Origin of the sequence: Corynebacterium sp. LaCa78 (assembly GCF_046717505.1) — a bacterium.
In the GTDB taxonomy this organism is placed as follows: domain Bacteria; phylum Actinomycetota; class Actinomycetes; order Mycobacteriales; family Mycobacteriaceae; genus Corynebacterium.
In genome coordinates this window covers 1-57,304 of sequence record NZ_CP177112.1, presented here as the reverse complement: position 1 = coordinate 57,304, position 57,304 = coordinate 1, and the positions used below count along the sequence as shown (strand labels likewise).

General features: G+C 58.3%; 48 protein-coding genes, 3 tRNA genes and 5 pseudogenes (1 of these 56 cut by a window edge). 25 read left to right on the top strand and 31 right to left on the bottom strand.

What is annotated here, in order from left to right; all coding sequences use genetic code 11:
- From ACLI1O_RS00280 to crgA, 6 genes are all read left to right on the top strand, one after another.
- On the top strand, positions 1 to 1,019 hold the 3' portion of the coding sequence (locus tag ACLI1O_RS00280) for a PP2C family protein-serine/threonine phosphatase (RefSeq protein WP_237801249.1). The gene continues 346 nt to the left of window position 1, outside the view; the window shows 1,019 of its 1,365 coding nt (coding positions 347-1,365); its start codon lies beyond the left edge, outside the window; it ends in the stop codon at positions 1,017 to 1,019.
- A gap of 3 nt (positions 1,020 to 1,022) precedes the next feature.
- Complete coding sequence (locus ACLI1O_RS00275; protein ID WP_411706887.1) at positions 1,023 to 2,375, top strand: FtsW/RodA/SpoVE family cell cycle protein; 1,353 nt, start codon at positions 1,023 to 1,025, stop codon at positions 2,373 to 2,375.
- A complete protein-coding gene (locus ACLI1O_RS00270; protein WP_239269699.1) occupies positions 2,372 to 3,802 on the top strand; it encodes a peptidoglycan D,D-transpeptidase FtsI family protein in 1,431 nt (476 codons plus the stop codon). The genes ACLI1O_RS00275 and ACLI1O_RS00270 overlap by 4 nt, the downstream gene beginning before the upstream one ends.
- On the top strand, positions 3,802 to 5,316 hold the full coding sequence (locus ACLI1O_RS00265) for a serine/threonine-protein kinase (protein ID WP_239269700.1): 1,515 nt from the start codon (positions 3,802 to 3,804) through the stop codon (positions 5,314 to 5,316). The genes ACLI1O_RS00270 and ACLI1O_RS00265 overlap by 1 nt, the downstream gene beginning before the upstream one ends.
- A 3-nt stretch (positions 5,317 to 5,319) precedes the next feature.
- A complete protein-coding gene (pknB, locus tag ACLI1O_RS00260) occupies positions 5,320 to 7,278 on the top strand; it encodes a Stk1 family PASTA domain-containing Ser/Thr kinase (protein WP_023024718.1) in 1,959 nt (652 codons plus the stop codon).
- A gap of 64 nt (positions 7,279 to 7,342) precedes the next feature.
- Positions 7,343 to 7,615: a cell division protein CrgA gene (gene crgA, locus ACLI1O_RS00255; protein WP_023024716.1), complete on the top strand. Its 273-nt coding sequence runs from the start codon at positions 7,343 to 7,345 to the stop codon at positions 7,613 to 7,615.
- Positions 7,616 to 7,715: 100 nt separating this feature from the next.
- Here the strand turns inward: crgA and ACLI1O_RS00250 are convergent.
- Positions 7,716 to 7,868, bottom strand: a pseudogene (locus ACLI1O_RS00250) (IS256 family transposase); the annotation flags it as partial.
- Positions 7,869 to 7,940: 72 nt separating this feature from the next.
- On the opposite strand from ACLI1O_RS00250, the gene ACLI1O_RS00245 reads away from it, so the two are divergent.
- Positions 7,941 to 9,178, top strand: a protein-coding gene (locus ACLI1O_RS00245; protein ID WP_284853453.1) for an IS3 family transposase whose coding sequence is annotated in 2 segments (ribosomal slippage) — positions 7,941 to 8,268 and positions 8,268 to 9,178 — 1,239 coding nt in all. Because the reading frame shifts where the segments join, the coding sequence is not laid out codon by codon here.
- Between the two features lie 77 nt (positions 9,179 to 9,255).
- Here ACLI1O_RS00245 and ACLI1O_RS00240 read toward each other — a convergent pair.
- From ACLI1O_RS00240 to ACLI1O_RS00225, 4 genes and pseudogenes are all read right to left on the bottom strand, one after another.
- A pseudogene (locus ACLI1O_RS00240) lies at positions 9,256 to 9,632 on the bottom strand (transposase); the annotation flags it as partial.
- A gap of 186 nt (positions 9,633 to 9,818) precedes the next feature.
- Positions 9,819 to 9,965 (bottom strand): integrase core domain-containing protein, encoded by a 147-nt coding sequence (locus ACLI1O_RS00235; RefSeq protein ID WP_239269702.1) that lies wholly within the window; start codon positions 9,963 to 9,965, stop codon positions 9,819 to 9,821.
- Between the two features lie 40 nt (positions 9,966 to 10,005).
- Positions 10,006 to 10,458 (bottom strand): IS3 family transposase, encoded by a 453-nt coding sequence (locus ACLI1O_RS00230; RefSeq protein WP_239269703.1) that lies wholly within the window; start codon positions 10,456 to 10,458, stop codon positions 10,006 to 10,008.
- Positions 10,459 to 10,620: 162 nt separating this feature from the next.
- Positions 10,621 to 10,819, bottom strand: a pseudogene (locus ACLI1O_RS00225) (hypothetical protein).
- 78 nt (positions 10,820 to 10,897) lie between these two features.
- Between ACLI1O_RS00225 and ACLI1O_RS00220 the strand changes: the two are divergent.
- The 3 genes from ACLI1O_RS00220 (at position 10,898) to ACLI1O_RS00210 (ending at position 12,976) form a co-directional block, all read left to right on the top strand.
- Positions 10,898 to 11,713 carry a TIGR02391 family protein gene (locus tag ACLI1O_RS00220; protein ID WP_239269704.1) on the top strand — a complete coding sequence of 272 codons (816 nt, stop codon included), beginning with the start codon at positions 10,898 to 10,900 and terminating at the stop codon, positions 11,711 to 11,713.
- Positions 11,714 to 12,022: 309 nt separating this feature from the next.
- Positions 12,023 to 12,382, top strand: coding sequence for a Cd(II)/Pb(II)-sensing metalloregulatory transcriptional regulator CmtR (gene cmtR / locus ACLI1O_RS00215; RefSeq protein ID WP_023024707.1), 360 nt, complete (start codon positions 12,023 to 12,025; stop codon positions 12,380 to 12,382).
- Complete coding sequence (locus ACLI1O_RS00210; protein WP_239269705.1) at positions 12,383 to 12,976, top strand: cadmium resistance transporter; 594 nt, start codon at positions 12,383 to 12,385, stop codon at positions 12,974 to 12,976.
- Positions 12,977 to 13,051: 75 nt separating this feature from the next.
- Here the strand turns inward: ACLI1O_RS00210 and ACLI1O_RS00205 are convergent, their stop codons facing one another.
- Entirely contained in the window at positions 13,052 to 14,395 is a 1,344-nt protein-coding gene (locus ACLI1O_RS00205) for an IS256 family transposase (protein ID WP_023024702.1), read from the bottom strand.
- Positions 14,396 to 14,509: 114 nt separating this feature from the next.
- On the opposite strand from ACLI1O_RS00205, the pseudogene ACLI1O_RS00200 reads away from it, so the two are divergent.
- Positions 14,510 to 15,173: pseudogene (locus tag ACLI1O_RS00200) on the top strand (transposase); the annotation flags it as partial.
- Between the two features lie 47 nt (positions 15,174 to 15,220).
- Here the strand turns inward: ACLI1O_RS00200 and ACLI1O_RS00195 are convergent.
- Positions 15,221 to 16,438: pseudogene (locus ACLI1O_RS00195) on the bottom strand (IS3 family transposase).
- Between the two features lie 213 nt (positions 16,439 to 16,651).
- Between ACLI1O_RS00195 and ACLI1O_RS00190 the strand changes: the two are divergent.
- Positions 16,652 to 17,542, top strand: coding sequence for a cation diffusion facilitator family transporter (locus tag ACLI1O_RS00190; RefSeq protein WP_005276393.1), 891 nt, complete (start codon positions 16,652 to 16,654; stop codon positions 17,540 to 17,542).
- Between the two features lie 7 nt (positions 17,543 to 17,549).
- Here the strand turns inward: ACLI1O_RS00190 and ACLI1O_RS00185 are convergent, their stop codons facing one another.
- The 6 genes from ACLI1O_RS00185 to ACLI1O_RS00160 form a co-directional block, all read right to left on the bottom strand.
- Positions 17,550 to 18,233, bottom strand: coding sequence for a hypothetical protein (locus ACLI1O_RS00185; RefSeq protein WP_239270168.1), 684 nt, complete (start codon positions 18,231 to 18,233; stop codon positions 17,550 to 17,552).
- 137 nt (positions 18,234 to 18,370) lie between these two features.
- A protein-coding gene (locus ACLI1O_RS00180; RefSeq protein WP_411701846.1) for an IS3 family transposase occupies positions 18,371 to 19,608 on the bottom strand; the annotation gives its coding sequence in 2 pieces (ribosomal slippage) (positions 18,371 to 19,281 and positions 19,281 to 19,608; 1,239 coding nt in all).
- Between the two features lie 75 nt (positions 19,609 to 19,683).
- Positions 19,684 to 21,018: an IS256 family transposase gene (locus ACLI1O_RS00175; RefSeq protein ID WP_411707046.1), complete on the bottom strand. Its 1,335-nt coding sequence runs from the start codon at positions 21,016 to 21,018 to the stop codon at positions 19,684 to 19,686.
- Positions 21,019 to 21,467: 449 nt separating this feature from the next.
- Positions 21,468 to 23,555 carry an N-acetylglucosamine-specific PTS transporter subunit IIBC gene (gene nagE, locus ACLI1O_RS00170; RefSeq protein ID WP_411707045.1) on the bottom strand — a complete coding sequence of 696 codons (2,088 nt, stop codon included), beginning with the start codon at positions 23,553 to 23,555 and terminating at the stop codon, positions 21,468 to 21,470.
- Between the two features lie 57 nt (positions 23,556 to 23,612).
- Entirely contained in the window at positions 23,613 to 24,377 is a 765-nt protein-coding gene (gene nagB / locus ACLI1O_RS00165; RefSeq protein ID WP_239270130.1) for a glucosamine-6-phosphate deaminase, read from the bottom strand.
- Between the two features lie 11 nt (positions 24,378 to 24,388).
- Positions 24,389 to 25,564 (bottom strand): N-acetylglucosamine-6-phosphate deacetylase, encoded by a 1,176-nt coding sequence (locus ACLI1O_RS00160; protein WP_239270129.1) that lies wholly within the window; start codon positions 25,562 to 25,564, stop codon positions 24,389 to 24,391.
- Between the two features lie 312 nt (positions 25,565 to 25,876).
- On the opposite strand from ACLI1O_RS00160, the gene ACLI1O_RS00155 reads away from it, so the two are divergent.
- On the top strand, positions 25,877 to 26,185 hold the full coding sequence (locus ACLI1O_RS00155; RefSeq protein WP_239270128.1) for a hypothetical protein: 309 nt from the start codon (positions 25,877 to 25,879) through the stop codon (positions 26,183 to 26,185).
- Positions 26,186 to 26,537: 352 nt separating this feature from the next.
- On the top strand, positions 26,538 to 27,140 hold the full coding sequence (locus ACLI1O_RS00150; RefSeq protein WP_239270127.1) for a hypothetical protein: 603 nt from the start codon (positions 26,538 to 26,540) through the stop codon (positions 27,138 to 27,140).
- Here the strand turns inward: ACLI1O_RS00150 and ACLI1O_RS00145 are convergent.
- The 6 genes from ACLI1O_RS00145 to ACLI1O_RS00120 all read right to left on the bottom strand — a co-directional run bounded on the left by ACLI1O_RS00145 (position 27,130) and on the right by ACLI1O_RS00120 (position 35,145).
- Entirely contained in the window at positions 27,130 to 28,545 is a 1,416-nt protein-coding gene (locus ACLI1O_RS00145) for a phytoene desaturase family protein (RefSeq protein ID WP_239270126.1), read from the bottom strand. The two genes, ACLI1O_RS00150 and ACLI1O_RS00145, sit on opposite strands and share 11 nt — an antisense overlap.
- 306 nt (positions 28,546 to 28,851) lie before the next feature.
- The gene (locus ACLI1O_RS00140) at positions 28,852 to 29,499 is read right to left on the bottom strand and encodes a rhomboid family intramembrane serine protease (RefSeq protein ID WP_239270125.1); all 648 of its coding nucleotides are present in this window, start codon (positions 29,497 to 29,499) and stop codon (positions 28,852 to 28,854) included.
- Positions 29,500 to 29,597: 98 nt separating this feature from the next.
- Positions 29,598 to 30,128 carry a peptidylprolyl isomerase gene (locus ACLI1O_RS00135; protein WP_005280498.1) on the bottom strand — a complete coding sequence of 177 codons (531 nt, stop codon included), beginning with the start codon at positions 30,126 to 30,128 and terminating at the stop codon, positions 29,598 to 29,600.
- Positions 30,129 to 30,197: 69 nt separating this feature from the next.
- The gene (locus tag ACLI1O_RS00130) at positions 30,198 to 31,835 is read right to left on the bottom strand and encodes a dihydroxyacetone kinase family protein (RefSeq protein WP_239270124.1); all 1,638 of its coding nucleotides are present in this window, start codon (positions 31,833 to 31,835) and stop codon (positions 30,198 to 30,200) included.
- A gap of 120 nt (positions 31,836 to 31,955) precedes the next feature.
- On the bottom strand, positions 31,956 to 34,226 hold the full coding sequence (gene metE, locus ACLI1O_RS00125) for a 5-methyltetrahydropteroyltriglutamate--homocysteine S-methyltransferase (protein WP_239270123.1): 2,271 nt from the start codon (positions 34,224 to 34,226) through the stop codon (positions 31,956 to 31,958).
- Positions 34,213 to 35,145: a methylenetetrahydrofolate reductase gene (locus tag ACLI1O_RS00120; RefSeq protein ID WP_239270122.1), complete on the bottom strand. Its 933-nt coding sequence runs from the start codon at positions 35,143 to 35,145 to the stop codon at positions 34,213 to 34,215. Before ACLI1O_RS00120 ends, metE begins: the two co-directional genes overlap by 14 nt.
- A 286-nt stretch (positions 35,146 to 35,431) precedes the next feature.
- Between ACLI1O_RS00120 and ACLI1O_RS00115 the strand changes: the two genes are divergently transcribed.
- The 3 genes from ACLI1O_RS00115 (at position 35,432) to ACLI1O_RS00105 (ending at position 36,938) form a co-directional block, all read left to right on the top strand.
- A complete protein-coding gene (locus ACLI1O_RS00115) occupies positions 35,432 to 36,106 on the top strand; it encodes a hypothetical protein (protein WP_239269550.1) in 675 nt (224 codons plus the stop codon).
- Positions 36,107 to 36,225: 119 nt separating this feature from the next.
- The gene (locus tag ACLI1O_RS00110) at positions 36,226 to 36,429 is read left to right on the top strand and encodes a hypothetical protein (RefSeq protein WP_005276046.1); all 204 of its coding nucleotides are present in this window, start codon (positions 36,226 to 36,228) and stop codon (positions 36,427 to 36,429) included.
- A 35-nt stretch (positions 36,430 to 36,464) separates the two neighbouring features.
- A complete protein-coding gene (locus tag ACLI1O_RS00105) occupies positions 36,465 to 36,938 on the top strand; it encodes a GNAT family N-acetyltransferase (protein WP_005276043.1) in 474 nt (157 codons plus the stop codon).
- A gap of 53 nt (positions 36,939 to 36,991) precedes the next feature.
- Here the strand turns inward: ACLI1O_RS00105 and ACLI1O_RS00100 are convergent.
- Positions 36,992 to 37,064: transfer RNA gene (locus ACLI1O_RS00100), tRNA-Ala, on the bottom strand.
- A gap of 168 nt (positions 37,065 to 37,232) precedes the next feature.
- Here ACLI1O_RS00100 and ACLI1O_RS00095 point away from each other — a divergent pair.
- Positions 37,233 to 38,135 carry a polysaccharide deacetylase family protein gene (locus ACLI1O_RS00095; protein ID WP_239269551.1) on the top strand — a complete coding sequence of 301 codons (903 nt, stop codon included), beginning with the start codon at positions 37,233 to 37,235 and terminating at the stop codon, positions 38,133 to 38,135.
- Positions 38,135 to 38,686, top strand: a complete 552-nt coding sequence (locus tag ACLI1O_RS00090; protein WP_239269552.1) for a DNA-3-methyladenine glycosylase — start codon at positions 38,135 to 38,137, stop codon at positions 38,684 to 38,686. The genes ACLI1O_RS00095 and ACLI1O_RS00090 overlap by 1 nt, the downstream gene beginning before the upstream one ends.
- Here ACLI1O_RS00090 and ACLI1O_RS00085 read toward each other — a convergent pair.
- Together ACLI1O_RS00085 and ACLI1O_RS00080 are read right to left on the bottom strand one after the other, a co-directional pair.
- Positions 38,683 to 39,168, bottom strand: coding sequence for a MarR family winged helix-turn-helix transcriptional regulator (locus tag ACLI1O_RS00085; RefSeq protein ID WP_005276035.1), 486 nt, complete (start codon positions 39,166 to 39,168; stop codon positions 38,683 to 38,685). The genes ACLI1O_RS00090 and ACLI1O_RS00085 overlap by 4 nt on opposite strands.
- 89 nt (positions 39,169 to 39,257) lie before the next feature.
- Positions 39,258 to 41,237 carry a copper-translocating P-type ATPase gene (locus ACLI1O_RS00080; protein ID WP_349883441.1) on the bottom strand — a complete coding sequence of 660 codons (1,980 nt, stop codon included), beginning with the start codon at positions 41,235 to 41,237 and terminating at the stop codon, positions 39,258 to 39,260.
- A 6-nt stretch (positions 41,238 to 41,243) separates the two neighbouring features.
- Here ACLI1O_RS00080 and ACLI1O_RS00075 point away from each other — a divergent pair, with 6 nt between their 5' ends.
- Positions 41,244 to 41,459: a hypothetical protein gene (locus ACLI1O_RS00075; protein ID WP_349819933.1), complete on the top strand. Its 216-nt coding sequence runs from the start codon at positions 41,244 to 41,246 to the stop codon at positions 41,457 to 41,459.
- Positions 41,460 to 42,443: 984 nt separating this feature from the next.
- The gene (locus ACLI1O_RS00070; protein ID WP_239269554.1) at positions 42,444 to 43,652 is read left to right on the top strand and encodes an IS1249 family transposase; all 1,209 of its coding nucleotides are present in this window, start codon (positions 42,444 to 42,446) and stop codon (positions 43,650 to 43,652) included.
- A 255-nt stretch (positions 43,653 to 43,907) separates the two neighbouring features.
- Here the strand turns inward: ACLI1O_RS00070 and ACLI1O_RS00065 are convergent.
- The 4 genes from ACLI1O_RS00065 to gyrA all read right to left on the bottom strand — a co-directional run bounded on the left by ACLI1O_RS00065 (position 43,908) and on the right by gyrA (position 47,138).
- Positions 43,908 to 43,980, bottom strand: a tRNA-Ala gene (locus ACLI1O_RS00065).
- A 9-nt stretch (positions 43,981 to 43,989) separates the two neighbouring features.
- Positions 43,990 to 44,066 (bottom strand) — tRNA-Ile (locus ACLI1O_RS00060).
- Positions 44,067 to 44,240: 174 nt separating this feature from the next.
- Positions 44,241 to 44,579 (bottom strand): DUF3566 domain-containing protein, encoded by a 339-nt coding sequence (locus ACLI1O_RS00055; RefSeq protein WP_005280482.1) that lies wholly within the window; start codon positions 44,577 to 44,579, stop codon positions 44,241 to 44,243.
- Positions 44,580 to 44,582: 3 nt separating this feature from the next.
- Positions 44,583 to 47,138, bottom strand: a complete 2,556-nt coding sequence (gyrA, locus tag ACLI1O_RS00050) for a DNA gyrase subunit A (protein ID WP_239269555.1) — start codon at positions 47,136 to 47,138, stop codon at positions 44,583 to 44,585.
- A 78-nt stretch (positions 47,139 to 47,216) separates the two neighbouring features.
- On the opposite strand from gyrA, the gene ACLI1O_RS00045 reads away from it, so the two are divergent.
- From ACLI1O_RS00045 to ACLI1O_RS00030, 4 genes are read left to right on the top strand one after another with little or no spacing between them, the layout of a single operon-like run.
- Complete coding sequence (locus ACLI1O_RS00045) at positions 47,217 to 47,438, top strand: hypothetical protein (protein ID WP_005280480.1); 222 nt, start codon at positions 47,217 to 47,219, stop codon at positions 47,436 to 47,438.
- Positions 47,435 to 47,692, top strand: coding sequence for a cell filamentation protein Fic (locus ACLI1O_RS00040; RefSeq protein WP_239269556.1), 258 nt, complete (start codon positions 47,435 to 47,437; stop codon positions 47,690 to 47,692). Before ACLI1O_RS00045 ends, ACLI1O_RS00040 begins: the two co-directional genes overlap by 4 nt.
- A gap of 11 nt (positions 47,693 to 47,703) precedes the next feature.
- Entirely contained in the window at positions 47,704 to 48,141 is a 438-nt protein-coding gene (locus ACLI1O_RS00035) for a DUF6918 family protein (protein ID WP_239269557.1), read from the top strand.
- Between the two features lie 60 nt (positions 48,142 to 48,201).
- Positions 48,202 to 49,701: an MFS transporter gene (locus tag ACLI1O_RS00030; protein ID WP_239275420.1), complete on the top strand. Its 1,500-nt coding sequence runs from the start codon at positions 48,202 to 48,204 to the stop codon at positions 49,699 to 49,701.
- Between the two features lie 96 nt (positions 49,702 to 49,797).
- Here ACLI1O_RS00030 and gyrB read toward each other — a convergent pair whose 3' ends face one another.
- The 5 genes from gyrB to dnaA form a co-directional block, all read right to left on the bottom strand.
- The gene (gene gyrB / locus ACLI1O_RS00025; RefSeq protein ID WP_411706886.1) at positions 49,798 to 51,867 is read right to left on the bottom strand and encodes a DNA topoisomerase (ATP-hydrolyzing) subunit B; all 2,070 of its coding nucleotides are present in this window, start codon (positions 51,865 to 51,867) and stop codon (positions 49,798 to 49,800) included.
- A 168-nt stretch (positions 51,868 to 52,035) separates the two neighbouring features.
- Positions 52,036 to 52,605: a DciA family protein gene (locus ACLI1O_RS00020; protein WP_284770781.1), complete on the bottom strand. Its 570-nt coding sequence runs from the start codon at positions 52,603 to 52,605 to the stop codon at positions 52,036 to 52,038.
- A complete protein-coding gene (gene recF / locus ACLI1O_RS00015; RefSeq protein WP_296090070.1) occupies positions 52,602 to 53,792 on the bottom strand; it encodes a DNA replication/repair protein RecF in 1,191 nt (396 codons plus the stop codon). Before recF ends, ACLI1O_RS00020 begins: the two co-directional genes overlap by 4 nt.
- The gene (dnaN, locus tag ACLI1O_RS00010; RefSeq protein ID WP_284770783.1) at positions 53,792 to 54,973 is read right to left on the bottom strand and encodes a DNA polymerase III subunit beta; all 1,182 of its coding nucleotides are present in this window, start codon (positions 54,971 to 54,973) and stop codon (positions 53,792 to 53,794) included. The genes recF and dnaN overlap by 1 nt, the downstream gene beginning before the upstream one ends.
- A gap of 630 nt (positions 54,974 to 55,603) precedes the next feature.
- Positions 55,604 to 57,304, bottom strand: coding sequence for a chromosomal replication initiator protein DnaA (dnaA, locus tag ACLI1O_RS00005; RefSeq protein ID WP_349839158.1), 1,701 nt, complete (start codon positions 57,302 to 57,304; stop codon positions 55,604 to 55,606).

Here is a 57,304-nt window from a genome sequence, read left to right as displayed (position 1 = left end):
CGCGCGCTTATTTGCTGCGCGATGGCAAGCTCGAGCAAATCACCAAGGACGATACCTATGTGCAGTCCTTGGTGGATAAGGGCGAGCTGGCTGCAGAAGATGTTTCTTCCCACCCACAAAAGTCCCTCATCTTGAAGGCCTATACCGGCCGTGCGGTGGAGCCGACGCTCTTCACGTTCGAAGCCAAGGCGGGAGACCGCATCCTGCTGTGCTCGGATGGGCTTTCGGACCCGGTTACGGCTTCCACGATTGAGACTGCCCTTGGCCAGGGAAGCATCGAACAAGCGGGCTCCACCCTCGTGGATCTCGCCATACGTTCGGGCGGACCGGACAATGTCACGGTCGTCATCGGTGAGGTTACGGAAGAAAAACCCGCCACCCACGAACCATTCCGCGTCGGTGCGTTGGCAGGTTCGGTAGAAGAACCCACGCACCCGGATTCTTCTGCATCACGCGCCGCCAAACTCACCCGTAAACCCCAGGTGATTCCGCCGGCCGTCATGGCCGATGAAGACAATGCGGCTAAGGACTCCGATGAAGAAGAGGCAGAGGACGAGCCTTCTCGACGAAAAGTCGGGTGGAAGGTCCTCATCGCGCTCATCATCATCTTGGCGCTCGTTATCGGCGCGGGGCTGTGGGTCAAGAACTTCTTGTCCAATAATTACTACGCCGAGACCAACGATGCCCAGGAAATCACCATCCTGAAGGGCGCGGATTATTCCGTATTTGGCAAGGATTTAAGCTCCACGCACCAATACGTGTGCATTAATGACAAGAACTCCTTGCTGTTTTCTGCACAGAAGTGCAAGGGAGACTTCACCCCGCTGAAGGTCTCTGACCTGCCCGAGTCTGAGCGCGGCGCGGTCAACCACATTTCCGCCGGTGATCTGAGCGAGGTTCAGGATCAGATTAATGACCTGGGTGAAAAGGCACTCAAGCCATGTATCACTGCGCCGAGCCAAAAAGATAATAAAGACACCAAGGAAAACAAACCTGGGGTCACTTGTAGGGAGGTGTAGCTGATGCAGAAGTTTTTTAGCCGAAGAATCGAACTCGGCCTCCTTATTCTCGCCGCGGCTGTCTTTGCCATTACCTTGGTCAGTTTGGAGCTGTCGCAAGATAATGCGCTCACGACGGACCTGATCTACCTCATCGGTGGATTCATTGGTGTCTTTACCATTGCCCACTTGGCAATGTGCTTCTTGGCGCCCTACGCGGACCAGATCATGTTGCCTATCGTTGCCATCCTTAATGGCATTGGGCTTATCGTTTTGGCCCGCCTGGATTTGGTCAATGATCGGGGTCTCGCGGTCCGCCAGGTCATGTGGACCGTCGTTGGCCTCGTGCTCTTTGTGCTGGTCCTGGCGGTTGTCAAGGACCATCGGTCACTCACCCGCTATTCCTATATCTTGGGCGCGGCTGGCCTCGTACTGTTGGCGCTGCCGTTGGTGTGGCCACAACCTGATGACGTTGAAGCTCGCATTTGGCTGAATTTCGGGCCCTTTTCCATCCAGCCGGGTGAGTTCTCCAAGATCATGCTGATCTTATTCTTTGCCATGCTGCTGACGCAGAAGCGGTCCCTCTTTACTGTGGCTGGGTATCGCTTCCTAGGGATTTCCCTGCCCCGCTTGCGCGACCTCGCCCCCATTCTCATCGTGTGGGCCATCGCCATCATCATCATGGGAATTTCCAATGACTTTGGTCCGGCGCTGCTGCTCTTCAGCACGGTGCTGGGCATGCTATTTATGGCTACCGGCCGGGTCAGTTGGCTATTTATCGGCCTCATCCTCGTCGGTATCGGCGGCTTTGACATTTACCAAGTTTCTGAAAAGATCCAGCAGCGTTTCTCCAACTTCTTGGATCCGCTAGCAAATTATGATGTCACTGGCTTCCAACTGTCCCAGTCCCTCTTTGGCTTATCATCCGGCGGCATTTCCGGCAGCGGCTTGGGCCAAGGACACCCCGAATTGGTGCCGGTGGCACACTCAGATTTCATCCTCGCCGCCATCGGTGAGGAATTGGGGTTGATTGGTCTAGCTGCCGTTTTGATCCTCTTTGGCATGTTGGTGACCCGCGGATTCAATACCGCGTTGCGTACCCGCGATACGTACGGCAAACTGGTCGCTTCAGGCCTTTCTCTTACTTTGGCGGTACAGGTCTTCGTCGTCACCGGTGGCATTTCCGCCCTGCTGCCGATGACCGGCTTGACCACTCCTTTCATGTCCGCCGGTGGTTCCTCTCTCATGGCTAATTATGTACTGTTGGCGATTTTGCTGCGGATCTCTAACGCAGCTCGCCGACCCATGCAGGAGAACTCGAGCAATGCTCCGAGTGACACCTCCATGTTCCCGTCGGTTCAGGAGGCTTACCGATGAACAAATCCATCCGCCTAGTATCCCTATTTGCCATCATCTTGACCGCGGTTCTGTTGGTGAACCTGACGGTCATTCAGGCATTTTCGGACGATAAATACGCGCATAATGCTAAGAACTCGCGCGGGTTTATTGAGCTGCAGAACACCCCGCGCGGCCAGATCTATTCCGGGAATACGGTGCTGGCGCAATCCACGGAAAATCCTGATGAGACCTACTCCCGGTCTTATCCCATCGATTCGCCCGCTTTTGGCAATATCACTGGCTACTTGTCCAGCCAATTTGGTGCTTCGGAATTGGAATCTTCGCAAAATGAAATTCTCAATGGCACGGATGATTCCCTGTTCAAGCAGCATTGGCTCGATACCATCGCGAATAAGCCCACCAAGGGAGCCAATGTAGAAGTCACCATCGATCCGGCATTGCAGCAGGCCGCGTATGACCAGTTGGCGGGTCCCGGATACGAAGGTTCGGCTGTGGCCATCCAGCCGTCGACGGGCAAGATCTTGGCCATGGCCTCCAACCCAGGCTTTAACCCTAATTCACTGGTGGGCGAGTCCGCTGATGAGGCCTGGACAGGTTTGCAGGAACAGGCCGGTCAGCCACTGGTCAATCACGCAGCGGCGGATACCTTGCCACCGGGATCTATTTTCAAGATCATTACGACTGCAGCCGGATTGAATAATGGATACAACCCTTCGTCGAGCCTCACCGGTTCCAACGTGATTACCTTGCCGGATACCGTCACGGAGCTGACGAACTACGGCAATGAAAAGTGCAACGGTCAGGATTCCGTGACTCTGCAGACCGCCTTCGCACTCTCGTGTAATACCGCATTTGTGCAGATGTCTGAGCAGATCGGCGCGGATGAGCTGCGCAAGTACGCGGAGGCTTTCGGCATCGGCAAGAAGTACGACTTGGGTGTCTCTTCTTCCGCGGGTACCTTGGGTGACCTTCCGGATGGTGCGGCGACGGCGCAATCGGCCATCGGCCAGCGCGATGTCACCATGAGCGCGTTGCAGGCGGCAGTCATGGCCGGCACCGTGGCCAATAAGGGCACGCGCATGGAGCCTTACCTAGTCAATCGCATTACCGATGCCCAGATGAAGGAAATCCGCACTACGAAGCCCAAGAAGGCCGACGAGGCCGTCACGGAAGAGACTGCATCGACCATTAAGGACTTGATGTTTGCCTCCGAGCGTTCTTCGTGGGGCTACGACGGCAATGGCTTCGCATCCAAGACCGGTACCGCCGAGCACGGCGAAGGCTTGGCTCCGCACGTGTGGTACGTGGCCTTTGATCCGGACCGCGATATTGCCGTCGGGGTCGTCGTCAAGAACGGCGGTAACTTGGGCGAATCCGCAACGGGCGGCAGAGTCTCTGGCCCAATTGGTCGTGCCATCCTGAGCGCATACCAGGGGGAACAGTAATGAAGAATACCGAGAACAAAGACCATCTCCAGGAACTCATCGGCAGCGACTACGAACTGCAGTGGATCATTGGCCACGGTGGCATGTCCACGGTGTGGCTTGCCGATGACACTCGTAATGACCGCGAAGTAGCCATCAAGGTTTTGCGGCCGGAGTTTTCTGATAACCAGGAATTCCTCTCCCGCTTCCGCAATGAAGCGGAATCCGCTGAATCTATCCAGTCCGATAACGTGGTGGCCACGTATGACTACCGCGAGCTGGAAGATAATGGCCGCAAGTTCTGCTTCATGGCCTTGGAATACGTGCGGGGCGAATCCCTCGCGGATCTGCTCGCGCGCGAGAACACCTTGCAAGAAGAACTCGCGCTGGACGTGCTTGAGCAGGCGGGCCATGGCCTATCCATTATCCACCGGATGGGCTTGGTGCACCGCGATATTAAGCCCGGCAACCTGATGATTACCCAGAATGGGCAGGTAAAGATCACGGACTTTGGCATCGCCAAGGCGGCTGCCTCGGTACCGCTCACGCGCACCGGCATGGTGGTAGGTACCGCCCAGTACGTTTCGCCTGAGCAAGCGCAGGGCAAGGAGGTCACCCCTGCCTCGGATATCTATTCGCTCGGCGTCGTAGGCTACGAGATGCTCGGCGGCAAGCGCCCCTTTTCGGGCGATTCCTCCGTGTCCATTGCTCTTGCCCACATCAACCAAGAGCCTGAACCGCTGTCGACCACGATCAGTGCCCCGGCGCGCGAGCTCATCCGCATCGCTCTGCGCAAGGATCCCAATACCCGCTATGCCGATGGCAATGAGTTCACGGTCGCGGTATCCGATGTGCGCCTGGGCAAGCGCCCGCCGCAGCCCAAGTCCATTCCGCCCCACCAGCAGGCCCCAGAGCCTTCGCCTTCGGCGTCGACCGAGATGCTTGCCGATGTCGCCCAGCCCACCACCATTCATCCGGCGGCGGGGACGGCGGCGAGTGCTTCCGCGCCGCAACGCAAGGCAGCACCAGCTCCGGTCAATGATTCGAAGGGCGGGAAGTCTTTCCTCAAGGGTCTGGGTATCGTCGCGGCCATCGCCCTGCTTGCCGCGGCCGGCTACGCCATCATGAACCTCATGAGTAGCGAGGGTGGCGACAGCGAGCCTTCGTCTACCCAGGAAACTTCCGTGGTCACCGAATACCGGGATCCCACAACCACGCAGGTAGAAACCCTGGAAGAGGACGAAGGTACGAACGAGACGCCGCAAGAAGTGACGGTAACGGAGACAGAACCCACGGATCAGGAAGGCAATCAGGCGCCGCGTGATAATCGCCGGCAGCAGCAGACCCCGAACCAGCAGGCTCCGACGCGAAACCAGCAGCGTCCGAATGCTCCGACGCAGCAGCGTCAGCCCCAGCAGCGCCAGCCGCAGGAGACGCACGTCGAAAATACACCTGAGCAGAAAAACACAGTAAACTCACAGCCCGATGAACTTCCTGGGGATTTATCTGATTTATTAAGACAGGATGGTGACTAAGCCATGGTCAATGACCGGTACCGGCTCGGTGAGATCATCGGCTCCGGCGGCATGTCCGAGGTATTTGCCGCAGAAGACACCACTTTAGGCCGGCAAGTAGCGGTAAAAATGCTGCGCACGGAGATGGCTCGCGATATCAACTTCCGCGAGCGCTTCTACCGCGAGGCACAGAACTCAGGCAAATTAAACCATCCCAATATCGTGGCGGTGTATGACACCGGTGAGACCGAGATGGATGGCATGACCATCCCATATATCGTCATGGAAAGGGTCAACGGGGCCACGCTGCGCGATATTATTCGCGAAGATGGCCCGCTGCCCGCCCAAGAGGCGGCGGAAATCCTCAAGCCGGTTGCTGAGGCTCTGCAGGCATCCCATGAGGCGGGAATCATTCACCGCGATATCAAACCGGCGAATATCATGCTCACCAACACCGGCCAGGTGAAGGTGATGGACTTTGGCATCGCTCGTGCATTGGACGATTCAACTTCAGCGATGACCCAGACTTCTGCCGTTATCGGTACCGCTCAGTACCTCTCCCCGGAGCAGGCGCGCGGCAAACACGCCGATGCGCGTTCCGATGTCTATGCGCTGGGCTGCGTCATGTACGAGGTGCTCACCGGCCGCACCCCATTCGAAGGCGAAACCCCCTTTGCCGTGGCCTACCAGCACGTGCAGGAGGAACCGACCCCGCCTTCGGAGCTTATCGATGATCCCTCGTTGACCCCCACCCAGCGGGTCAATATCGATGCGGTGGTACTGACCGCGATGGCCAAGCACCCCGCGGACCGCTACCAGTCCGCCTGGGAGATGGCCGGCGATTTGGACCGCCTGCGGGGTGGCCAGGTCACCAATGCTGCTCGCATGCACGTAAACGAAGATGATGCCACGACGGCGATGCCCGCACCGGCCACTTCTACTGCCCCTGCGGCTGCGTCCCACCGGGCACCGATCGAATCGACGCGTCCTACCGAAGAGGACGAAAGCGGCGGCTGGATGAAGTGGCTCGCGCTGCTTCTCGTCGCGCTGTTGATCGCCATCTTGGGCTATTTTGCCTGGGATTTCTGGAGTAGCGACGATGACGATAACCGGAACGGTCGAAACCAAACCGAGGTGGCGGAGCACAATAGCGTCATCGTGCCGGAGGTAGAAAACCGCCCGCGCAATGAAGTGGTCAAGGAGCTCGAGGACTTGGGACTTCTCGTCACCGTGAACGAGGAAGCTAACCCCGATATCGATCGCAATAATGCGATTCGCATTAATCCGGCCCCTGGTTCGGAATTGCAGAAGAATGCCTCGGTGACCTTGACCGTTTCTTCCGGCAAGGAAATCATCGATGTCCCAGATATCACCGGCATGAACTTGGATCAGGCCGCGCAGGTTTTGGGAGAGGCAGGCTTGGAGCTGAACTCGGATATTTCTGAGCGCAATGATGAGGCCCCCGCCGGCGAGGTAATTCAGCAGAACCCCGCGGGTGGTACCCAATTGTCCAAGGGATCAAAGGTCCGGGTGACGGTGTCTAAGGGCATCGAAAAGAAGCGCGTTCCTGATGTCGCTGGCTTGAACGAGGAGGATGCGCGCAGCCGCCTCGAAGCCAATGACTTCGACGTCAATGTCCGGGAAGTCGATTCCTTAGAGCCGGAAGGCACCGTGCTTAACGTCTCCAACCAGGGCGCTCAGCTGGAAAAGGGCCAGACTGTCACCATTGAGGTATCCAATGGGATGCTCATGAAGGCACCAGAGATCATGCACAAGAACCAAGGACAAGCCGAGAATGCCCTGCGTCAGGCGGGCTGGGATGGCGAGCTGCGCGTGGGCGAGCCAATTCCCACCGGCGCGTTGGTCGATAGCAATAAGATCGGTTGGGCGTCCACTAATCCCGGCGATACCATCCGCAAGGATCAGGACGTGGAGGTTCGCATCTGGAAATTCGAAGCCTCGGCGCTCCTGCCGCAGCCATAGCTGCTGGTATCGTAATTCATCAGTAAGCACTGAGATAAGAACTGAAATCTAGAGAAGGTCTCTTATGCCAAAGTCAAAGATCACCCAGAGCTCTGCCACCCAGGTATCGAGCTCTTCTGGGGCAAACCGCACCCCGGTCAAAATCAACTCTGAAGGCACCCCGAAATGGTACGTGGCCATCATGCTTGGCCTGATGGTCATTGGCCTGCTGTGGCTCGTGGTCAATTACCTCGCCGGTGAATCCATCCCCTTCATGGCGGAGCTCAGCGGTTGGAACTACGGGATTGGCTTCGGCCTCGCCCTCATTGGCCTGCTCATGACCATGGGCTGGCGCTAGGCCGCTGGTCAAGTCTGTTTGAGTGGTGTTTCTGCCTTTCGTTGAAACAAGCAGTGTTATGGGCTCAGGGGGTCAGCACGTACCCGGTGCTCTAACTGGTTCACGCGACTTCCTTGGAGGTGTCAGCGTCAATGACGTTGACGGTGATCAACGCTTTGGTCTGTTCCAGGCTCGTTAGCGACATGTAGCGGTTTTGCTGAATCCAGTCATCATGTTGTTCAGCCAAGACCGCACAGACAAGGCGCACCACAGCGTGGACCTGACCCCCAGATGGTGGACACCTTGAAACCAGCATCTCGCTGGGGAAGTGAGGTACCTTTCCACCATGCCACGCAAGACCTACACCGAGCAGTTCAAGCGCGACGCAGTCTCGTTGTACGAGTCGACCCCCGGAGCAACGCTCAACGCGATCGCCTCCGATCTCGGGGTCAACCGCAACTCCCTGCGCACCTGGCTCGACGCCTTCGGCACCGGCACCAAAACCAACGCCAACGGTGAAAAAGTCGCCAGCCCCATTGCCGCAGCCAACAGCGCACGCACGCCTGCTGAAGGACTCTCCGACGCCGAACGCATCCGCGTGCTGGAACGCGAAAACGCCAAGCTCCGGGAGGAACGAGAGATTCTCCGCAAGGCGGCCAAATATTTCGCGGAAGAGACGAACTGGTGAACCGCTTCCGGTTCGTTGATGACAACCGAGGCCTCTACGAGGTCAAGCGGTTATGTGAGGTTTTGAAGATCAACCGGTCCTCGTATTACAAATGGAAATCAGCTGCTCCTGCCCGCCGGCGACGCGTCCTTGACGACGCGGTGCTGGGAGCGAGGATCAAGGCCGTGTTCACGGCCGAGAACGGTTGTTACGGGGCGAAACGCGTGACGGCGGCCATCAATTCCGATCCAGCCAACGACGACCTTTTCAATCACAAGCGCACCGCCAGGTTGATGCGCCAGATGGGCCTGTTCGGCTACACCAAAAAACGCCGGGTGAAGACCACCGTGTCTGCGAAACGGGCTCCGAAGTTGCCCGACCTGCTGAAACGCCGGTTCACCGCGGAGAAACCGAACACCATCTACGTCGGCGATATCACGTACCTGCCGATCGCGGACGGGTCGAATATGTACCTGGCCACCGTCATCGACTGCTATTCGCGGCAGTTGACCGGTTTCGCGATCGCCGACCACATGCGCACGGAGTTGGTCGAAGAAGCTCTCACGATGGCCCACGGGGTCCGAGGCAACCTTGACGGGGCGATTTTTCACTCCGATCATGGCAGCGTCTATACCTCTGGGCAATACCGGAAGCTGTGTGAACGATTCGGTGTCACCCAGTCGATGGGAGCAATCGGGACGAGCGCGGACAACTCGTTGGCGGAGTCGTTCAACGCCACGCTGAAACGGGAAGTCCTCCAGGACGAGTCCGTTTTCCCAAGTCAGCTCGTATGTCGTCGGGACGTGTTCCGGTGGTGCACGCACTACAACACCAAGCGCTTGCACTCGTGGTGCGGCTATCGCTCGCCGAACGCCTTCGAAGCCGCCGGATCAGCTACACTTACTATCGCATCTTGATTAAATCCCCGTGTCCACTTTCCGGGGTTCGGGCCCCCGTCAAGATTGGGGAAGATGCCGACGACATCTGTACGTCACCAGATTTCACGATTGAGCCGTTCAGCGGGATTATTCGGCCAGTCTTTCTTCCACACTGATGCCAGCGCGTTTGTAAACGCCAATAGTTCGTCGAGGGCTTCTTCCAGGTAGTTAGCAACGTGTGGAACTTCTGCTGGCAAAACGCCACGACCTCTGTGGCTTGGGACCACACCGATTCCGAATCTTGCTGCTGGAGTACCGTATGAAACATCGCCGATAGGGTTGGCCACTGCGTCTTGGGCACCATCGACGATAGGTTTTTGGCGAAATGGGTTCGACATCGTTGCCAGGACGCATTCAGTAACACGTCACTAATCGCGTGCTGGATACCTAAATGGGCATCACTGGTAGTGAGGTAGACATCATCAAGTCCGCGGGTGGGCCAGGCTGGTTTTTAAGACCGGGCGGTTTGAGTGCCTTCCTGGGTTTGGTGCCATTGGTTGGCGTACTCAGTCGGCGGGATAAACCCTAGGCTCGAATGAGGATAATAGGTATTATAGCGCTTCGACCACAGTCGCAGGCAACGCGACGCATGGGCGGGGTCGTCGAACATCTCGTCCTCTCACAGCTCGTCGCGTAGCCGGTTGTGGAAGGACTCCACAAACCCGTTATGCCATGGCATCCCCAGTGGGATGAACGCCTCGACAGTGTCTTGCTTAGCAGCCCAACTAGCCAGCTCACGGCTGATGAACTCCGGGCCGTTATCCATACGTAACACCCGAGGCCTGCCACGCACAGCAGCTCACGTTCTACACAAAGCCTTTCTTCGTGCGCACGTAGGTAATGTCGGCCACCCACAGCTTATTCGGTCCTTGAGCTTTAAATTCACGCTCGACCAAATCTGGGCGCAAATCAGGCACGTTAGCTTTTCGGATTGTGATTGGTGATCCGCCTTTGCCTTTGCCAGAAACGCCAGCCAGGCGCATCAGTCGGGTAGCGTGTTCACGGCCGATATCGATTCCGTCACGGCGGAGAGCATGCCACATTTTCCGCACGCCGTAGACACCGTAATTATCTCTATGAACAGCACTAATGCGTTCAACCAACATAGTATCGCGAAGGCGACGAGCGCTTAATCCACGGGCCTTGAACTGGCGATAACCACGCGAGGTGATAAACCCACCAGCCCGGTTATTCTTCAACGTCTTACAAATGAACTCGACAGAGAAACTGCTCCGGTAGTCATCGATGAACCGGATCATTTCTTAACGTTTCGGGTCGAGTCATGAGGCGAAAAAGCTGACGCGGCCTTCAGCAGCTCATTAGTGTCGCGTAGCTGGTGATTTTCACGGCGCAGCCTCGCGTTTTCGGCGGCCACATTTTCAGGCACAGGTTCTGGGATGTTTCCCGCACGGCGGGCAGGCTTAAGTCCATTGACGAGCCGTGTGCCATGAAACCCCCAGCTTTGGGGCTACTGCCTGGCACGCGGGGTGCATCGACATATTTTCCGCCACGATGCGGTCCTCTACAAGACGGACCACTCGGTCCTTTGCATCCTGGTCAAATTTTCTCGGCATGTTCCAGATTTTCCCATCTACTCAAACGGAACAAAACCTGGGACACTTCAAACAGCGTGCCAGAAACTGCGCACTCTTCCCTATCCGGTGACACATGCTGGGACGCACTCGCTAAATTCATAGCATGCTTTCTAAAAATAACCTTCCAGTTGCTAACCCCGCTCTGACACGCGCACTCTGCAAGGCACTCGTGGCAGGAGGGGAGGGAATCTCAGCTACGGAGATGCATAATGTCTTCGCCGCGGCCGGTATCACGGTGCTCGAGGGTTTTTCCTCCAAGACTGATATCGCCTACCACGCCTTGATGAACGAGCAACAATCCGCTGAGTCGAGCGGGCCACTGGCACGTTTTGTTTCAGAGGCTCTAGCTCCAGCCCGGTTCTTGAAGGGGCCACAGAAGCGTCAACGGATCATCTCCGACGTCGACACAATCCTTCGCACCTATCGGTTCAGCGTCACCGCGGAGGGGCACATCGTCCCTACAGGTGAAGGCGTCATCGGCGCCGACGCCCTGACCAGGCGGATAAAAGAGAAGCTTGTCTTGCGCGGCACTCATCCCGAGGCGCTGAGATTTTGTGAAGAAGAACTGATTAATCAGTCGATGTTCCATGCTGTAACCGAAGCGACAAAGTCACTGATGGAACGTATCCGGCCCGCAGACTGCGCGCTTGACGGAGAGAAGCTCACTCAGTACGTGTTCGGTACACGCAATAACCCTGGGCCACGATTCATAAACGATTTCTCCAGCCCAGCAGATGAGGCCGAGCATTTCGGATTCATCCATCTACTCAACGGAATCTACGGACACCTTCGTAACGATCGCGCCCATCGCGCACGTCTGGGATCGGAAGAAAAGGGACAAGATTTTCTCGACGCCATGGCGATGATCTCCTATGCACACCGGGTCATCGACAGGAGTTGGCTGAAGGGCCAAGCCTAAGCTGCGGATGGTCGAATTACCGCCACCCCTAAGGCAATATGTCAGGGGTGGGAGGCGGTGGCGTCCCTGACAGCCGGCCAGTTACGCTTTCTTCTTGACGCTCGTGGGGGCAGCCCCGCGGATTGCTCCTTGTCCTTGTCCGGAACAGAGGCCTCGGCCGCCTGAGTGACCCTTGCGGCAGCCTGCTGTTCATAGACGAACGAATTCGACACAGACAGTACCGAAGGATGCTGGTGTCCCACACATCACCGTCGGGCCGACGTTCGCCCCTCGTTGCAACAGTTCAGCAGACGCTGTATAGTCCAGTACATGCTGACTATTGCTTCGCGCTTGGACGTGATGAACCGATTGGGTCGGGCGATGGCCGATCCCACCCGATCCCGTATTCTCCTGACCCTGCTGGGCGGCCCGGCCTACCCGGCCGCTCTCGCCCGGGAACTGGAACTGACGCGGTCAAATGTGTCGAACCACCTCACTTGCCTACGGGACTGCGGAATTGTGGTCGCAGAACCGCAGGGGAGGAAGACCCGCTACGAGATCGTCGACGCCCATCTTGTCCAAGCGTTGAACTCACTGCTAGATACCACTCTGGCTGCCGACGAAAATGCCCCGTGTATTGACTCGGCATGTGACGTGCCCGGGTGTGCCACCGGAGAGGGGAACAGGTAAGTGGTAACTGGTCTCCTGGGGGCGGTTGGTCTGTTTATCGCCACCAATATCGACGACATCATCGTGCTCTCGCTGTTCTTCGCCCGTGGGGCCGGCCAAGCAGGGACCACACTTCGGATCCTGGCCGGGCAGTATCTTGGTTTCGCGGGCATCCTCGCAGCCACGATTCTGGTCACCCTAGGGGCGGATGCCTTCCTGCCCACCGAGGCGATCCCCTACTTCGGGCTAATCCCCCTGGCCCTGGGGCTGTGGGCGGCCTGGCAAGCCTGGCGGGGAGACGATGACGACGATGACGCGAAAGTCAGCGGAAAGAACGTAAGCGTCTTGACCGTCGCCGGGGTGACCTTTGCCAACGGTGGCGACAATATCGGCGTCTATGTCCCGGTTTTTCTCAACGTGGATACCGCCACCGTTATCATCTACTGCGTTGTCTTTCTGATTCTGGTGGCGGGCCTGGTCCTGTTGGCGAAGTTCGTGGCCACCCGTCCGCCCATCGCGGAGATTCTCGAACGCTGGGAGCATGTGCTGTTCCCTATCGTCTTGATCGGCCTGGGTACCTTCATCCTCGTCAGCGGCGGCGCCTTCGGCCTTTAATAAACTCATCCCCCGTGCTGCTAGGGCCTCTCTAGGTTTCCGAGCGTGTCAAGTTGTTTGTGTGTGGGGCTAGGTTTATAGGTATTTGTCGAAGCGGTCGGGAAAAGCCACGGCCATCTGGTTGATGGCTTGTTTCCAGCCAGAAACTCGGGCTCCTTCCATGAGTCTGCCGGCTGTTCTTGAGACTCGTTTGCCCTGCTTGGCTCTCTTTACAGCTCGTTTGTCTTCAATATTGCAGATCATCAACCACAGCGTCTTGAGCGCGGATTCATCGTTGGTGAACTGCACCCTGTTGCGAGTAGCTTTACGCAATTGGTTGTTAAACGACTCAATGGAATTCGTCGTATAGATGACCTTCCTGGCTGCTGGTGGGAACTGCAGAAACGGTACGAAACGCGCCCACGCATCACGCCAGACCTTGACTGAGCGGGGATATTTCTCACCCAGCTCGGAGGCTTCAAATTCGTCTAAAGCAACCTGTGCTGTGGGCTCGTCCGTGGCAGTGTAAATCTTTTTCAACGCGGCTGATACGCCCCGGCGATCCCCGTAGGCTACCCACCGGTTAGCGGCGCGAATCAGGTGCACGATACAGGTTTGCACCATAGAGTTCGGCCAGGTTGCCTCAACTGCCTCTGGCAGGCCTTTCAGCCCGTCACAGCAGACGATAAAGACGTCCTTGACCCCACGGTTAGAAAAGTTGGCGCATACCTGCGCCCAGAATGAAGCGCCTTCTTCCTTGGCAATCCACAATCCTAAAATGTGCTTAATACCGTCGAGATCCACGCCGATTGCCATGTACGCAGATTTGTTGACTACTCGGCCGTCGTCGCGGACTTTAATGCGCAACGCGTCCAGGAAAACCACGGGGTAGAACTCGTCTAGCTGGCGGTTTTGCCAGACCATAACCTCATCGAGCACGGCGTCAGTAACCGCAGAAATCGTCTCATGGAAAATATCGACACGCATCGCCGTTGCCATATGATGCTGGATATCCCTAATTGTCATCCCACCGGCATACAAGCTGACGATCATGTCATCAAGATCAGTCAAGCGCCTAGAACCTTTAGGGACCATAGTCGGAAAGAATGTTCCAGCCCGATCCCGAGGGACATCAACGGTGACTGGCCCGCAGTTAGAATCCACGGTCTTTGGATACGACCCGTTGCGGTAATTGTCTGTTCTAGCTGCAGCTTTAGCGCTCCTGTCGCCAGACTCGTAGCCCAGGTGGGCATCCATTTCAGCGTTGAGTCCCCTGGTAATCGAGGCTTGTAACATGCCGCGAACTAGGTCGTTGGCATCCGTTGTGGACGTGCCTAGGTCATCAATCAGTTTCGCGATGTCAGGATTAGCAAGCAGCTTCTTTTCAATCGCATCAATCTTGGCCTTATCAGCCGGATCTCGTCTCGCCACAGTAGTCATTCTGGTCCATCTCCTCATGCAGGTTAGGTACCCACACACAAACCATCAGACACTCTCTGGTGTGCTTTCCGGGTGAGTAAAAACAGACCACGATGCCCGGTATGTGCTGGGCAAATGAAGAAAAACGGAACCACATCCAAAGGCACAACCAGGTGGCGGTGCAAAGACCCGAACTGCGGCAGCTCCACGACACGAACCCGCACCGATCTCACTCAGGCCTGCGACTTTAAAGCCTTCATCTCCTATGTCACCTCCACAGTGACGTTGTCTGAACTCGCCGGGCCACAAAGGGTGAGTCGTTGGACACTTGATCGCCGATTGAACCGTTTTGGCTCATCGACGTCCCCAACGACGGTGCCCCGCAGCGCGTCTACGAGCAGATCTTCATCGACGCCACCACGTCATTGCTTGGCACTGGACCAAACACGAAACTGTCCACGCATACACGCAGCTTCTTCGCAAAATCGCCGAGCCGCTCTGCGTCGTCATCGACGTCGGACAAGGCGCACTCACCGCGATTAAAGCCTGCTGGCCAAACGCGATGATTCAGCGTTGTCTCGTCCATGCGCAACGCGTCATCCGCCGCTACACCACCTCACGGCCGCGCACCGACGCCGGCAAAACCATCTACGCACTGGCGCTGAAACTAACCCGTGTCACCACACTCGAACAGGCACGGGAGTGGACGCTACGTCTGCACGACTTCGGTCAGGTATTCAAAACATTCCTCAACGAGAAAACACCCGTGCCAAAGGAACGCCGAACACTCAATAACCAGTTGGGGTTGCCCGCAAATCGTGGACACGTAGTGGAGCTACCTAGTGGTTAGGCAGCGATTTCTTTTCTGCTGGTGGTTAGGCTGGTGTGGTTTTCGAAATCGACGGGGCTGACCATCCCAAGGGCGGAGTGCCGGCGCCGACGGTTGTAGACTACTTCAATCCAGTAAGCCACAGCCTGACGCGCAGTATCGCGGGTTGCCCAGCGTTTCCGGTCGTAGAACTCGGTCTTAAGCGTCGACCAGAACGACTCGGCCATCGCGTTATCGAAACACACCCCAGTACGCCCCACAGACTGAGCAACCCCTAGGTTGCGGCACACGTCCCAGAGCTGCTCGCTGGTAAATTGTGTTCCCCGGTCAGCGTGAAACACCAGCCCCTCAGGAACGTCACCACGCAGTGTATGTGCCATCCGCAGCGCTCGTTCGACCAGGAATGTATCTTGCACGCTATCCATAGCCCAGCCCAGTACCCTGCGGGAATGACCGTCGCGAACTGCGCATAAGTACAACCAGCCCTCGCCGGTGCGCAGGTAGGTAATGTCCGACATCCATACTCGATTGAGCTCGCCGGCATCAAACATGCGCTTTACCAGGTCAGGAAGAGCAGATTTACGCTTAGATTGAATCGTTGTCACCGGCACAAAAGCACGCGGTGAAATCCCTTCAATGCCCATCAGACGCATCCGCTTGGCCACAGTCTTGCGATTCACACTGATCTGGTAGCGCTCACCTAGCTCTGCGGTGATCCGCGGAGCACCATAGACCTCATCGGAGTCTTTCCAAATCTGATGAATCTTGCGATCAACATCATCGTAAAATGATGCACGATCATCCTTACCGGTTAAGCGTTGCTGCTGTATATGGGTCCATTTGTAGTATCCAGACCGAGATACCTTCAACAAGCGCGCCATGCGCTTGATACTGAAATTCGCCTTCTCCTGCTGCATTAATTCGAACTTTTCTCTTCGCGTTGCCTTAAAGCGAAGAAGGCTGTCGCTTTTGACAAAAACTCATTATCCATCTTGGCTTCTGCCAGCTCACGACGCAGACGAGCATTCTCCGCACGAAGATCAGCCTCGCTTAATCCATCGGAAGATCCTTAGGCGTTGACGCTCATTTTTTACCCATCGGCCTAAAAGACCAGGTGCGACACCAATTTCTTTCGCTACATGAGCAATTGGGCGCTGCGATTCGATTACCAGGTTCGCGGCTTCGCGTCGATACTCAGGTGTGTATTTCTGGCGTTGTTGACTCACAATGAACATCCTCTCCTACGGACACAAAATCCGCACTAATCGGGTGTCCACTAAACGAGGGTAACCTCACCTTTTTGGTTGTTCATGTTTCAGCTTCTCTACACATTCAAAGGACAACTGCACAATGACCTAAAGCAGGCCGACTTGGCCTCAGTGGCTGCGCTTACCGCCATCCATTTGCATTTAATTGTCAATAAGCGTCGACGGGGATAGGCTGAGTGCATGGCACACGAGCACCACGACCACGATCACTCCAGCACGCCGCTGCGCGCACTCTTGATTGCGCTAGGCATTACCGGCACCGTCTTCTTCGCGGAGCTGATCGGCGGCTGGTTGGCGGGTTCGATGGCGCTGATGGCGGATGCGATGCACATGCTTTCCGACGCTGCGGGGTTGATCATCGCGGTGTTAGCGGTGTTGGTTGGGCGCCGACAAGCATCGGCTCAGGCCACGTACGGCTACCGACGAGTGGAGGTGCTTGCTGCACTGGCGAACGCAGTGATGGTGCTGGCGATCTCGGTGTGGATTGTCGTCGAGGCGGTGCGCCGCCTGCAGAGCCCGGCCGAAGTGCAGGGAAAAACGATGCTGATCATCGCGGTGATCGGCCTGGTGGCGAATGCGCTATCGGCGTGGGTTCTGCACCGGCACCGCAAATCCTCGATCAACGTGGAGGGCGCGTTCTTGCACGTGTTAGTGGATATGCTCGGCTCTGTCGCAGTAATCGTGGCCGGCATCGTGGTACTGACCACGGGGTTTGTGGCGGCGGACGTGATCGCCTCCCTAGCGATCGCGGCGATGGTGCTGCCGCGCGCCTGGCAGCTCATGCGGCTTTCGACGAGCGTGCTGCTCGAGCAAGTCCCGGCGGACTTCGACGCCAGTGCGATCGAGCCCGCGCTGCGGCAGGTCGAGGGCGTTGCTGACATCCACGACCTGCACCTGTGGAGCCTGGACGGCGTGAACGTGCTCACGACCGTGCATATCGTGCGCGACGGCACCGTCGGCACCGGCCCGCTGTTGGATGCCGCCCAGCAGGCCCTGCGCGAACACGGTATCGAGCACTCCACCATCCAGATTGAGCACCCAGAGCACGAATCCCACGAGACGGTGTGCTGATTCCCTTCTAACCTGACTTAGGCCAATTTTGTGCGGAAGTTCGCGGCCGGTGATTACTTGGATGGTGGCAGTGAGGTCGGGCGGGAATGGTACGGCGGCGTGAATGGTTTCGCCGCCAACGACGAGTTGAAAGCTGCGGTATTTCTTGAGTGTTCTCACGAGGCGTTTGATGAAGTGACCACTGCGGGTCTCCATCAGGTGGGTCACGGCTAGTGCTGCCATCACAATATTGAGATGTGCTGTGATCGAGTTTTGTTTCCTCGCATAGATTGGGCGTGCTTTCAGGTCTGATTTCGACATCCGATACGACATTTTCAATGTGGAATAGCCTGCGGTAATGCCCGATAACCTCCTGGGCGGGAAGAGCGGTCAGGTCGGTTTCATAGCCTTTAATTCCGGCTAGGGCTCGGTGTTTGGCAGCGAGAGCGTAGTTGACCTTCTTGTTCGGGGTGGAAAGATCGAAATAGCGGTTGCGCTTAATGGCGATTGCGCCGTCAACAGCGCGTTTGGCTTTTGCGACTTGCTCTTTGATTCCGCGCAGGCCGCGTCTGGCCCGATCATAGGAGTACTGGAAGTGGGTCACCGTATTCGGGGTTGTGTGTTTGCGCGCATCGCTTGCCGAGGCTTGTGTCCAGATCTGGCCGTGGGCGTAGGCTTCACCAGGGATTTCCCGCCGCCAGGTTTCAATCACCTCAGGCACGGTGGGGTTTCACCGACAAAATGTAGTGCAGACCTGCATCTATCAATGCTTGCTTGTTCGGAGGGTGTCAAGTTGTTTGTGTGTGGGGCTAGGGGCCCGAACCCCGGAAAGTGGACACGGGGATTTAATCAAGATGCGATAGTAAGTGTAGCTGATCCGGCGGCTTCGAAGGCGTTCGGCGAGCGATAGCCGCACCACGAGTGCAAGCGCTTGGTGTTGTAGTGCGTGCACCACCGGAACACGTCCCGACGACATACGATCTGACTTGGGAAAACGGACTCGTCCTGGAGGACTTCCCGTTTCAGCGTGGCGTTGAACGACTCCGCCAACGAGTTGTCCGCGCTCGTCCCGATTGCTCCCATCGACTGGGTGACACCGAATCGTTCACACAGCTTCCGGTATTGCCCAGAGGTATAGACGCTGCCATGATCGGAGTGAAAAATCGCCCCGTCAAGGTTGCCTCGGACCCCGTGGGCCATCGTGAGAGCTTCTTCGACCAACTCCGTGCGCATGTGGTCGGCGATCGCGAAACCGGTCAACTGCCGCGAATAGCAGTCGATGACGGTGGCCAGGTACATATTCGACCCGTCCGCGATCGGCAGGTACGTGATATCGCCGACGTAGATGGTGTTCGGTTTCTCCGCGGTGAACCGGCGTTTCAGCAGGTCGGGCAACTTCGGAGCCCGTTTCGCAGACACGGTGGTCTTCACCCGGCGTTTTTTGGTGTAGCCGAACAGGCCCATCTGGCGCATCAACCTGGCGGTGCGCTTGTGATTGAAAAGGTCGTCGTTGGCTGGATCGGAATTGATGGCCGCCGTCACGCGTTTCGCCCCGTAACAACCGTTCTCGGCCGTGAACACGGCCTTGATCCTCGCTCCCAGCACCGCGTCGTCAAGGACGCGTCGCCGGCGGGCAGGAGCAGCTGATTTCCATTTGTAATACGAGGACCGGTTGATCTTCAAAACCTCACATAACCGCTTGACCTCGTAGAGGCCTCGGTTGTCATCAACGAACCGGAAGCGGTTCACCAGTTCGTCTCTTCCGCGAAATATTTGGCCGCCTTGCGGAGAATCTCTCGTTCCTCCCGGAGCTTGGCGTTTTCGCGTTCCAGCACGCGGATGCGTTCGGCGTCGGAGAGTCCTTCAGCAGGCGTGCGTGCGCTGTTGGCTGCGGCAATGGGGCTGGCGACTTTTTCACCGTTGGCGTTGGTTTTGGTGCCGGTGCCGAAGGCGTCGAGCCAGGTGCGCAGGGAGTTGCGGTTGACCCCGAGATCGGAGGCGATCGCGTTGAGCGTTGCTCCGGGGGTCGACTCGTACAACGAGACTGCGTCGCGCTTGAACTGCTCGGTGTAGGTCTTGCGTGGCATGGTGGAAAGGTACCTCACTTCCCCAGCGAGATGCTGGTTTCAAGGTGTCCACCATCTGGGGGTCAGGTCCTAGGTTTATAGGTATTTGTCGAAGCGGTCGGGAAAGGCCACGGCCATTTGGTTAATGGCTTGTTTCCAGCCGGAAACTCGGGCTCCTTCCATGAGTCTGCCGGCTGTCGCTAAGACTCGTTTGCCTTGCTTGGCTCTCTTTGCGGCTCGTTTGTCTTCAATATTGCAGATCATCAGCCACAGCGTTTTCAGCGCGGATTCATCGTTGGTGAACTGCACCCTGTTGCGGGTGGCTTTACGCAGCTGGTTGTTAAACGACTCAATGGAGTTCGTCGTATAGATGACCTTCCTGGCTGCTGGTGGGAACTGCAAAAATGGCACGAATCTATCCCATGCGTCCTGCCAGACCTTGACCGACTGAGGATACTTCACACCCAGCTCGGAGGCCTCGAATTCGTCTAAGGCCGCCTTAGCTGTGGGCTCGTCTGCGGCGGTGTAGACCTTTTTCAACGCGGCTGATACAGCGCGGCGATCCCCATAGGCCACCCATCGATTCGCAGCACGAATTAAGTGCACGATACAGGTTTGCACCATAGAGTTCGGCCAAGTTGCCTCCACTGCCTCTGGTAGGCCTTTCAGCCCGTCACAGCAGACGATAAAGACGTCTTTGACCCCACGATTGGCCAGGTTGGCGCATACCTGCGCCCAGAAGGAAGCACCTTCTTCTTTGGCAATCCACAATCCCAAAATATGCTTGATCCCGTCGAGGTCCACCCCGATTGCCATGTACGCAGACTTGTTAACTACCCGGCCGCCGTCGCGGACTTTAATGCGCAACGCATCCAGGAATATCACGGGGTAGAACTCGTCTAACTGGCGGTTTTGCCAGATCATGACCTCGTCGAGGACGGCGTCGGTGACTGCGGAGATCGTCTCATGGGAGATATCAACCCGCATCGCAGTTGCCATATGGTGCTGGATATCCCGAATGGTCATTCCGCCGGCATATAAGCTGACAATCATATCGTCAACATCTGTCAGCCGCCTGGAGCCTTTGGGCATCATAGTAGGAACAAACGTGCCGTTTCTGTCTCGTGGAACATCAATGTTTACTGGCCCGTAGTTAGAATCCACGGTTTTCGGGTAGGTGCCGTTGCGGTGATTGTCTGTTCCAGCAGTAGCTTTAGCTGCTCTATCGCCGGGCTCATAGCCTAGGTGGGCATCCATTTCAGCATTCAAACCCCGGGTAATTGAGGCTTGCAACATGCCCCGAACTAGGTCATTGGCATCCGTTGTCGACGTGCCTAGCTCATCAATCAGTTTCGCGATTTCTGGGTTAGCAAGCAGCTTCTTTTCAATCGCATCAATCTTGGCCTTATCAGCCGGATCTCGTCTCGCCATAGTAGTCATTCTGGTTCATCTCCTTATGCGGGTTAGGTTCCCACACACAAACCATTAGACACTCTCAGGTTTCCTTACCGGCATCAACTGAACCGCCCATGAAGTTGTGAAAAGCCGCTGCCGCAGGGACTCGACCACGTTAGCGCGACAGAAATTTGAAGTGCCCCGGGTTTTGTTCCTAGGACATTTCAGTGAGCTTTGTTCATCGGAGCCCACGGGGACACTGGAGACTACAAGTACACGTTAGACGCCGCCAGTAGTGCCGCCAAACACTTACGGCACTACTGGCGGAACTTCCTGCCGCTTCCCCACTAGCGCGCGGCGCCGGCACACTCTCAAAGTTCGTGCGCAAGGCGCAGCGAAATCTATCTCAACAGCGCCCCGCAGATAACCCGGACGAACTTCTAGACCTGGCCACCAGTCTCAAAGAAAAGCTGGAAGGGCAAATTCTAGTGGCCAGCCGGGCGCACACGGGCAACGGAGACGCTCTGGTCAGCGCGGCCCTCGTGTTCGATATCTACTCCAGCGATTTGCTTTGCCGTGGGGCAGACCACCGGGGTAATGAGGTTGATGCCGCGTTCGCGCAGCTTCTCAGACTCCACCGCGATGATGGGGGTGCCGGCGCGGACGACATCGCCCTTGTCCACGAGCTTAGTAAAGCCCTCGCCCTTCAATTCCACGGTATCGATGCCGATGTGAATGAGCAGGTCAAGACCTTCTTCAGTCCGCATGCCAAAGGCATGGCCGGTCTTGAAGACCATCGTGATGGTGCCATCTACTGGGGCACAGACATCGAAGGCATCGATCTCGGTAGGAATGACGGCGAAGCCTTCGCCCACCATGCCCTGAGCAAAGGACTCATCGGGGACCTCGGAGAGAGGCACGACGGTTCCCTCGAACGGGGCGCGGAGCTCCACATCGGTCCCGATTTTCTCTGCGGGGAGAGAATCTTCGCTAGGCTTCGCCGGCGCCGTAGCTACCGCTGCAGAGCCGGTGCGCAGCTGTTGGTTGACCTCGTCAAACATGAACTGCACGGAGGGGCCCACGATGACCTGCACGTTCTTTTCGGAGGGGTGGATGACGCCGGAAATCCCGGCGCGCTTGATAGTGGGGTCATCGACAAGCGCGCGATCCTTCACACCCACGCGCAGGCGGGTGGTGCAGTAGTCCAAGGAATCGATATTGTCCTTGCCGCCGAGACCCTCGATGATGCGGGAGGCGGAAGCGGCGGTCTTATCATCGCCTGCGGCGGCATCGTCGTCTTCAGGGGCGTCCTCGTCATCGCCGCGGCCCGGGGTCTTCAGGTTAAACCAGCCGATGAGGTAGTAGAATATAACGAAATACAGGGCGAAGAAAATAACGCCCATAATTAGGAGCATGTACCACTTATTCGCTAGCGGGTTTTGCGAGGACAACAGCATGTCCACGAAACCTGCGGAGAAGCCGAAGCCCGCGGTCCATTCCATCGTGGCGGCGATAAAGACGGAGAGGCCGGTCAGCAGCGCGTGCACCACATAAAGCAGCGGGGCGACGAACATAAAGGAGAACTCCAGTGGCTCAGTCACGCCGGTGAAGAAGGAAGCTAGGGCGCCTGCGGCCATGAGGGAGCCGATGACCTTGCGGCGGCCCTTGTCCGCGCGCAGGTACATGGCCAGGGCGGCACCTGGCAGGCCGAACATCATGATTGGGAAGAATCCGGCCTGGTAGCGCCCAACAACTCCGTCCACGGTGCATTGTCCGTTTTCCCAAATACCAGGGCACTCTGCGGCGGAGGTAGCCGCGGCGGCCGCGTCGATAGTGGATTGGCCGGATTGGAAGTTACCGATGTCGTTAATACCAATAACGTCGAACCAGAACACGGAGTTCAGTGCGTGGTGCAGACCCGTCGGAATGAGCAGGCGGTTGGCCACGCCGTAGATGCCCGCACCCGCAGCACCGAGGCCCTGGATGGAGGTACCGAAGTTGAAGAGCGCGTGGTAAATGAAGGGCCATACGAAGTAGAGGATGGCGGAAACCACGATGGCGAAAAGCGCAGTGAGGATGGGGACGAGGCGGCGGCCAGAGAAGAAGGCCAGGAAGTCCGGCAGCTTAGTGCCATGGAAGCGGTTATAGATCATCGCCGCCATGATGCCTGCAAGGATGCCGAAAAGAACGTTGCCGTCACCGACTGCATTCCAACCTTCAGCCGCCCATTCGATGGCTTCGTCGCCCGTAAGAGCCTCGGGATCTTCGATGCCGCGATAGCCGGCCACCGCGTCGGGGCCCAAGAGCTTCATGAAGGTGGCATACGCCAGGAAACCGGACAGTGCGGAGGCACCATTGGAGTCTTTGGCCAGGCCAAAGGCGATGGCTACGGCGAAGATCCAGCCCAGGTTATCCAGCACGGCACCACCGGAGCTGACGAGCAGCTGCGCGACCACGTTATCCTGGCCGGCAACGCTGGCTATCCAGTAGCCAACGCCGCCGAGGATCGCCGCGACAGGCAGTACTGCCACGGCGCCCATCAGCGCCTTTCCGAGCCGCTGCAGCGGCCCCATAATATTGAGTTTCACGGGAGGAGTCCTTTCAAAGGTGTAAAGAGGTAAAAGAGGGCTTTAGTGCGGGCGGTGCTCATCCACAAAGCGGTAGTACTCGTGATCTTCCAGCTGGGAAGCCGCGTCTTCATCGAGAATCACCGTGGCCCGCTGGTGTAGCTGGAGGACCGAGGCCGGGCAGTGCGCGGACAGCGGGCCCTCCACCATGTCGCGGACCGCGCTGGATTTTTCAGTCCCAGTGGCCAGCAGCAATAGGTGGCGGGCTTCGCTGATGGTGCCGAGCCCCTGGGTTAGCGCATAGCGAGGAACACTGTCCGTGTTCTCGAAGAAGCGGGCATTATCCTGCACCGTCCGCGGGTGCAGCGTTTCCAGGCGCGTGCGCGATTGCAAGGAGCTGGAGGGCTCATTAAAGCCGATGTGCCCATTGCCACCGATGCCAAGCAGCTGGATATCGATGCCGCCAGCATGGCGAATGGCCTGGTCATAGGCGGCTGCGGCGCGGTCCGAGTCCGCGGCATCGCCCTCGGGGCTCTGCACTAACTCATCGATGAAGTCGACGTGGCTGGTAAATACGCGGCGGATGGTGGAGTAATACGACTGCTCATGGGAGCGAGCCAGCCCCACGTATTCATCGAGGAGGAAGGCGCGGCTGCGAGCGAAACTCACCTCCTGGCGCTCGTAGCGGGCGGTGAGTTCTTGATACATCGCTACCGGAGTAGAACCCGTGGCCAGCCCCAAGGTGGCCCCGGCGTTGGCATAGCGGACGAAGATATCGGCGGCGGCAATAGCCACCTCTGCTGGTGTGGAACGAATGAGGATATCCATGCAGTGCTTTCCTAACGTAAATCAGTATCTGTCGCGGCGGCGATGTCGATACCATCAGCGATGACTCGCACAGGTTCGAATCGAGCATTCAGGCCCACGAGGTTGGCGCGCTTACCGGGAGCCAAACGGCCCACGTCCTTATCCCCCAACACGTCCGCAGCCGTGGTGGAAGTAAACCGAACCGCTTCCTCTGCGCCGTGGCGCGCGGCAAAACGCGCAAATTGCTGCGCCAAGGTGGAGGTTCCACCGGCGATGGCGCCGCTGTCCACCCGCGCCACGCCATCGGTCACGGTAACGGGCAGGGAGCCCAGCTCATAGGAGCCATCGGCCATGCCGGCAGCGGCCATCGCATCGGTGACCGCAAAGGAGCGGCGGTTATAGGCCATATCCACGGTGCCATCGGCAAGATGCACGCCATCGGCAATAAGCTCTACCCCCGCATCGCCCGCTTTCGAGCCGGTGAGTAGCGCGGCCACCGTGCCGGGTGCACGGTGGTGGATGGGCGGCATGGCGTTAAAAAGGTGGGTGCCGGTCACGGTGACGCCCAAGTCTTTCGCCTGCTCCATGATCCGCAGCGTGGTCTCATAATCGGCTTCGGTATGGCCCAAGCTGGCGATAATATCGTGTTCTGCACAAACCTCAAGGATCTCTGCAGCGGCCTGGGTTTCTGGGGCGAAAGTAATGGACCGCAGGTGGCCGCGGGCGGCGTCGATCACCGCGCGGAAAAAGTCTGGGTCTCCCGGCACGATGCGCGATGGATCCTGCGCGCCACATTTGGCCGCGGCGATAAACGGGCCTTCCATATGGATGCCGGCGATATCCCCCTCATCTGCCAGCGTGGCAAGCAACTCCGCCCGCGCGCACAGCTCCGCTTGCGTCCCAGAAACCATGCTGGCTATCAGCGTGGTGGTGCCGTGGGCGCGATGAAAGCGCGCGGCGGCGCGGCACTGGTCATAATCACCATTGGGAAAGCTTCCACCATTGCCGCCGTGATTGTGCAGGTCCACAAAACCTGGAACCCACAGCAAAACGTTTGGGTCACCGGCTTGCCAGTCCGCGTGCGCTGCGGGGACATCGCCAAGCGAGATGTCTTCAATGCGCCCGCCAAAGTTCAGCGCACCAGCGCGCAGCTCGACGTTCTCGTCGATGTACAGGCCTTCTACGCGGCCCTTCGTCTGTGTCTGCATATTTCGTTCACTTTTCTGTTGTGTGGGCAGGCACCATCCCATAAACGCGCCGATATCCCAGCGCAGCACTATGTTATAACCTATTGGTACCATACCCCAGTGTCAATGATGTCACTTTCACTTTTTTATGTGAGATTTTCGAGGACTATCGACTGTGATGCTCAACTTCGTTTAGGCATAGACCCGCACCAGCCACTGGACTACATTGATCTTTAGGAAGTATCGCTTGCCGATGCCACCTCTACCCTCGGCTTCTCTCTAGCAAGCGCGCTACCTACGCCAACCACCGCGTCACGTCAGGAGAACGTAAATATGGATTTAAAACCAGAAACTATTGTTTCTAATATTTTAAGCGATATTGCGGAAGTAAATGATTGGGCCAGCATTGCTGATGCCACCGGCGCTAATGACATAAACTCTTCCCACGCCACCCCTGACGAGGTTTTCACCATCCTCACTGCTGTTAAAAATAGTCCCGATTTGGCCCTCGGAACTGTCACAAATGAGTTCAAGGATTTCCCTGATAGCTGGTCGCCGCGTGATATAACAGACCGGATCTTTGCCTCGTCAGATCCCACCCTCTCGATGATGGATATCTTTATGCGCCCGACCAATGAATGACCTACGGAAGAATAGAGATGAAAACTGACCACGTATCTCCTTTAAGTTACGTAGCCCTTAGCACTGTGGTTGTTGCTTCATGACTAGCCCTATATGTGCATTTTGAGACATATCCATGCTCATTGCCTTGATAATCAGTCTGCTCAACTGGGCCCTCCGGTCTTGTCATCAAGCAGCTACCCTGCAAAAGCGCAGGGATAAATTGGGTGCGATCTACTGTCTAAATGACCACTAAGAGTGCTCTTCCGCGATATCGCGCATGCAATTATTATTATTGAAATTATAACCGTTTCATGTCCTTCACAAGTACTCGCCTCGGACATGGCGGGATCCTCATCTCAAGGAGCACACCATGACCAGTCGTTCACCCGCACCGCCGCGGCACCGGTCCCAGTACGTTCTCTTGGCCGGCTTAGCCGTCTCGGTGGCCTATGCCGTCGTCCATATCGCGTTTTCTGATCCGGCCCTGATCGAAGGCACCGCACCCGCGCGCCTTTCCTTACGCAATTACCTTGGCCCAGTGCTGGGCTCTGGCATGGTGTGGGCATTATTTGCCTACCTCATGGGCAAGGCGTGCGCCCACCGGTGGAGATCGGCCTTTTTCGCAGGAGCCGGCATACTCTTGTTCATGTTGGCAGTGCACTACGCGCTGCTTTTCACCTTTGGTATCTACGACTGGCAGACGGCTTTTTCCTCTAATGCCACGTGGTTCCTCTTCGCCCTTATCGCCGGGCCACTTTTCGGCGTGGCGGGGGCTTTGTCCCACAGGTTCGGCTGGCTAGATTACGTTGCCGTGCTCGGCTTCGTGCTGGAGCCACTGATTACTGGGCTTATCCCAGGCAATAGTATCGAACCGCAGACCACGACCACCCCCGGATATCTTGCCGCGGTAACGCTGTGGATGATCGGTGCGGTTTTCCTCTACTGCGAACGCCGGGCTCCTATTAAGGGGTAGCCACATCCCCAGCGGCCCACCATCCGGGCATGCCATGGACCCCGGCCCCGGGCGCAGTGGAACTCGATGCCATGAATATTCCCGGCGCGAGCCGGTGCGGGTGCGCGGAGAGGCGCGGGCGCAGCACGGTCTGCAGCCCGGTCATGGCGCCACCGGCAATATCGCCACCCAACAGGTTGGGATTCCAGCGCTCCAGGTCAGCTGGGCTCGTCGCGCGGGTGGCCAGGATGGTATCGCGAAAACCGGGTGCGAAACGCTCGATCTGCCGCGCAATGAGGCCGGTCACCTCCCCCGGATAACGCTCCTCATAGCCATGCGGCACGTGCGCATAGGTCCACAGCACCAGCCCGCGCGAGGGGTCGGCCACGTACTGTTGGCACACCATGACCAGGGGATTTTCGGGCATGCGGCGCTTGCCGATATCCCTTTCTGCCCCACCAATCTCCTCCACGCTGCCGCCCACGTGGACGGTGCCCGCTTGGCCCACGCGGGGATCGGCCCACGGCACGGGTTCGCTTAAGTGAAAGTCGACCTTGTACACCGCGCTGCCATAGCGCCACCGCCGCAGGGATCGCTGGGTCCGGGCAGGAAGATCGAGCCCGCCCAGCCTAAGGATCTGGCGCGGGGTGAGGTTGAGGATCAGGGCATCGGCGCGGGGCAGGCTACGCACATCGGTGATGTCGGCGCCGGTGTGGATGCGGGCTTTGTGAGAGCGGAGGAGGGAGACGAGGGCATCGGCAAGCGCCTGCGTACCACCTTCCACCACTGGCCAGCCGCGGGTCATGCCGAGCGCGCCAAAGAGCAGGCCGAATGCGGAGGTAAAAGCCCTGGTAGGCGAGGTAATGGCGTGCACCGCGCTACCGGCGAATAAGGCACGCGCCTGCGGGGAAGTAAATGCCGCCCGCGCGAGCGCGCTCGCCGGGAGCACGCCCGGCGCGCCAAATTGCACCAAGCGGACCGCGTGCTCGGGCCAGCGCACCAGCGGGGTGAGCGCGTTGTTCACGTGTGCGTCGATATTGCGCACCACGTGGCCGTGCAGGCGGGTCCACGCCCGGGCATCGGTGCCGAGCCCCGCGGCGGTCTCCTCGAGGGAGGTGTGAAGAATGCCCGCCGGCGCGCCCTCTAGTGGATGGGCCATGGGATAGCGCGCATGGCGCCAGCGCAGGCCGTGCGATTCCAGATCCAGCGCGCGGAAGGCCGGGCTCGCGATGCCGAAGGGGTGGCCGGCCGCGCCGAGATCGACGATGGTGCCCGGGAAGATCTCCGTCGACGATGCCGCCGCCCCACCGGGCTTGCTGGCGCGCTCATACACATCCACACGCCAGCCGGCCGTGGCGAGGCGGGCCGCAGCGGTAAGCCCATTGGGCCCTGCGCCGACGATCACAGCGTGCGGTTGTTTATCCACAATCCTCCTTGTGCAGGTCAGTGACCCCAATCTACCTATTCGCCCACACGATGGGTACAAAGTTATCCACAGGCTGTGGAAGAAACCTGTGGAATATTAATTTCACAGACTTATCCCCACCCTGTGGATAAGTGTTTTCACGGGCTTCCACAGGTGATTTTGCGGCCGTCGATACCGCTATAACCTGTGTGATCAGGGAAAACTCCGGAAAAGCGTTCGGTAAATTACAAGAATGTGGTTATCCACAATGTGGATAACTATTGTGGATTTCTTTCGCACACCCATTCCGGTGATCAAATTCCACAGTTATCCCCAAACCCCAGCTCGCAGGGCTAATAACACAATGATGACCGCAGCGGTGAGAGCGACACCCGCCCAGCGCACAGAATTGTTTCGATGGAAGAGGAACAAGCTCAAGATGATGCCGGTGCACAAGCCACCAAGATGCCCCCACAGGGAGACCCCCTCTGCGACGAAGGTATAGCCCACATTGACCAATACGAGGACGATGGGCGCGCGCAGATCCATCCCGCGTTGCCGGAAGACGCCCACCAGCATGCCCATCAGCGCAAAGATCGCCCCGGAGGCACCTACCGTGGGCGTGCCAAAATCGAACCACAGCACCATGGCGGAAGCGCCCAGACAAGAAACCAGATACGCGGCAATGTATAACCCGGTATCGAGGGCGCGCTCTACTTCCCTACCAATGAGCAGGAGCATCACCATATTGACCGCGAGGTGCCCGCCGTCCAAGTGCATGAATTCCGAAGACAGCACCGTAAGTGGCGCATCGGCGTACTGCGGTCCCCACAGGGCCCAGTCTTGGCTCAGCGTGGAGAGAAAGAAGGTCTCGCCCAAAGTTCGAGCTTGTACCGCGGTAATTGACCACGCGATGATGCAGATCGCGGCGATGGCCGAGGTAACGGGGGCGGTTCGCAAATAATTTTTCACCATGGCGTAGAAGCTGACCCTTTGTTGGCATTCGGATAAAACTAAACGAACCCGGCACCACAGCAAGGTGTGTGGTGCCGGGCGCGGAGCGAGGAAAACGCTTAGGCGATATCGATGGACTCGATGACAACGTCCTCGTGCGGACGGTCCATGCGGTCGGTGTCGACCTTGCCAATCTTGGAAACGACTTCCTGCGAAGCCGGGTCCGTAACCTCACCGAAGATGGTGTGGTGGTTGTTCAGGTGCGGGGTCGGCGCCACGGTGATGAAGAACTGGGAGCCGTTGGTGCCTGGGCCGGCATTCGCCATGGCCAGCAGGAATGGGCGGTCGAACTGCAGCTCTGGGTGGAACTCGTCCTGGAACTGGTAGCCCGGGCCACCGCGGCCGGTGCCGGTGGGGTCGCCGCCCTGAATCATGAAGTTATCGATGATGCGGTGGAAGATGGCGCCATCGTAGAACGGGCCGGACTGCTCGCCCTTTGCGTTCTGGGTGGAGTAGTCCTTTTCGCCCTTGGCCAAACCGATGAAGTTTTCAACGGTTACCGGTGCGTGGTTACCGAAGAGATCGATAACAATATCGCCGTAGTTGGTATGCATCGTTGCAGTTGCGGTCTTCTGAGTCATGCCAGCCATTGTAAAGAATTTACTTCCTCTCCGCTGTGCAAGACATAACGCTCTCAGCGATCGCGCCACCGTTTTCCCCTAGTCGGCCGACAGGGCTTGTCCCCCAAATAGCCAGCTAACCACGAGGGCACCGGGATCGATGACTCCCTTGCTGCGATCGCCCAGATAGGACGCGCGCCCCTTCTTGGCGGCAATCTTTCCGGTTTCTTCCACGCCCTCGCGCGCGGCCTCGTACAGGGCCTGGAGCGTTTGCTCGTCTGGGCGTTCTGCGCCGATTTCTTGCGCCTTCTCCGCGGCCGGAATGAGCGCATCGAGCATGGTGCAATCACCGCGCTGCGCGCCGCCCAGTTCTTGAATAAACTCCGCCGCGCTGCTCAAACCTTCTGCTAAAGTCTCCGCGCGGGCCATGTCGTTGAAGAAGCTGCCGAAGACCGCGCCCGAGGTTCCGCCCGCCAGGACGAGGAAGCGCTTGGCCAGGCCGGTGAAAATCTCATCATCCGCGCCGCGCAGCGGCAGTTTAATGCTTTCAAGCGCCGCCTCCATATTGGTACCGAAGTCCCCATCGCCGGCCTTGCGGTCAAGCTCGGTCAGCTCCTCGATAGAAGATTGCACGCGGTCAACGAAGTCACTCAACCACTGGTTCTCTTCGCCCTCGGTAGGCAGTTCATCCTCGAAGGTAATCCGCGCCGATTCCACCTGCTTGGCACCGCCCAAGGTATGGGGCCAGGCGGGGGCTTGGGTTGGGGCATCGATAAGCTCAAGCAGCTCATCGTCGGCCTTGAGCAACGTGATGGATACGCCGTGCATATTGACCGCGGTAACGAAGTTGCCCACCATGGAGCGCACTACCGTAATTCCTTTCTCCGCCAGCTGTGCAGACGCCTCGCCGAATACCAGGCTCAGTTCCAAAGGCGTGGTGCCGCCCAAACCGTTGACCAGGCACACCACCTCGTCGCCGCTGCTGATGTCGAGGGCAGCACTCAGCTTTTCCAGCACGGTGGCGACGATGGCATGGGCATTATCGACCTTTTCCGTGTGCGTGCCGGGCTCGCCGTGGATGCCCACGCCGACTTCCATGTGCCCGTCGTCCAAATCAAAGGTCTCGCGCCCCGTGGTGGGCAAAAAGCCGGATCCCAGTGCCACGGACATGCTGCGGGATTGATCGGAGGTACGTTCCGCAAGCTCGGTGACCTTATCCAGGTCATCGCCGCGATACGCCGCGGCACCGGCCACCTTTTCCACCAGGATCGTGGCACCGGTACCGCGCCGGCCGGGGCCCTCGCCGGTGCCTTCGGTAGCAATATCATCGGCAACCAAGACGGAACGCGTATCCACGGCCTCTGCTGCGTTGCGCGCCACGGTGAAGTTCATGACATCGCCGGTGTAGTTCTTCACAATGTGCAGCACTCCCCTGCCCTGGTCGGCCCACTGCGTGGCTTCGCTGACCTGGACCGCATTCGGGGAGGTAAAAAGCAGGCCCGGGCAGGCTGCGGCGAGCATGCCTTGCCCAATGAAGCCGGCGTGCATGGGCTCGTGGCCGGATCCGCCACCGGAGATGACCGCGACCGCCGGTTTATCATCTGCCGTACGCAGCGGGGTGCTGCGCCCGATGAAGCCCGCATCGTGCCAGGTGGCATCGGGATGCTGGGCGATGAACCCGGCCAGGGAATCAGACAGGAAGGATTCTTGGCTATTGCGAAATGCTGAGTGCTTCATAGCGCCCACGGTAATCCGGATCCGGCCATAGCGTCGCGGGTGGGTACAAGATCACGAAAACGCTATGCAGACCGGCTGCATAGCGTTTCCTTTAAGAACCTAGAATTTCGCAGATTCTATTTAGAGGGCGTTGCGCACCACATCGCGGGCTTCCACCATGTTGCGCAGGGAGGTTTCGGTCTCCTCGTAACCGCGGGTCTTCAGGCCGCAGTCCGGGTTAACCCACAGGCGGTCCAGCGGCACGTTCTTGAGTGCGGCGCGGATAAGCTCTGCCATTTCCTCCACGGAAGGCACGCGCGGGGAGTGGATATCGTAGATGCCAGGTCCAATCTCAGAGTGGAAGGTCTCATCGATATCCTCCAGCAGCTCCATGCGGGAACGTGCAGCCTCAATGGAGGTGACGTCTGCGTCCAGGCCGGCGACGGCGTCGATGATCTGGCCGAACTCCGAGTAGCACAGGTGGGTGTGGATCTGGGTGGTGGGCTTGGCCTCGAGGGCTACCAGGCGGAAGGAGCGCACTGCCCAGTCCAGGTAGGCCTTGCGGTCCTGCTCGCGCAGCGGCAGCAGCTCGCGCAGGGCTGGCTCATCGATCTGGATGATGTCGATGCCGGCTTCCTCCAGGTCGCGAACCTCATCTGCCAAGGCCACGCCCAGCTGGTCCGCGGATACGGACTGGTGCACGTCATCGCGGACGAAGGACCACGCCAGGATGGTGACCGGGCCGGTCAGCATGCCCTTGACGTGCTTTTCCGAAAGCGACTGTGCAAACTTCGACCACTCGGTGGTCATAGCAGCCGGGCGGGAGATGTCACCCACAACGATCGGCGGACGGGTACAGCGGGAACCGTAGGACTGTACCCAGCCGTTTTCGGTGGTGACGAAGCCATCGAGCAGCTCCGCGAAGTACTGCACCATGTCATTGCGCTCTGGCTCGCCGTGGACCAAGACGTCCAGGCCGAGGCGCTCCTGCAGCTCGATGACGGACTTAACCTCGTCCTTGAGGGCGGAGTTGTAGTCGGCATCAGAAAGCTCGCCCTTGCGGTGCGCCGCACGCGCCTGGCGGATTTCCTTGGTCTGCGGGAAGGAACCGATGGTGGTAGTCGGCAGCTCAGACAGGCCGAGCTCCTTCTGTGCTTCCTTGCGCTCATCGAAGGCCGGCTCGCGCTTGACCTCGCCTTCCGGCAGCTGGGAGATGCGCTCTTGCACGGCGGCGTTGTTGATGCGCTCGGACTCGGCGCGGGTACGAACAGCGCGGTCGCTGACGCTGTAAGCCTCTTCGGCTGCCTCTGGGCCTTGTACCAGGGCGACGACTTCCTTGACCTTTTCATTGGCGAAGGAGAACCATGGGGCGACATCGGCAGGCAGCTTGGATTCTGCCTCGACGGAGTGCGGCACGTGCTGCAAGGACACGGAGGTGGATACGGACAGCTCATCGATGCTGCCGGCCAGGTCCTCGTACTTGGAGCGCAGGTCGCGCAGGTTGGCGGCCCAGACATTGCGGCCATCGACAAGGCCGGCAACAACGTGGGTGTTCAGGTTCTTCACGCGCTCGAGGTAGCCCTCATCCAGGGCCAGGGTGCCAACAGAAAGGTCAACCTGGACGGCCTCTGGCTTGAGCTCTGCGATGACATCGAGGCCCTTGCGTGCAGAGCCGTACGGAGTGGTCAGGTAGACCTTTGGGCGCTCTTCTGCACCCAGGATGGCGGAGTATGCCTGCTTGGTATATGCAGCCAAGTCCTCATCGCTGGCGTTGGTCAGATCCGCCACGAGGGCAGGCTCTGCCAACTGGATCCACTCCACGCCAGCCTTGTGCAGCTCCGCCAGGACCTCCTGGTAGGCGGCAACGGCATCATCTAGGCGCTCGAGCGGGGCCTTGGCTGCACCCTCGGCCTGCTTGGACAGGGCCAACAGGGTAACCGGGCCAACGAGGTACGGGCGCACGGTGTGGCCTGCTTCGCGGGCTTCTTCTACCAGCTTGATAATGCGCTGTGGGTGCGCCTTAAAGGCGTGGTCATCGGCAATTTCCGGAACGATGTAGTGGTAGTTGGTGTCGAACCACTTGGTCATCTCCAGCGGCGCGGTGTCCTTATTACCGCGGGCCAGGGTGAACTCATCATCTAGGGTTTCACCGGCAACGGCACCGACGGTCAGTGCGGTTTCGAGCACCTGGTCGTAGTAAGCGACGTCCGCCGGGATGGCGTAATCCTCGGTCAGGCCGAGGTCGCGCAGGCGGTTGTAGGTATCGAGGCGCAGCGAGTGTGCGGCGGACTCGAAGGTCTCCGCATCGATGCGGCCGGCCCAGTAGGACTCGAGCGCGCGCTTCAACTCGCGGTTGGCGCCAATGCGGGGATAGCCCTCAATTGTCGCCTTGGGGAAATTAGCGTTGGTCATTGTCTACTCCGATTCGGGTTAGTAGGTCGTGAGTATTGTCGGGGTTGTTGTGGGTATATATATGGAGCCCGCTCGCCCCGCCAGCCACGATGTCGCGGGCTAGTTCGGCGGTCAGTTCCATGCCGGTTTCGTATTCTTCTTCTGGGGTTGTCGCTGCCGCGAGCGCCGACCGCACCCTTTCGGGCACGGCGAGCCCGGACAGCTCTCCCATTCGCTCCACCCGGCGCAGGCTGGTCATGGGCATGATTCCCGGAATAAGGGGAATATGCACCCCGGCCAGTTGGGCCTTTTTGGTAAAGCGCAGGTAATCCTGGGAGTCGAAGAATAGCTGGGTAATGGCGAAGTCCGCGCCGAGGCGCTGCTTTTTGAGCAAGACGTCAAAATCTTCATCTTCGTTTTTAGATTCAACGTGCCCGCTGGGATAGCACGCGACTCCGACGGCCAGGCGGCCAGCGGCGAATCGCGCGGCTTGCTGCCTTTCTAGTTGCCGGATGAGGCTTATCAATTCATCGGCATGCTGCGGATAGTGCTCCGGCAAGCCTTCCTCTGGCAGGTCCCCGCGCAGGGCCAGCAGGCCGCGGACACCGGCATCGACCAAGCGGTTAATCCAGCCGATAAGTTCCGTGCGCGAACCAGCCGTGCAGGCCAGGTGCGCAAGCGGACGCATCGAGGTGGTGCGCGAAATCCGCTCGATAAAGGCCGTCGTCCCTTCGAGCCAACCGGACCGTTTGGAACTTGTCACCGCAATATAATCCGGGTGGTAGCTTTCCAAGGTTTCCAGCAAACGGTCGATTTTGGCTTCATCGGCGTCATGGCGCGGCGGAATTACCTCGAAAGATAGCGCCAAACGCTCCGGTACCATTAGCTCTTCTTCACTCATGGAATCCAATGGTGCTGACGCCGAAAATCGCGGGCTCATAGTCACCTCCTTTTCCCGATCTCAATTGCTGTCTGGAGGAAAACGTACCAAGCTGTTCAGTTTGCGGGGTAGCGCGCCGCTAATGGTATTACCTTTGCAGGCCCATAAACAGCGCGGTTAGCCAAAATCGGCGTGAATATTAATCCACCAATCTGAACCAAGCGGTCTATTTTATGGGTGATTCCACTCCCTGAATCACCCGCCAAAACAGTGGTGGGGTGTCAAGCTGGCCACTATGCTGGATGGGAAAGGACAGATAAATCTCATCTAAGGAGCACCTGCACTCATGAACCCCACCGCAGTGAATATGGCGTTGAAGACCGGTTCCAATCTGTGGAAGCAATTACGCGATTACCGGCAAGAAAAGTCCCGCGAAACGTATACCGCGCTCGAAGAGGCTGCCCAGCAGATGCAAAAGGAAGACAATAGCGCCTTCGATGAGGCCCGCAAGCAGGCAGGCGCAGTTACCCAGGCCGCGCATTCCCGCCTCGAGCGCGCCCTAGAGGAATTCAATAACTACCGCGAGGATGCCGTCGAGCGTTTCGATGAGGCCAAGAAGGAAGCCACCAAGAAGGACAAGAAGTCTTCCAGGTTCTGGACCGTTGCCGGAATCGTTGCCCTGCTCGCCGCGGCAACCGGTGCGATTTACTACTGGCTGCGCTCCAATGACAAGCCTTCCCAGACCCCACCGCGCGTGGATGACTACCGCGGTGGCACCCAAAACACCGCCCCAGAATCCACCTTGGTCTACACCTCCACCAGCGAAGCTAAGCACGAAGCCGATTCGGACCTCGCCGAAGAGGGCGCTGTGCGCGATGAGGAACTCTTGGGTTCCATCGATGAGCAGCTGGCCAAGCACCGCGAGGAAGAAGAGGCCGCCGCGGAGGAAGCGGATACCACCCGCATCACCGATGATCACCAGAGTGAGGGCAAGCACCGCCTGCAATCTGACGAGCAGTAGTTCCTTTCGCACCCCCGCGGTGGGGGTGCAGTAGGCGTTGCCTAGATCTCATTGCTTTGCCTAATCAAAAATCTCCTGCTTGAATTCACCCATTAAGGCTTTCTACAAGGAGATAAACAATGAGCTTTGAGTCTCTCACCGTCAAGCTCAAAGACGGTTCAACGTACTATTTCCCCGCAGGCCCAGTAACCGATGATCCCTCCCCGCGCGTGGATAACCTCCGCTTTGCCATCGATAACGGCGCTACCTTCCGCTCCGTTGACGAATCCGGTGAAATGCGCGAATTCAACGGCGCGGACGTGCATAACTACCACTTGGCTTAACTAGCCCGGCGGATTCTTCATATATCCTGGGGATTATGGAAATTCGCGCGACACAAGAATCTGATCGCACTTATATAGCTCGCCTCAACTTCCTGACCGATACCTTCGGCGATGAACGAGGCGAGCTTTCTTCCGGTTTTGCCGACGATTTTTCCTTCTACGTGGAAAATTGGGAGCCCAACCAGGGAGGTTTCATCGCTTGGGAGGACCTCGTGCCCGCCGGCGGTGTGTGGCTCAATTGGGGCACCGAGGACAATCACGGTTACGGGTTCGTGGAACCGGCCATCCCAGAATTTGCCATCGCGGTAGAAAGCCGCTTTGCGGGCCAGGGCATTGCCACCGCGCTTATCGATGCCGCCATTTCCCTCGCCCAGACCCTCAAAGCGCCCGGCATTTCCTTAGCCGTCCACCCCGATAATCCGCGTGCGCAGGGACTTTATGAACGCTTGGGATTCGAGCATGTAGGTGTGTACGCCGAGCATTACATCATGGTCAAGCGCTTTTTATAGCCCTATGCATGACTAAAGTCCGGATTCTTTAACCAGAATCCGGACTTTTCCTGTGGAGCATAGGAGAATCGAACTCCTGACCTTCTGCTTGCAAAGCAGATGCTCTACCAATTGAGCTAATGCCCCAGTGGCTTGTACTCTACTACTGCAGCCGCTCATTCCAAAAATGCCGAAGACACCGCGGCACAGTGATGTACTTCTATCACATTTATCACACGCGTTTAATCCATAATTCCCTTCGCAGTGGAGTAGGCTGGCTAATCGTGCCCATCTGTCCTCGTTCCTAGGAAAAGTATGCGTCGTCTTCTTACCTCCGCGCTCACCGTGCTTGCCACCGCCGCCCTTCCCGCCTGCGCCAATGCGCAATTCCTCGAAGGCACCCCAAAAGTAGCCGGGTCCTCAGAACCAAATATCCAGTCCGCGGTTTCTGAGATTCAGACCGATATTCAAAGCCGCATCGACAGCACCCGCGCGCAGGCACAAGATCTTGTTTCCTCGGTAGCACCACAAGACGAGCCGCAGAATGAGGCTGCACCCGCACCGGATCCCCAGGCTGGGGCCGCACCGCAACCAGCCCCGCAGCCACAGGCTAACGGCGTCGATTGCCCGAATTGCGTGGCCCTGACCTTTGACGATGGCCCAAGCCCTTATACCAACCAGCTCTTGGATACCTTTAAGGCGAAAAACGCCCACGCCAGCTTCATGGTGCTAGCGGATCACGCCTACCAGTACCCCCAAGCGCTCCAGCGCATGCAGGCAGAAGGTCATACCATTGGCAATCACACCAAGACCCATCGCCAGCTCAACCAGTTAGCTTACGGCGATATTGCCCAAGAAATCGACGCCGGCAATGCGGCGATCCGCAATGCCACCGGGCAGAATCCAAAGTGGCTGCGCCCGCCCTACGGTGCCACCAATGAAACGGTTGACCAGGTAGCCAGGGATAAGGGCTTGTCGCAGGCCCTATGGAACGTGGATACCTTGGACTGGAAGATCCGCGACTCGCAGCACGTCTGCAATGCCGCCGTCCAGGATGCTAACCCAGGCTCCATCGTCTTGATGCACGATATTCACCCGACCACCGTCAATGCGGCCGAGTGCATTATCGATGGCCTGCGCGCCAAGGGCTTGGAGCCGGTCAGCCTCGATGAGTTGCTGCGCACCCCGGTAGACGGAAAGCGCTACTACTCCCGTTAATGATTGATTTCTCCCACACTGCTGATGTCGTAGCCCCGCAGCTCCTTGGCTGCGTCATTACGCACGCCGGGGTGAGCATTCGCCTTACGGAAGTCGAGGCCTATTTGGGCACGGACGATGCCGCCGCCCATACCTTTCGTGGGAAAACCCCGCGCAATGCCGCCATGTTCGGCCCACCGGGCCGACTGTACGTGTATGCCTCTTACGGCATCCACCGCAATGTCAATATCGTGTGCGCGCCCGAAGGCGTGGGCCAAGGGTGCCTACTGCGCGGCGGTGAGGTGCTATCCGGGATCGATACCGCCTTTGCACGCCGCGGCACCAGCGATTTTCATAATCTAGCCCGCGGCCCTGGGAACCTCGGTAAAGCTCTTGGAGCAACGCTGGAGGATAACCACCTACCAGTGCAGCTTTCTGAGCGCGAGTCTGCACCGGAATGGGTGCGCGGCCCGCGCATTGGTATTTCCAAAAACCAGGAAGCGGCCCTGCGGTTTTGGATTCCCTTTGATAAGACCGTCTCCGGCCGCCGCGGCTATCCCAAAAATAATTAATAGCGCCCGCCGTAGCGCTCATCGGCTTCGATGGCTTTGATGATGCGCTCATTAATTTGGGTCATTTGATGGATCTGCGCGCGGGTCAGGTTATCGATAACGGATCGGCGGGCCTGCTTAGCGTGGCCCGGGGCGGTTTCTACTACCTTGTCCCAGCCGCTATCGGTAAGGTGCGCCATCGTCGTCCGCCCATCATTGGGACAAGGACGCCGCACGACCCAGCCCTGGCGCTCCAAACGGGTAACAACCTGGCTCAGACGGGACAAGGAGCCGTTTGCGGTGATGGCGAGGTCTCGCATGCGCATCTCATGGTTCTCGGCCTCTGATAGCCGTGAGAGCACCGTATATTCAAAGAAGCTTAGCTTGGCATCATCGCGCAGCTGCGCGTCTAGAATATTGGTGAGCCGGACATTCACGCTCATCAGGGACATGAATGCTGCTAGTTCATCCTCTTCCAGCCAAAAGTCGTCCCGCTCGGTCATGAGGATTATTTTAGCAACTGGACTTCAATTCTAAAATAATCCCAAGTAGCCGGAGCCCGTCCCACTTATTCGAACTTGGTCTCCTCCACCTAGTGGCTGGTGGGTGCCAAGCGAGCTGGGTCCAATTCAATCCGGCGCAGCAACTGCGCGTTGAATGCCACCACGATGGTCGATAGCGACATCAATACCGCGCCGGCCGCCGGGGAGAGCACGACACCGATGGGTGCGAGTACGCCTGCCGCCAAGGGCACGGCAATGATGTTGTAGCCAGATGCCCAAATAAGGTTCTGGATCATCTTGCGGTAGCTAGCGCGCGACAAGGTGATCATCGAAAGCACCGACCGCGGGTCGTCGCTGGCGAGCACCACCTCGGCGGATTCCATGGCGACATCGGTGCCGGCGCCAATGGCGATGCCGACTTCCGCGCGGGCCAAGGCTGGGGCGTCGTTGACGCCATCGCCAACCATGGCCACGGCTAGACCGCGCTCCTGTAATTCGGTGACCTTGGAGTCCTTGTCCTGCGGCAGGACTTCGGCAAAGACCTCGTCAATACCCAATTCTTCGCCAACGGCCTCGGCGACCTGCGTGGCATCGCCAGTGATCATCGCAACCTTGACGCCCTGCTCTTGGAGGGCCTGTACGGCCGCGCGGGATTCGGGACGAACCTTGTCTTCAACCGCGAGAGCGCCGATTATCTGACCATCGCGCACGACGTGCAGGACACCCGCGCCGCGTTGGGACCACTCTTCAACCTGCGCATCAAACACCCCAGGGGTGGCAAGCTCTAGCTCGCGCAGCATATTCGGTCCACCGACGAGGACCTCTGCCCCATCGACGGTGGCCTTGATTCCCCGGCCGGCGGCCGCACTGAAATCGGTGCTGTGCAGCTGCTCCTGAGATGCTTCCGCGTGGTCTTCGGCTGCCTTGACGATGGCGCGGGCCAATGGGTGTTCACTATCGGCCTCGGCCGCGGCGGCCACTGCTAGCAGCTGCCCCTCGCTGATGTCCTCAACGGTTGCAACACCGGTAACGGCATGAGCGCCTTCGGTCAGGGTACCGGTCTTATCGAAGAGGACGGCGTCGATGGTGCGCATGCGCTCCAACGCCAAACGTTCCTTGATGAGTACCCCAGACTGTGCGGCCTGCTCGGTAGAGATCGCAATGACCAGTGGGATAGCCAAACCGAGGGCGTGGGGGCAAGCGATGACGAGCACGGTAACGGTGCGCACCACGGCGTCGCTTGGGCTCCCGATAATGGCCCAGACCACCGCAGTAATGAGGGCTGCGATTAGCGCAAACCAGAAGAGCAACGCTGCGGCGCGATCGGCAAGGGCTTGGGCGCGGGAGGAGGATTCCTGCGCCTCGGCGACCATGCTTTGGATACCGCCCAGGGCCGTATCTCCTCCGATGGCTTCTACCTGGACGCGGACGGTGTTGTCGGTGGCCACCGTACCGGCGACCACGCGCTCACCTTTATCGCGGAAGACTGGGCGGGATTCACCGGTGATCATGGATTCATCGAATTCGGCTGAGCCTTTAACAATGGTGCCATCGGCAGGCGCCCGCGCTCCAGCGCGGACCAGTACTATGTCATCCACCGCCAGCTCAGAGACTGGCACGGTGTGGGCCTGCCCATCGATGATCTTCTCGGCTTCGTCAGGCAAAAGTTCTGCTAAGGCGTCCAAAGCGGAGGAGGCCGCGCCGAGTGCACGCATCTCCAACCAGTGGCCCAGCAGCATAATGACGACCAGGAGGGCCAGCTCCCACCAGAAATCTAGGTCGAATCCTCCAATCCCCAAGGTGGTGACCCATGAGGCGACGAACGCCACGGTAATAGCCATGGCGATAAGCAGCATCATCCCGGGCTGGCGGGATTTCAGTTCCGACCAGCCGCCTTGCAGGAACGGCGTGCCGCCATAAATGAAGATGATGGTGCCAAGCACCGGGGGAATCCAGGATGAACCATTGAATTCGGGTACGCCGTAGCCGAGCAATTCTGCGACCATAGGGCTGAAGATGACGACCGGTACCGATAGCAGCAGCGACCACCAGAAGCGGCTGCGGAACATCGCCGCGTGATCGCCGTGTCCGTGCCCATGGCCGTGGCCATGCCCGTGCTCGTGGCCATGACCTTGATGGTCACCGTGAGAGTGCCCTTCGTGGCCGCCATGATCTGTGTGTTGCGTATGATCCGCTCCCGCGGCCTGGTGAGCACCGGAATGCTCACTGTGTTGGTGGGAAGTACTCATGAAGTTCCTTTCTTCTCCTCCCTGCACCAAGAGGAGTTCTAGCGTCGGTGGAACACAGTGATGGTTACTCTCCCCACCATATACCCCGGGGAGGTATATTTACAGAACGGAAGGAGCCATTCTCGTATAAGAGGCGAAGTGGAGCTGCCGAGATGGCCACCCAGCTTAAACGGGCCTAGCCCCCGGAAAGTGGACACGGCGCGGTCAGCCCGACCCCATCAGCTCGGTTATTCTTCAACGTCATTGCAGATGAACTCGACAGAGAAACGGTCCCGGCATTTAGCGATGAACCGGATCATAACGGAGGCTTTGGGCCCAGTTCTGGGAAGTTTCCTGCACGATGGGCCTCCTGCGCCCATTGCCAGGCTGTGTGCCATGAAACGCCGAGCTTCGGGGCTTACTGCCTAACATGCTCTTCCAGCAAGATGCGATCTTCCACAAGTGGGACACTTCAGGTTTCACCTACCGTTTTCGCCTACTCAAAGTGGAAGAAAGAGGCAAAGAAACGACATATGGGGCACTCCATTTTAGTTGGAGTGCCCCATGTTGGCTTTAAAGAGGAACTTTAGTCCTCATCACCCGAAAACTTCTTTCTCATTGTCCAATCTATCCAGAACCAAATGCAGAACAAGATGAGACCGATCACCGTTCTAGGGACGACATCTAAGTCAAAAACGATTCCGAGAAATAGTCCCAGAAGGACCAATGAAGCAAAAAATACAGCCCACGATACTCGTGAATTATATTTTTTGGATTTTAGCTTCTGCATTCATGCCCTCCAACTGGATGCGGACGATCTCCCATGTATGGTGCAATCTTAAGCTGATAGCAGGTGTTGTGGTCGTATTCAGCGAATGCGGGTTAAGGGACAGAATGTGTGTCCGGATGTGCGTCGGTAGCTAGGTTGACCAGTCGCAACGAGGATTCCGCTCTAGGCGGTGAGGCGCAGCGCGGGGTCTGGGCGCGAAATCCACGTATCTGGCTGAGAATGTGGTACCCGACGGGGTAGGCAGCAAACTAACCCGCGTGGTTAATCAACACATCACGTGCCCCGTGTGCCTGGGGCCAGTAAAGAAAAATGGCACAACGTCCGCAGGCAAGACTCGTTGGCGCTGCAAAGACCGTTCATGCGGCCACAGCTTCACCAATACCAACGATGACCCCATCCAGACTGCCAGGTTCCGGATGTTCTACGAGTGGTTCTTGTCTTCATCAACCCTGTCGTCAATCGCCGCAGAGCACGGCTATAGCCGTCGGCAACTCACCCGGTGGTTCGAAAACTTCTGGCTCGTCCACGTTCCCGACAACACCGACTCCAATCGCATCTATGACCAGCTATTTGTCGACGGAACCTACTTCGGCCACCAGAACTGCCTACTGGTGGCATCAACGAAAGCCCACGTCGTGGCCTGGCATTGGTGCCGCCAAGAAGACACGTTCAACTACAACCGTCTCTTCGACAAGGTCGGGCATGCCCCACTGGTGGTCACCACCGATGGACACCAAGGCTCGCTAGAAGCCATCAAAACAACCTGGTCACAAGCACACATCCAACGCTGCCTCGTCCACGTCAAACGCAACATTCAACGCTACGTCGGCTTGTACCCCGTGCTGCCATCTGGCAAAGCACTGCGCGGCCTATCGTTGTCACTGCTGCGGGTAAGCAACCTGGATGAGGCCGCGGAATGGACCGCGAAGCTGCAGCAATTCCACGACGTGTACGGCAAGTGGCTCAGTGAGAAGACCTACATCAAAGACCTCAAACCGGAAGAGATTCCAAAGAAATTCCGTCGAAACAAGAAGTTCTTTTACATGCATTCCCGACACCGCAGTGCCTACGAACTGCTCGCCAAACTGGAACGGAACAAGCACCTATTTACGTTCCTGACCAGTCAGGAAGACGCAGTCGAAGGACAACTCGCTCGCGATACCAACAGCCTGGAAGGCGGCATAAACGCCGGAGTAAAAGCCCTTGCCAGGTACCACCGAGGAATGCCAGAGGAGCACCAGCGCACTGCCGTGGACTGGTGGCTGCATCTGCACACGCAATATCCCGGTGACCCTATTGAGATTGCCCGAAGTCAAAAATGGGGACGCAGCGCACTCGCCAAAGTACAAGCTGCGTCCACCAACAACACGGCTAACGACCTCGACGGCGCACCAGCACGGTACGACACCGGAATCGAAAGCACGCACACCAACGATATCGGTATCCGCAAAGGCTCCATGCGCTAACCCCTAAACCCCCAGCCCAAACCCCTAAACCGCGGGGCGGCAGACACACAAAATGTCCCACCCCGCGACACGCCGGCCTAGACACTCATTTTGTCCCTTAACCCGCGAATGCCTTTGCTGTTTTAACAATATCAAGCGCGTTGATGCCTGCTATCGGACAAACACCCCCAAAACCAGTTTGATAGGTGTGGGGAGCTTCGAGAGGGTACAAAAAGCAAAAAGTCCGACTCCCTTAAGGAAGCCGGACTGATGCTGTGGAGCATAGGAGAATCGAACTCCTGACCTTCTGCTTGCAAAGCAGATGCTCTACCAATTGAGCTAATGCCCCATTGTTCCGTGGTGGGCCTAGCTGGAATCGAACCAGCGACCTCATCGTTATCAGCGATGCGCTCTAACCGACTGAGCTATAGGCCCTTTAGCGGAACGAGATGTAACTTTACATACTACCCCGGAAAGAACACAAATCGGCAGCTCAAAGAGGTTTTCAGAGGCGCACTTCGTGGGTCTAATGAGGACGCTACTTCGCGCTTAAAACTAGAAAAATGCCGGCAACCGTAGCTGCCGGCATAGTCTCCCACTCACAGTGGTCTAGATGTCATCCAAGCTGACCTTTAGCCCACCGAAGACATCCACGATGGCGTTATAGATTACGGCCATCAGCGGTGCGAGCAAGGTGAACAGGACGGCGAAAATAACGCCAATCAGCGCGCTGGCTGCGATCACCACTCCAAAGGTGACCTCAAAGCCGCCGCCGACGCCACCAACGAGGCTATTGACTGACTCCCATATGCCCACCTGGTGCAAACCGATGTACAACAGGCACACGGCCAGCAACCACGCGATGAGTCCGACGAGTGACAGGGCCAGACCAACGCGAAACGCCGAGGTGGGCGAGATGTGGTGGATGGTTACGTCTCGTCGTTCCATGTCCTACTCCTCGTCCTTGGAGGCATCGCTTACCTTGTGGTGCTCTTGCTGGACCTCATCGACGGTCTTTTCGCCCTTGGCCACAGCCTGCGCGTCTTCCTCACCATCTTCTTCAACATTGCGGTCGATGGCAAGCAATTCGACGTCATCGGCAAGGTCAACCAGGCGCACGCCCATCGTGGCGCGCGAGGACGGACGAATCTGGTTTACTTCGGTGCGAATAACCCCACCGGCGGAGGTAATGGCGAAGATTTCATCGTCCTTGTCAATGGAAATGGCACCAATGAGCTTGCCGCGCTTCGGAGTGTACTTGAAGGTCATGACACCCAAGCCACCGCGGCCCTGCGGGGTGTATTCCTCAATGGCGGTGCGCTTGCCGTAACCACCCGAGGTAGCAACGAGTAGGAACTCGCCGTCGTGGACGACGGACATCGCCAGCAGCTGGTCATCGCCGCGGAAGCGCATGCCCTTCACGCCGGCGGTAGCGCGGCCCATGGGGCGCAGCTGGTCGTCATCGGCAGTAAAGCGAATGGCTTGGCCCTGCTCAGAGGTCAGCAGGATGTCATCGCCCTCAGAAACGAGCTGGGCGCCAATGAGCGCATCGCCCTCGTTCAGATTGATGGCGATAAGGCCTGCGGAACGAGCGGACTCGTAATCGGTCAGGCGCGATTTCTTCACGCGGCCCTGCTGGGTGGCCAGGACCAGGTATGGCGCATCCTCGTAGGACTGGATCTGAATGACCTGGGCAATCTTTTCCTCCGGCTGGAATTCCAGCAGGTTGGCCACGTGCTGGCCGCGGGCGGCGCGGCCGCTCTCTGGCAGCTCGTAGGCCTTCAGGCGGTAGACGCGGCCAAAGTTGGTAAAGAACAGGATCCAGTCGTGCGTGGAGCAGACGAAGAAGTTCTTCACAATGTCATCTTGCTTGAGCTCCGCACCGCGCACGCCCTTGCCGCCGCGCTTTTGTGACTTATAGGTATCGACCTTGGTGCGCTTGGCATAACCCGTGGCGGTAATGGTGACCACGACGTTTTCGCGGGCAATGAGGTCTTCATCGGTGACCTCGCCGGAGGCAGGCAGGATCTCGGTGCGGCGCTCATCGCCGTACTTTTCGACGATCGCCTCCAGCTCATCGTGGACGATCTGGCGCTGGCGTTCCTCGTGGGCGAGGATGTGCTTGAGGTCGGCGATCTCCTCTTCGATTTCTGCCAATTCATCGACGATCTTTTGGCGCTCCAGGGCAGCCAGGCGGCGCAGCTGCATCGCCAGGATGGCATCGGCCTGGATATCGTCGACATCGAGAAGTTCCTTCAATCCCTCGCGCGCCTCATCAACGGTGGGCGAACGACGGATCAGGGCGATGACCTCATCCAACATATCCAGCGCCTTGACCAAGCCACGCAAGATGTGCGCGCGCTTTTCCGCCTCATCCAGGCGGTACTGGGTACGGCGAACGATGACCTCGATCTGGTGCGCAACATAATTGCTCAGCATCTGATCCAGGCGCAGGGTGCGCGGCACGCCATCGACGATGGAGAGCATATTCGCACCGAAGGAGGTCTGCAGCTGGGAGTGCTTGTACAGGTTATTGAGCACCACGCGGGCGACGGCGTCGCGCTTCAGGGTCACAACAATGCGCATGCCCACGCGGTCAGAGGACTCATCTTCGATCTTGGAAATACCGGCGATCTTGCCGTTGGCTACGGACTCCGCGATATTGGAGATGAGGTTATCGGGGTTGACCTGGAACGGCAGCTCCGTAATCACGATGGTCTGCCGGGAACCGGATTCCTCGATGGAGGTCACACCGCGCATGCGGATGGAGCCGCGGCCGGTGGTATATGCATCCTTGATGCCCTGATCGCCCACGATGAGGCCGGCGGTGGGAAAATCCGGGCCCTTCACGCGTTCCATGCAGGCCGCGAGCGCGGCATCCTCGTCTGCGTCCGGGTTCTCCAGCAGCCAGTAAATGGCCGAGGCCAACTCATTGAGGTTATGCGGCGGGATATTGGTGGCCATGCCCACGGCAATGCCGCCGGAACCATTCATCAAAAGGTTAGGCACGCGGGACGGCAGGACGTCCGGCTCGCTGGTCTTGCCATCATAGTTGGGCGAGAAATCCACGGTATTTTCGCGGATATCGCGGACCATTTCCATGGCCAACGGGGTGAGCTTGCACTCGGTATAACGCATTGCGGCGGGGCCGTCGTTACCGCGGGAACCGAAGTTACCCTGGCCATCGACAAGCGGGTAGCGCATATTCCAAGACTGCGCCAAGCGCACCAAGGTGTCATAGATGGCCGAGTCACCGTGCGGGTGGAATTGACCCATGGTGTCAGAGACCGGGCGCGCGGACTTCACATATCCGCGCTCGGGGCGGTAACCCGAATCGAACATGGCGTAGAGAATGCGGCGGTGCACTGGTTTTAGGCCATCGCGCACCTCAGGCAGCGCGCGGCCCACAATGACGGACATGGCGTAGTCGATATAGCTCGACTCCATCTCCTCATTAATGTCAATGGGAAAAATCCGATCAAAAAGATCGTCGTTACTGTCACTCATAAGGCCAAATTCTACCTTCTCCGGGCTTTATCGGCCTTATTTGCCGCACCGGTGGTATCACTGTGGTATCACTGGGGCATGGCAATGACATTGCGGCTTACCGCAGAACAAGATCACGCCCTTACCCTCTTGGCCTCCGCGCAGGGAACCTCCAAGCACGAGGCGGTGGTGCGTGCCATCGTGGCGGCGGCCTCGCGCACGCTTGCCGATGCCCACGTGCAAGCCACCGCCCGCGAGCTCCTCCCCGGCCGCGCGGATCTAGAGGCCGAAATTCGCAGGGCGCGAAAGACACACGCATGAGCCCCGAACAGCTGTACCTATTGGCCCAAGAATTTTGCGCCCGCTTTAATCTCCGCATCATCAACTATTCCGCCTTAGTGTCTGCCGCCGCTGCCAGCACCGCGCGCCTAGAGGGCATCGCCATCCACGGCGATGAGCGGCAGGCCGCTCGAGCTATGGCGGAGGTTTTGGAAAAGGTGCCAGCGTTAAACGCTGGAAATCAGACCTTCGCGCAGTACTGTGCCCGCGTCTATATGGCCACTAAATTCGCGTAAAGTATGGCACCATGTCTCACCTTTCTACCTTGATGCACGGATCCACCCGCACCGAGTTCATCGCCGAATGCGGGGATCTCGTTGAAAAAGTCGCCTCCGCCAAATCCGGCATTTCCGGCATAGCCATTAAAGGCGGATTGGCGGCCGCCAAAAAAGCCGATGCCAATGTCGTCCCCAAGGCGCTGGAACGGATCCTGCCGGATGTCCTCGATGCCCTGGATCCACGGTGGCAAGACTTTGCGGAAAGCGGGAAGGATGATTTCGGCGCCTTCCTTGAACCGCACCAGGAAGAGGTCAGCGATGAGATTATGAACATCGCAGATAAGCACGTGGAAAAGGTAAACTCCGCCGCACTGCGCAAACCCTATAATTCCCTGCGCGGCAAGGCCACCAAGATCTTAAGCCCGGAAGTTCCTGCATTCGGCCGCGTCGTGCAAAAGCACATGTAAATAATTAATTTCCACCGGTTTTCCTGCGGTTGAAGGTTATCTGGACTGCGGAGTATAAGTGTGGAAGTGACTTTTTCCCCACATCATAAATCGTCGACATCAGAAGCAAACCGTACCGATTACCCCGCCGGCCAAGACCCCGCCCGCTGGCGGGTTCTTATTATTGTGCTGGTCACGGTGTTCATGTCACTGATTAGTGTGTCCATCGTGAACGTGGCACTGCCGTCGATCCAGTCTGGGCTTGGTGCCACGGATTCGGATGTGCAATGGGTGCTGTCTGGTTATGCGCTTACCTTCGGCGTGGTCCTCGTCGCCGCTGGGCGCGCCGGCGATCTCGTGGGGCGCGGGGGCATCTTCCTGCTCGGCATCGCCGTCTACACCATCAGCGCCGCCGTGGCGGGTTTCGCGCCGAATGCGCATTCTCTGAACATCGCGCGCTTTGTCCAGGGTGTTGGTGCCGGATTACTGAACCCCCAAGGCGTGGGAATGATTCAGCAATACTTCCGCGGGGAAGAACGCGGCCGCGCCTTCGGATACTTTGGCGCCACCGTGGGAATCGCCGTGGCCATCGGCCCGGTATTGGGCGGCTTCCTCATTAAGCTCGGTGGTCCTGACCACGGGTGGCGGCTGACCATGCTGGTCAACGCGCCTATCGGCCTGCTAGCCATCATCTTGGGCCTCATGTGGTTCCCACGCCCGCTGTTTTCCCGCGTCCGCGATGCCGCGGGCAATAAGCTGGGCATCTTCAAGGCACTGGCCACCCTGGATCCCATCGGCGCGCTCATCCTCGGCGCCGCGGTATGGTGCATCCTCTTCCCCTTCATGGACTCAACCGGCTCCCCGGCCGTGTGGTGGCTGCTTCTGGCGGGTGCCGTCCTCATTGGCGTGTGGGTGCTGTGGGAGCGCCACCACAAGGCCACCGGCCACCCGCCGATGGTGGATCTCAATATCTTTGCCACCTCGAGCTTCCGCAACGGCACCATCATCGCCACGTTGTGGTTTATGGGTATTACCAGCATCTGGGTGCTCGTTGCGTTGTATTTCCAAAATGGCCTGGGCTACTCCGCCCTAGCGGCCGGCTCGGTGGGCATTCCTTCCGCACTCCTCAACTCCATTACCGCCACCATCGCTGGCCGCAAGATCTCGCGGTATGGGCGCATGGTGGTCATCATCGGCATGCTAACCACCATCTTCGGTCTCATCGCCACGGTGGTCTTTATTTGGGGCACCACGCATTGGGGAATGAACGAATGGTGGCTCATCCTCTCCTTGGCATTTATCGGGCTTGGCCAGGGTGCCGTGGTCTCACCTAACCAAACCCTGACCTTGGCGCAGGTCCCAGATAACTACGCCGGTTCCTCCGGCGCGGTCCTACAAACCGGCCAGCGCATCGGCACCGCCATTGGCTTGGCCGTCATTACCGCCATCGTCTTTGCCATGCTCCAAAGCACCTCCGGAGATTGGCCCGTATCCATCATGACCGGCTTTGGCGTCATCATCGCCGTCTGCCTAGTGTCCTTGAGCTTTGGTTTTGCGGATCAGCGCGCTTCCCGCAGCTAATACCTCGCCCCATAGTTAAAGCCCACCGTGGAATTATCCACGGTGGGCTCTAGCTTTTTGCCTAGCCCCTGCACGCAGAAGGGCTAAGCCAACGGTTTAGATATCCAGGAAGCGGACATCCTTCGCGCGGCGGGTAATAAAGGAGCGGCGGGCGGCCACGTCATCACCCATGAGGATGGAAAACAGCTCATCGGCGCGCTGTGCGTCTTCCAGGTCCACGCGGCGCAACAGGCGCGTGGAGGGATCCAGGGTGGTCTCCCAGAGCTCGGAGGCGTTCATCTCGCCCAAGCCCTTGTAGCGCTGGATGCCGTCATCCTTGTTGATCTTACGGTTGTGCTCCAGGCCTTCTGCCAACAGCTTATCGCGCTCATCATCAGAGAAGGCGTAGCCCGGAGTGCCCTTAGACCACTTCAGCTTGTAGAGCGGCGGGTTAGCCAGGTACACGTGGCCATCCTCAACCAACTGCGGCATAAAGCGGAAGAGCAGGGTCAACAGCAGCGTGGCGATGTGCTGGCCGTCCACGTCGGCATCGGCCATCAGCACGATCTTGTCGTACCGCAGCTTCTTGATATCGAATTCCTCGTGGATGCCGGTACCCAACGCGGTGATGATGGCTTGGACCTCGGCATTTTTTAAGACCTTATCCATGCGGGCCTTTTCCACGTTCAGGATCTTGCCGCGCAAGGGCAAGATGGCCTGGAACATAGAGTCACGGCCGGCCTTCGCGGAACCGCCCGCGGAGTCACCCTCCACGATATAAAGCTCCGAACTCCGCGGATCCTTAGAACGGCAATCCGCAAGCTTGCCGGGCAGTCCGCCCAGATCGGTGGCGGACTTGCGGCGCACCATCTCGCGCGCCTTACGCGCTGCCATGCGGGCATGCGCCGAGGAGACGGCCTTATTGATGATGGCCTTTGCCTCTGCCGGGTTGGCATCAAACCAGTCATTGACGTACTCGTTGACCGAGCGCTGCACAAAGCCCTTGATCTCGGAGTTGCCCAGCTTGGTCTTGGTCTGGCCCTCGAACTGCGGATCACCCACCTTGACCGAAATGACGGCGGCCAAACCTTCGCGACAGTCATCACCGGAAAGGTTGCCGTCCTTGTCCTTGATGAGCTTGTGCTCCTTGGCATAGCGGTTCATCAAGGAGGTCAGGGCTGCGCGGAAGCCCTCTTCGTGCGTGCCGCCCTCGTGAGTATTGATGGTATTGGCAAAGGTGTGCACGGACTGCTTGTAGCCCTGGTTCCACTGCAAGGCCACCTCGACCTCGTGGTCCTCGCCTTTTGACTCGAAGGACACGATGGTGGGGTGAATAGCGTTCTTGGACTTATTGAGGAATTTTACGTAGTCCGTCAGGCCCTCCGGGTAGTGGAAGGTGATCTTCTTGCGGCGCTTCTTATCGGCCTTGGTGACGTTCTTGGAATCGTCTTCCTCGTTAAAGGTATCGCCGGCATCAGGAACATCATCAAACGACGTCTCATCCGCACTCGCCTCACCGGATTCCGCATCCGCGATTTCCTCGAGCTCGATCTGCTCTTGGGTCACGCGCTCATCAATAAGCTCGATGGTCAGGCCCTTGTTCAGGAAGGCCATCTCCTGCAGGCGGCGCGCAATGGTGTCGTAGTCGAACTCGGTGGTTTCAAAGATCTCCGGATCCGCCCAGAAACGAATCTTGGTACCAGTGCCGCGGGCGTTGCCGCCTTCCACAAGGTCATCCGGGATGGCGTTCTGGAAGTTTTGGTACCAGTGCTTGCCCTCACGCTTGATCTCCGCCTCCACGCGGGTAGACAGGGCGTTGACCACGGAAATACCGACGCCGTGCAAGCCGCCGGAAACGGCATAGGAATCGGAGTCGAATTTACCGCCGGCGTGCAGCTGCGTCATGACCACCTGGACGGTCGGCGCACCAGAGGCGTGCATCTCCACAGGGATGCCGCGGCCATTATCGATGACCTCGACGCCGCCGTCTTCCAAAAGCTTGACGGTGACCTTATCCGCGAAGCCTGCCATGGCCTCATCAACGGAGTTATCAACAATCTCCCAGATAAGGTGGTGCAAACCGCGCGATCCGGTGGAACCGATGTACATACCGGGGCGCTTGCGGACGGCCTCTAGACCTTCCAGGATCGTAATTGATCCAGCATCATATGCGTGTTCTTCAGCCACGGATTCGTGCTCTCCTTTTGGCTATAGCTAATTCTAAGACTTTCACTATTCTACACGCATACCCCCTACTGAATGACACCCCACACCGGCCAGAGGTAGCTATGTGGCGCGCTCTGTAGTTATTTATCTTTTAAAGGGCAGAGCTAACCTGCTCCTATTAGCCACTTATCAGCCGTAGGTATCTTGCGAACCTTGCGGTTTTACCCACTGCCGACCCTCGTAATTGCGCTGCTGCCGCGGGCCGTGGATGCGCAGCTCAGCAATGACATCGGGGCCGAGCCGGTCCGCAATTTTGCGCAGGATTTCCCGCTGCAGGTAGCGCAGTTCTGTGGCCCAGGTGGAGTTATCGCAGGAAATGTAGACGATCTTGTCCTTGATTTTCTGCGGCTGCGTATGGGCAGCGATGCGCTCGCCCACCAGGTTTTCCCAATTTCCCATGACCCAGCCGTGCGCTAATTCATGCTTCCAGCCGCGGTGGGAAATCTCCTTTTTAATCTGTGCACCCAGGCTCGGCACATCAATCTTTCGCCGCGGCCTCCTGCCATCGGCGCCGGTAGGCCTGCCCACCTGGTAGCCGCGATAGTTCTGCGGCTGGGCATCCGCCAAGGATGGCACCGGCATCTTCGGCACTGGGCGCGTAAGCTTTGGCGGATTCTTCGAGGTAGAGCGCACCAACCGGAAGTATTGGGTGACGGGATCCGTGCGTTGCCTGCCGGTTTCCCCTTCTTCCTCACTCATGCTTCTTCCTCGCTATCCTCTCCTGCGGTTGCTTCCGTGTGCAGGGTGGAAATGCGCCCCTGGTCCGTATCTTCCACTCCTACCCGGTAACGCACGATGGGCTCCAGGTTATCCGGTAAATCCTCATCCACCGCGGCGGTGATAAGCACCTGTTCTGCCGTGGCGGCCAGGTGAACCAGCTGGGTGCGGCGCTTGGCATCGAGCTCGGCAAAGACATCATCCAAGATGAGGACCGGATCTGATCCCCCTTCTTGGCGCAGGAGCTCAAACTCCGCCAGGCGCAGGGCGATGGCATAGGACCAGGTTTCGCCGTGGCTAGCAAAACCCTTGGCCGGCTGATCCCCCAGGTGGAGCACGAGATCATCACGGTGCGGGCCCACCAGTGAGATGCCGCGCTCGATCTCGCGCTGCCGGGCAGAGGCCAGCTCGGTCAGCATGACGGCCTCCAGCACCTCGCGGTCAGAGGTATCAATGGTGGATTTATACTCCACGTGCGCAGGCCGCGACTCCGGCGCGAGGCCGGCATAGGCGGCGGGAATGTGGTCCAAGAGGGCATCGACAAGCGCAAGGCGCGCCACAATGACCTGTGCACCTAAGCGCGCGAGCTGGGCATCCCACGTATCCAGCGTCGATAGCGCCGAGGCGCCGTCGCTATCGCCGTAGCCGCGCCGCAAGCTTGCCGATGCCGACTTCAACAACGCATTGCGCTGCTTTAATACCTTGTCATAATCCGCCTTAACCCCAGCTAGGCGCGGGGTCCGCGAGGCGATGATGCTATCGAGATACGCGCGGCGCCCCGCGGGCTCACCGCGCACCAAGACTAAATCCTCAGGGGAAAACAGCACCGTTTTCACCACGCCGAGTAACTCGCGCGGGCTGCGCAGCCTAGTGCGGTTAATCTGCGCCTGATTGGCGGCATGTGGTTTGACCAGCAAGTGGGTGGTTAATTCACGCCCCTGGTTGACGGCAGTAAGGGACACCCGGGCACTCTGCGCACCCTGGCGCACCAGCGGCGAATCATGGGAGACGCGGTGGGAAGACAGGTGAGCGGTATAGCCCACGGCTTCCACGATATTGGTCTTGCCAAAGCCATTGCGGCCCACAAACAGAGTGATCCCCGGGCCCAGCTCAAGTTTTAGTTCGGGCCATGAGCGAAAATCCCGAACATCGAGATCCCTTATAAACATTAACCTGGCAGGCGAACCGGCATTAAGAGGTAAGTGAAGTTGGTCTGCGGCGTGGGGAAATTGCCATCCTCATCTGCTTCCGGCAGCTCTTCTGGCTCCGGGATCATGATGGCGGGGCGGGAAGGCTCCGTGAACCCGAAGACCACGCGATCGGTGTTGATGACAGCAAGGCCATCCTTCAAATAGCCCGGGTTGAAGGCGATCAAGAATTCATCGCGGCCGTGGAATGCGCACGGCAGCGTCTCGGTGGCATTACCGGCATCGGCGCCGGCGGACAGGGTGACCTGGCCATCGGCAAATTCCATGCGGATCTGCGCATTGCGGTCCGTCAACAAGGAAACGCGGCGAATGGCTTCTTGCAGCGGCGCCACCTCAACCGAGGCAATATTCGTGTGGGACTTGGGAAGCAAGGGCTGGACGTTTGGGAAATCCGCATCCAGCATGCGCGTGGTGGTTTCGCGGTTATCCGCATGCAGGCCAAATAGGCCATCGGCGCCGATATTATCGCCGGAGCCCACCGCAATCTCAATGGGAATATTCAAATGTGGATCCAGGCTGCGCCCGGTATCTTGCAGGGTCTTTGCCGGGACCAGAAGCTTAGCCTCAACGTCCTCAGCCGCCGGCTCCCACTCCAGGGTGCGCATGGCCAAACGGAAACGGTCCGTAGCCGTCATCTCAATATCCTTGCCGTGGATATCCATGTGCACGCCAGTAAGCATGGGCAGGGTGTCATCCTTGCCGGCCGCGGCCGCAACCTGCTGGATCGCCTCTGCGAATAGCTGCGGTTGGATCGTTCCGGTGACCTCAGGCAGGACCGGCAATTGCGGGTAATCATCGAGCGGGATGAGAGGTAGCTCAAAGCGGGAAGAACCACAAGCAACCAAAGCCTTGGAATCTACCTGGGAGATCTCCACTTCCTTATTGGGCAAGGTAGCCACGATATCTGAGAGCAATTTACCGGCGACGGCGATTTGGCCGGGCTCATCCACCATGCCCGCGATGCGCACCCGGGTAGAAACCTCGTAATCAAAGCCGGTGAACTCTAAGCCGTTGTCATCAGCGGTGATGAGCATCGCGCGCAGCACGGGCTGGGTGACCTTGGAAGGCAGGCTGCGGGCAACCCACGCTACGGCGTTGGCAAGGTCATCTTTGGCAACGCGAAATGACACGGCTTCATCCATGGTGCGAAGAGCTCCTCTTAGGCGGGGTAGGAATGTGTAACTTTCAAAAGCTGGCTTCCAACTTACCGCATCCGGTGAACCTTGTAATTTTCCCTCCGCCCGTCCGAGCCAGCGCCGCGTGCTCGGGACCGGGCACAATTTCACACATCCCCTTTCTACTTACAAGATCAGAGAAATAATTTAGTAGTAGTAATAAGCGCTGTGGGATCTGTGATCAACGGGGTAAATGACAAGTTCAGCGCGGCGATCCGGGGTGTGCCAATTCTTGTGATCTTGCTGTGATCAACTGGCCCGGAGTGTGGATAAATATGCGGGTCATCGTTTTATCCACAGTCTTTAGTAGTTATCCACGGATCTGCACACAGTGCTGATCACAGGGGCGTCTGTGCTGGATAGGGCCTGTGGAATTTAAAACTGTGAGCAAAATCTACAAATTACATCCATGAAATTACACAGGTGTGGATAACTCTGTGGATAGCTGTTTATACGACTCTTACCGGCACATAGCCCCTGGTAGGCGCCGGTAGGCGGTGGTGGAAGGTGGGGGCATCGGCAAGCGCACCGCCTGCTTACAAAAATGGCGCCTTCCTGTTATTCAAGGAAGACGCCACCGGGTGGTTGTGTTTTTCTCTAGCCGCGACCGCGATTCTTGATGCGCTGGGTCAGGGACTGAATCTCGTCGTAGGTATTGCGCTTTTCCGTCATCTCTTTGCGGATCTTGCGATCGGCATAGATCACCGTGGTGTGGTCCTTGCCGCCGAATTGCTCGCCAATCTTGGGCAGCGAAAGCTCGGTCAATTCGCGGCAGAGGTACATGGCCAGCTGGCGGGCGTGGGCCACCGCGCGCTTCTTGCCGGCACCGCGCAGGGTTTCAACATCAATATCGAAGTATTCCGCGGTGACTTCCATGATGGAGGCTGCGGTAATTTGCCGATCAGCAGAATCCGGCGCAAGATCGCGCAACGCAATTTCTGCCATTTCCACGTTGATCGGCTCATTGACTAAGGACGAGTAGGCGGATACGCGAATGAGCGCGCCCTCAAGCTCGCGGATGGAGGATTCGAAGCGCGAGGCAATGAGTTCCAGGACGGAACGATCCACTTCAGTGCCATCGGCGGCGGCCTTCTTCATCAAAATGGCAATGCGGGTTTCCAGATCGGGCGGTTGAATATCCGTAATCAACCCACCCTCAAAGCGGGTGCGCAGGCGATCCTCCAGCGTGGTGAGCTGTTTTGGTGGGCGGTCCGAGGACAAAATGATCTGTTTATTGGCCTGGTGCAGCGCATTGAAGGTGTGGAAGAACTCCTCCTGCGTGGATTCCTTGCCCTCTAAGAACTGGATGTCATCCACCATCAAAATATCGAGGTTGCGGTAGCGCCGCTTGAAGGATTCCTGGCGGTCATCGCGCAAGGAATTAATATAATCATTCGTAAATTCTTCCGAGGACACGTATTTCACGCGTAGCCCCGGGTGCAGCACCTGTGCGTAGTTACCGGCGGCATGCAAAAGGTGCGTTTTACCCAGACCAGAACCACCCCATATAAATAACGGGTTATAGGCGCGGGCGGGATTTTCCGCCACCGCCACCGCCGCGCCATTGGCAAAACGATTCGATGAACCGATGACGAAGCTTTCAAAAGTGTGCTTCGGGTTCAGCGAGGTCTCCCGATTGGGATCGTGCGCCGGGGCCTCCCGCGGAATGCGCGCGGCATTCGCAGATCCGCCGAACTCTGGTTGCTGGCGGTTATAGTCCTGCTGGCTGGTGTAGTGCTCCGCCAATTCATCCAGGCTTGCCGGGGCATGGCTGGACCGCCAATTAGGCGGGGTCTGACCTGCGGTGGGGTTGTGGTTTCCGCGGGCTGCCGACGCATCCGTTTGCTGGGGGCGAGAGACGTAATTTTGCGCGGAAGAAGAATCATTCTGCGCCGGCGGCATGTATTGTGCCTGCGGGTTGGGCTGGGAGGAAGGAGCCTGCGTGCTTGCCGATGCCCCTCCTGGTGCCGGCCCCGAATTCGACGGGTTGGCAGGTGGTTGTGGCTCCTGCGGGGTAGCTAAGGTAACGGCGAAGGAACACGGGCGGCCGAGGTGGCGGGTAAGGGCCTTGGAGATGTATCCGCCGAGCTCATTTTCTACAACTTCTTTGGCGTTGACATTTTCCGCTGCGACAAGCGTGTAGCCTTCCACCATCATGATCGGGCGAACCAACTGCAGGTAAAGGCGTTGTGTATGCGAAAAGCTCGGGACCTCAGAGTTGGGTTGCTCGGATTGCGCGAGCAGATCATCGACGATCGCGCGCCAGACAGCTTCTAGGTTCGCTTGTGGTTCAGTCAC

Coding starts and splice junctions, on each gene's coding strand:
- ACLI1O_RS00275 (WP_411706887.1), top strand. CDS start 1,023: ATGCAGAAGTTTTTTAGCCGAAGAATCGAACTCGGCCTCCTTATTCTC.
- ACLI1O_RS00270 (WP_239269699.1), top strand. CDS start 2,372: ATGAACAAATCCATCCGCCTAGTATCCCTATTTGCCATCATCTTGACC.
- ACLI1O_RS00265 (WP_239269700.1), top strand. CDS start 3,802: ATGAAGAATACCGAGAACAAAGACCATCTCCAGGAACTCATCGGCAGC.
- pknB (WP_023024718.1), top strand. CDS start 5,320: ATGGTCAATGACCGGTACCGGCTCGGTGAGATCATCGGCTCCGGCGGC.
- crgA (WP_023024716.1), top strand. CDS start 7,343: ATGCCAAAGTCAAAGATCACCCAGAGCTCTGCCACCCAGGTATCGAGC.
- ACLI1O_RS00235 (WP_239269702.1), bottom strand. CDS start 9,965: ATGGATAACGGCCCGGAGTTCATCAGCCGTGAGCTGGCTAGTTGGGCT.
- ACLI1O_RS00230 (WP_239269703.1), bottom strand. CDS start 10,458: ATGATCCGGTTCATCGATGACTACCGGAGCAGTTTCTCTGTCGAGTTC.
- ACLI1O_RS00220 (WP_239269704.1), top strand. CDS start 10,898: ATGCTTTCTAAAAATAACCTTCCAGTTGCTAACCCCGCTCTGACACGC.
- cmtR (WP_023024707.1), top strand. CDS start 12,023: ATGCTGACTATTGCTTCGCGCTTGGACGTGATGAACCGATTGGGTCGG.
- ACLI1O_RS00205 (WP_023024702.1), bottom strand. CDS start 14,395: ATGACTACTGTGGCGAGACGAGATCCGGCTGATAAGGCCAAGATTGAT.
- ACLI1O_RS00190 (WP_005276393.1), top strand. CDS start 16,652: ATGGCACACGAGCACCACGACCACGATCACTCCAGCACGCCGCTGCGC.
- ACLI1O_RS00175 (WP_411707046.1), bottom strand. CDS start 21,018: ATGGCGAGACGAGATCCGGCTGATAAGGCCAAGATTGATGCGATTGAA.
- nagE (WP_411707045.1), bottom strand. CDS start 23,555: ATGGGGCCGCTGCAGCGGCTCGGAAAGGCGCTGATGGGCGCCGTGGCA.
- nagB (WP_239270130.1), bottom strand. CDS start 24,377: ATGGATATCCTCATTCGTTCCACACCAGCAGAGGTGGCTATTGCCGCC.
- ACLI1O_RS00160 (WP_239270129.1), bottom strand. CDS start 25,564: ATGCAGACACAGACGAAGGGCCGCGTAGAAGGCCTGTACATCGACGAG.
- ACLI1O_RS00155 (WP_239270128.1), top strand. CDS start 25,877: ATGGATTTAAAACCAGAAACTATTGTTTCTAATATTTTAAGCGATATT.
- ACLI1O_RS00150 (WP_239270127.1), top strand. CDS start 26,538: ATGACCAGTCGTTCACCCGCACCGCCGCGGCACCGGTCCCAGTACGTT.
- ACLI1O_RS00140 (WP_239270125.1), bottom strand. CDS start 29,499: ATGGTGAAAAATTATTTGCGAACCGCCCCCGTTACCTCGGCCATCGCC.
- ACLI1O_RS00135 (WP_005280498.1), bottom strand. CDS start 30,128: ATGGCTGGCATGACTCAGAAGACCGCAACTGCAACGATGCATACCAAC.
- ACLI1O_RS00130 (WP_239270124.1), bottom strand. CDS start 31,835: ATGAAGCACTCAGCATTTCGCAATAGCCAAGAATCCTTCCTGTCTGAT.
- metE (WP_239270123.1), bottom strand. CDS start 34,226: ATGACCAACGCTAATTTCCCCAAGGCGACAATTGAGGGCTATCCCCGC.
- ACLI1O_RS00120 (WP_239270122.1), bottom strand. CDS start 35,145: ATGAGCCCGCGATTTTCGGCGTCAGCACCATTGGATTCCATGAGTGAA.
- ACLI1O_RS00115 (WP_239269550.1), top strand. CDS start 35,432: ATGAACCCCACCGCAGTGAATATGGCGTTGAAGACCGGTTCCAATCTG.
- ACLI1O_RS00110 (WP_005276046.1), top strand. CDS start 36,226: ATGAGCTTTGAGTCTCTCACCGTCAAGCTCAAAGACGGTTCAACGTAC.
- ACLI1O_RS00105 (WP_005276043.1), top strand. CDS start 36,465: ATGGAAATTCGCGCGACACAAGAATCTGATCGCACTTATATAGCTCGC.
- ACLI1O_RS00095 (WP_239269551.1), top strand. CDS start 37,233: ATGCGTCGTCTTCTTACCTCCGCGCTCACCGTGCTTGCCACCGCCGCC.
- ACLI1O_RS00090 (WP_239269552.1), top strand. CDS start 38,135: ATGATTGATTTCTCCCACACTGCTGATGTCGTAGCCCCGCAGCTCCTT.
- ACLI1O_RS00085 (WP_005276035.1), bottom strand. CDS start 39,168: ATGACCGAGCGGGACGACTTTTGGCTGGAAGAGGATGAACTAGCAGCA.
- ACLI1O_RS00080 (WP_349883441.1), bottom strand. CDS start 41,237: ATGTTCCGCAGCCGCTTCTGGTGGTCGCTGCTGCTATCGGTACCGGTC.
- ACLI1O_RS00055 (WP_005280482.1), bottom strand. CDS start 44,579: ATGGAACGACGAGACGTAACCATCCACCACATCTCGCCCACCTCGGCG.
- gyrA (WP_239269555.1), bottom strand. CDS start 47,138: ATGAGTGACAGTAACGACGATCTTTTTGATCGGATTTTTCCCATTGAC.
- ACLI1O_RS00045 (WP_005280480.1), top strand. CDS start 47,217: ATGGCAATGACATTGCGGCTTACCGCAGAACAAGATCACGCCCTTACC.
- ACLI1O_RS00040 (WP_239269556.1), top strand. CDS start 47,435: ATGAGCCCCGAACAGCTGTACCTATTGGCCCAAGAATTTTGCGCCCGC.
- ACLI1O_RS00035 (WP_239269557.1), top strand. CDS start 47,704: ATGTCTCACCTTTCTACCTTGATGCACGGATCCACCCGCACCGAGTTC.
- ACLI1O_RS00020 (WP_284770781.1), bottom strand. CDS start 52,605: ATGAGTGAGGAAGAAGGGGAAACCGGCAGGCAACGCACGGATCCCGTC.
- recF (WP_296090070.1), bottom strand. CDS start 53,792: ATGTTTATAAGGGATCTCGATGTTCGGGATTTTCGCTCATGGCCCGAA.
- dnaN (WP_284770783.1), bottom strand. CDS start 54,973: ATGGATGAAGCCGTGTCATTTCGCGTTGCCAAAGATGACCTTGCCAAC.